55 protein-coding genes and 5 pseudogenes are annotated in these 56,445 nt (G+C 57.6%); 39 read left to right on the plus strand and 21 right to left on the minus strand.

The features are described from left to right. Window positions 1-537: 537 nt before the first annotated feature. From kdsA to QD461_RS22895, 3 genes and pseudogenes are all read right to left on the minus strand, one after another. The gene (gene kdsA / locus QD461_RS22885; RefSeq protein ID WP_414089884.1) at window positions 538-1,416 is read right to left on the minus strand and encodes a 3-deoxy-8-phosphooctulonate synthase; all 879 of its coding nucleotides are present in this window, start codon (window positions 1,414-1,416) and stop codon (window positions 538-540) included. A gap of 191 nt (window positions 1,417-1,607) precedes the next feature. Beyond that, window positions 1,608-1,847 (minus strand): annotated as a pseudogene (locus tag QD461_RS22890) (GlxA family transcriptional regulator); the annotation flags it as partial. 224 nt (window positions 1,848-2,071) lie between these two features. Continuing rightward, window positions 2,072-3,160 (minus strand): porin, encoded by a 1,089-nt coding sequence (locus tag QD461_RS22895; protein ID WP_414089800.1) that lies wholly within the window; start codon window positions 3,158-3,160, stop codon window positions 2,072-2,074. Between QD461_RS22895 and QD461_RS22900 the strand changes: the two genes are divergently transcribed. Beyond that, entirely contained in the window at window positions 3,153-3,440 is a 288-nt protein-coding gene (locus QD461_RS22900; protein WP_414089801.1) for a hypothetical protein, read from the plus strand. The two genes, QD461_RS22895 and QD461_RS22900, sit on opposite strands and share 8 nt — an antisense overlap. 414 nt (window positions 3,441-3,854) lie before the next feature. Beyond that, complete coding sequence (locus QD461_RS22905; protein ID WP_414089802.1) at window positions 3,855-4,235, plus strand: aldo/keto reductase; 381 nt, start codon at window positions 3,855-3,857, stop codon at window positions 4,233-4,235. 578 nt (window positions 4,236-4,813) lie between these two features. Here the strand turns inward: QD461_RS22905 and QD461_RS22910 are convergent. Continuing rightward, window positions 4,814-5,215, minus strand: a pseudogene (locus QD461_RS22910) (NUDIX hydrolase); the annotation flags it as partial. Window positions 5,216-6,029: 814 nt separating this feature from the next. On the opposite strand from QD461_RS22910, the gene QD461_RS22915 reads away from it, so the two are divergent. From QD461_RS22915 to QD461_RS22930, 4 genes are all read left to right on the plus strand, one after another. Further along, the gene (locus QD461_RS22915) at window positions 6,030-6,668 is read left to right on the plus strand and encodes a GGDEF domain-containing protein (RefSeq protein ID WP_414089803.1); all 639 of its coding nucleotides are present in this window, start codon (window positions 6,030-6,032) and stop codon (window positions 6,666-6,668) included. Between the two features lie 223 nt (window positions 6,669-6,891). Then, complete coding sequence (locus QD461_RS22920) at window positions 6,892-7,809, plus strand: GGDEF domain-containing protein (RefSeq protein WP_184707440.1); 918 nt, start codon at window positions 6,892-6,894, stop codon at window positions 7,807-7,809. 207 nt (window positions 7,810-8,016) lie between these two features. Then, a complete protein-coding gene (locus tag QD461_RS22925; protein ID WP_414089804.1) occupies window positions 8,017-8,244 on the plus strand; it encodes a hypothetical protein in 228 nt (75 codons plus the stop codon). Between the two features lie 71 nt (window positions 8,245-8,315). Then, the gene (locus tag QD461_RS22930) at window positions 8,316-8,684 is read left to right on the plus strand and encodes a DUF4189 domain-containing protein (protein WP_414089805.1); all 369 of its coding nucleotides are present in this window, start codon (window positions 8,316-8,318) and stop codon (window positions 8,682-8,684) included. A 55-nt stretch (window positions 8,685-8,739) separates the two neighbouring features. Here QD461_RS22930 and QD461_RS22935 read toward each other — a convergent pair whose 3' ends face one another. Then, on the minus strand, window positions 8,740-10,701 hold the full coding sequence (locus QD461_RS22935) for an elongation factor G (RefSeq protein ID WP_414089806.1): 1,962 nt from the start codon (window positions 10,699-10,701) through the stop codon (window positions 8,740-8,742). A 214-nt stretch (window positions 10,702-10,915) separates the two neighbouring features. On the opposite strand from QD461_RS22935, the gene QD461_RS22940 reads away from it, so the two are divergent. Continuing rightward, on the plus strand, window positions 10,916-11,212 hold the full coding sequence (locus QD461_RS22940; protein ID WP_414089807.1) for a hypothetical protein: 297 nt from the start codon (window positions 10,916-10,918) through the stop codon (window positions 11,210-11,212). A gap of 139 nt (window positions 11,213-11,351) precedes the next feature. Here the strand turns inward: QD461_RS22940 and QD461_RS22945 are convergent, their stop codons facing one another. From QD461_RS22945 to QD461_RS22955, 3 genes are read right to left on the minus strand one after another with little or no spacing between them, the layout of a single operon-like run. Further along, the gene (locus QD461_RS22945) at window positions 11,352-12,599 is read right to left on the minus strand and encodes an enolase C-terminal domain-like protein (protein WP_414089808.1); all 1,248 of its coding nucleotides are present in this window, start codon (window positions 12,597-12,599) and stop codon (window positions 11,352-11,354) included. Window positions 12,600-12,629: 30 nt separating this feature from the next. After that, window positions 12,630-13,412: an SDR family NAD(P)-dependent oxidoreductase gene (locus tag QD461_RS22950; RefSeq protein WP_414089809.1), complete on the minus strand. Its 783-nt coding sequence runs from the start codon at window positions 13,410-13,412 to the stop codon at window positions 12,630-12,632. A 54-nt stretch (window positions 13,413-13,466) separates the two neighbouring features. Continuing rightward, complete coding sequence (locus QD461_RS22955; RefSeq protein WP_414089810.1) at window positions 13,467-14,360, minus strand: SMP-30/gluconolactonase/LRE family protein; 894 nt, start codon at window positions 14,358-14,360, stop codon at window positions 13,467-13,469. A 102-nt stretch (window positions 14,361-14,462) separates the two neighbouring features. Here QD461_RS22955 and QD461_RS22960 point away from each other — a divergent pair, with 102 nt between their 5' ends. The 8 genes from QD461_RS22960 (at window position 14,463) to QD461_RS22995 (ending at window position 21,620) form a co-directional block, all read left to right on the plus strand. Then, window positions 14,463-15,197: a FadR/GntR family transcriptional regulator gene (locus QD461_RS22960; RefSeq protein WP_414089811.1), complete on the plus strand. Its 735-nt coding sequence runs from the start codon at window positions 14,463-14,465 to the stop codon at window positions 15,195-15,197. Further along, window positions 15,197-16,399, plus strand: a complete 1,203-nt coding sequence (locus QD461_RS22965; RefSeq protein ID WP_414089812.1) for a mandelate racemase/muconate lactonizing enzyme family protein — start codon at window positions 15,197-15,199, stop codon at window positions 16,397-16,399. Before QD461_RS22960 ends, QD461_RS22965 begins: the two co-directional genes overlap by 1 nt. Before the next feature lie 82 nt (window positions 16,400-16,481). Continuing rightward, entirely contained in the window at window positions 16,482-17,174 is a 693-nt protein-coding gene (locus QD461_RS22970; RefSeq protein ID WP_414089813.1) for a GntR family transcriptional regulator, read from the plus strand. A 37-nt stretch (window positions 17,175-17,211) separates the two neighbouring features. Beyond that, complete coding sequence (locus QD461_RS22975) at window positions 17,212-18,186, plus strand: sugar ABC transporter substrate-binding protein (protein ID WP_414089814.1); 975 nt, start codon at window positions 17,212-17,214, stop codon at window positions 18,184-18,186. A gap of 72 nt (window positions 18,187-18,258) precedes the next feature. Then, window positions 18,259-19,242, plus strand: a complete 984-nt coding sequence (locus QD461_RS22980) for an ABC transporter permease (RefSeq protein ID WP_414089815.1) — start codon at window positions 18,259-18,261, stop codon at window positions 19,240-19,242. Then, complete coding sequence (locus QD461_RS22985) at window positions 19,239-19,970, plus strand: ATP-binding cassette domain-containing protein (RefSeq protein WP_184707464.1); 732 nt, start codon at window positions 19,239-19,241, stop codon at window positions 19,968-19,970. Before QD461_RS22980 ends, QD461_RS22985 begins: the two co-directional genes overlap by 4 nt. A 7-nt stretch (window positions 19,971-19,977) precedes the next feature. After that, window positions 19,978-20,733: an SDR family oxidoreductase gene (locus tag QD461_RS22990; protein WP_414089816.1), complete on the plus strand. Its 756-nt coding sequence runs from the start codon at window positions 19,978-19,980 to the stop codon at window positions 20,731-20,733. Beyond that, a complete protein-coding gene (locus tag QD461_RS22995) occupies window positions 20,730-21,620 on the plus strand; it encodes an aldose 1-epimerase (RefSeq protein WP_414089817.1) in 891 nt (296 codons plus the stop codon). Before QD461_RS22990 ends, QD461_RS22995 begins: the two co-directional genes overlap by 4 nt. 225 nt (window positions 21,621-21,845) lie before the next feature. On the opposite strand, the gene QD461_RS23000 is transcribed toward QD461_RS22995, so the two are convergent. The 6 genes from QD461_RS23000 to QD461_RS23025 form a co-directional block, all read right to left on the minus strand. Then, window positions 21,846-22,082, minus strand: coding sequence for a hypothetical protein (locus QD461_RS23000; protein ID WP_414089885.1), 237 nt, complete (start codon window positions 22,080-22,082; stop codon window positions 21,846-21,848). Window positions 22,083-22,466: 384 nt separating this feature from the next. Beyond that, window positions 22,467-23,276 (minus strand): IclR family transcriptional regulator, encoded by an 810-nt coding sequence (locus QD461_RS23005; protein WP_414089818.1) that lies wholly within the window; start codon window positions 23,274-23,276, stop codon window positions 22,467-22,469. A 331-nt stretch (window positions 23,277-23,607) separates the two neighbouring features. Further along, a complete protein-coding gene (locus tag QD461_RS23010; RefSeq protein WP_184707472.1) occupies window positions 23,608-24,378 on the minus strand; it encodes an amino acid ABC transporter ATP-binding protein in 771 nt (256 codons plus the stop codon). Window positions 24,379-24,390: 12 nt separating this feature from the next. Next, window positions 24,391-25,050 carry an amino acid ABC transporter permease gene (locus QD461_RS23015; protein WP_184707474.1) on the minus strand — a complete coding sequence of 220 codons (660 nt, stop codon included), beginning with the start codon at window positions 25,048-25,050 and terminating at the stop codon, window positions 24,391-24,393. Window positions 25,051-25,054: 4 nt separating this feature from the next. Next, window positions 25,055-25,717, minus strand: coding sequence for an amino acid ABC transporter permease (locus QD461_RS23020; protein ID WP_184707476.1), 663 nt, complete (start codon window positions 25,715-25,717; stop codon window positions 25,055-25,057). Between the two features lie 53 nt (window positions 25,718-25,770). Continuing rightward, the gene (locus QD461_RS23025) at window positions 25,771-26,610 is read right to left on the minus strand and encodes a transporter substrate-binding domain-containing protein (protein ID WP_414089819.1); all 840 of its coding nucleotides are present in this window, start codon (window positions 26,608-26,610) and stop codon (window positions 25,771-25,773) included. Window positions 26,611-27,212: 602 nt separating this feature from the next. On the opposite strand from QD461_RS23025, the gene QD461_RS23030 reads away from it, so the two are divergent. The 9 genes and pseudogenes from QD461_RS23030 to QD461_RS23070 all read left to right on the plus strand — a co-directional run bounded on the left by QD461_RS23030 (window position 27,213) and on the right by QD461_RS23070 (window position 35,717). After that, window positions 27,213-27,515 carry a helix-turn-helix domain-containing protein gene (locus QD461_RS23030; RefSeq protein ID WP_414089820.1) on the plus strand — a complete coding sequence of 101 codons (303 nt, stop codon included), beginning with the start codon at window positions 27,213-27,215 and terminating at the stop codon, window positions 27,513-27,515. Further along, entirely contained in the window at window positions 27,512-29,533 is a 2,022-nt protein-coding gene (gene hyfB, locus QD461_RS23035) for a hydrogenase 4 subunit B (RefSeq protein ID WP_414089821.1), read from the plus strand. The genes QD461_RS23030 and hyfB overlap by 4 nt, the downstream gene beginning before the upstream one ends. Then, window positions 29,524-30,480: a respiratory chain complex I subunit 1 family protein gene (locus QD461_RS23040; RefSeq protein WP_414089822.1), complete on the plus strand. Its 957-nt coding sequence runs from the start codon at window positions 29,524-29,526 to the stop codon at window positions 30,478-30,480. Before hyfB ends, QD461_RS23040 begins: the two co-directional genes overlap by 10 nt. Continuing rightward, window positions 30,480-31,145 (plus strand): hydrogenase-4 component E, encoded by a 666-nt coding sequence (locus QD461_RS23045; RefSeq protein WP_414089823.1) that lies wholly within the window; start codon window positions 30,480-30,482, stop codon window positions 31,143-31,145. Before QD461_RS23040 ends, QD461_RS23045 begins: the two co-directional genes overlap by 1 nt. Continuing rightward, window positions 31,142-32,608, plus strand: a complete 1,467-nt coding sequence (locus tag QD461_RS23050) for a hydrogenase 4 subunit F (protein ID WP_414089824.1) — start codon at window positions 31,142-31,144, stop codon at window positions 32,606-32,608. The genes QD461_RS23045 and QD461_RS23050 overlap by 4 nt, the downstream gene beginning before the upstream one ends. A 14-nt stretch (window positions 32,609-32,622) precedes the next feature. Beyond that, complete coding sequence (locus QD461_RS23055) at window positions 32,623-34,134, plus strand: NADH-quinone oxidoreductase subunit C (RefSeq protein ID WP_414089825.1); 1,512 nt, start codon at window positions 32,623-32,625, stop codon at window positions 34,132-34,134. 12 nt (window positions 34,135-34,146) lie between these two features. Next, complete coding sequence (locus tag QD461_RS23060; protein WP_414089826.1) at window positions 34,147-34,674, plus strand: NADH-quinone oxidoreductase subunit B family protein; 528 nt, start codon at window positions 34,147-34,149, stop codon at window positions 34,672-34,674. A gap of 65 nt (window positions 34,675-34,739) precedes the next feature. Beyond that, a pseudogene (locus QD461_RS23065) lies at window positions 34,740-35,159 on the plus strand (DUF4365 domain-containing protein); the annotation flags it as partial. 135 nt (window positions 35,160-35,294) lie between these two features. Continuing rightward, entirely contained in the window at window positions 35,295-35,717 is a 423-nt protein-coding gene (locus tag QD461_RS23070) for a hypothetical protein (protein WP_414089889.1), read from the plus strand. A 323-nt stretch (window positions 35,718-36,040) separates the two neighbouring features. On the opposite strand, the gene QD461_RS23075 is transcribed toward QD461_RS23070, so the two are convergent. Then, window positions 36,041-37,204, minus strand: a complete 1,164-nt coding sequence (locus tag QD461_RS23075; RefSeq protein WP_184707493.1) for a nickel/cobalt efflux transporter — start codon at window positions 37,202-37,204, stop codon at window positions 36,041-36,043. Window positions 37,205-37,342: 138 nt separating this feature from the next. On the opposite strand from QD461_RS23075, the gene QD461_RS23080 reads away from it, so the two are divergent. The 4 genes from QD461_RS23080 (at window position 37,343) to QD461_RS23095 (ending at window position 40,481) form a co-directional block, all read left to right on the plus strand. After that, entirely contained in the window at window positions 37,343-37,618 is a 276-nt protein-coding gene (locus QD461_RS23080) for a metal/formaldehyde-sensitive transcriptional repressor (protein ID WP_184707495.1), read from the plus strand. Between the two features lie 448 nt (window positions 37,619-38,066). Further along, window positions 38,067-38,609, plus strand: coding sequence for a Chromate resistance protein ChrB (locus QD461_RS23085; protein WP_414089827.1), 543 nt, complete (start codon window positions 38,067-38,069; stop codon window positions 38,607-38,609). A 26-nt stretch (window positions 38,610-38,635) separates the two neighbouring features. Then, window positions 38,636-39,844 (plus strand): MFS transporter, encoded by a 1,209-nt coding sequence (locus QD461_RS23090; protein ID WP_414089886.1) that lies wholly within the window; start codon window positions 38,636-38,638, stop codon window positions 39,842-39,844. Window positions 39,845-39,932: 88 nt separating this feature from the next. Then, window positions 39,933-40,481 carry a phosphatase PAP2 family protein gene (locus QD461_RS23095; protein ID WP_184707499.1) on the plus strand — a complete coding sequence of 183 codons (549 nt, stop codon included), beginning with the start codon at window positions 39,933-39,935 and terminating at the stop codon, window positions 40,479-40,481. A 137-nt stretch (window positions 40,482-40,618) separates the two neighbouring features. Here QD461_RS23095 and QD461_RS23100 read toward each other — a convergent pair. From QD461_RS23100 to QD461_RS23110, 3 genes and pseudogenes are all read right to left on the minus strand, one after another. Beyond that, window positions 40,619-41,494: pseudogene (locus QD461_RS23100) on the minus strand (DUF1259 domain-containing protein). A 40-nt stretch (window positions 41,495-41,534) separates the two neighbouring features. Next, a complete protein-coding gene (locus QD461_RS23105; protein WP_414089828.1) occupies window positions 41,535-42,005 on the minus strand; it encodes a chromate resistance protein ChrB domain-containing protein in 471 nt (156 codons plus the stop codon). A 14-nt stretch (window positions 42,006-42,019) separates the two neighbouring features. After that, the gene (locus QD461_RS23110) at window positions 42,020-42,982 is read right to left on the minus strand and encodes a Fe-Mn family superoxide dismutase (RefSeq protein ID WP_414089829.1); all 963 of its coding nucleotides are present in this window, start codon (window positions 42,980-42,982) and stop codon (window positions 42,020-42,022) included. A gap of 98 nt (window positions 42,983-43,080) precedes the next feature. Here QD461_RS23110 and QD461_RS23115 point away from each other — a divergent pair, with 98 nt between their 5' ends. The 10 genes from QD461_RS23115 to QD461_RS23160 all read left to right on the plus strand — a co-directional run bounded on the left by QD461_RS23115 (window position 43,081) and on the right by QD461_RS23160 (window position 53,380). Then, window positions 43,081-44,070, plus strand: a complete 990-nt coding sequence (locus QD461_RS23115; RefSeq protein WP_414089830.1) for a chromate resistance protein ChrB domain-containing protein — start codon at window positions 43,081-43,083, stop codon at window positions 44,068-44,070. A 17-nt stretch (window positions 44,071-44,087) separates the two neighbouring features. Beyond that, a complete protein-coding gene (gene chrA, locus QD461_RS23120; RefSeq protein ID WP_414089831.1) occupies window positions 44,088-45,503 on the plus strand; it encodes a chromate efflux transporter in 1,416 nt (471 codons plus the stop codon). 810 nt (window positions 45,504-46,313) lie between these two features. After that, entirely contained in the window at window positions 46,314-46,952 is a 639-nt protein-coding gene (locus QD461_RS23125) for a glutathione S-transferase family protein (protein ID WP_414089832.1), read from the plus strand. A 459-nt stretch (window positions 46,953-47,411) separates the two neighbouring features. Then, entirely contained in the window at window positions 47,412-48,224 is an 813-nt protein-coding gene (locus QD461_RS23130) for a DUF2189 domain-containing protein (protein WP_414089833.1), read from the plus strand. A gap of 105 nt (window positions 48,225-48,329) precedes the next feature. Continuing rightward, entirely contained in the window at window positions 48,330-48,716 is a 387-nt protein-coding gene (locus tag QD461_RS23135; protein ID WP_414089834.1) for a c-type cytochrome, read from the plus strand. A 235-nt stretch (window positions 48,717-48,951) separates the two neighbouring features. Beyond that, window positions 48,952-49,767 (plus strand): cytochrome c oxidase subunit II, encoded by an 816-nt coding sequence (locus QD461_RS23140; protein ID WP_414089835.1) that lies wholly within the window; start codon window positions 48,952-48,954, stop codon window positions 49,765-49,767. Window positions 49,768-49,822: 55 nt separating this feature from the next. Further along, on the plus strand, window positions 49,823-51,601 hold the full coding sequence (locus QD461_RS23145; RefSeq protein ID WP_414089836.1) for a cytochrome c oxidase subunit I: 1,779 nt from the start codon (window positions 49,823-49,825) through the stop codon (window positions 51,599-51,601). Next, window positions 51,598-52,302 carry a cytochrome c oxidase subunit 3 gene (locus QD461_RS23150; protein WP_414089837.1) on the plus strand — a complete coding sequence of 235 codons (705 nt, stop codon included), beginning with the start codon at window positions 51,598-51,600 and terminating at the stop codon, window positions 52,300-52,302. Before QD461_RS23145 ends, QD461_RS23150 begins: the two co-directional genes overlap by 4 nt. Window positions 52,303-52,314: 12 nt before the next feature. Next, window positions 52,315-53,037: a heme-copper oxidase subunit III family protein gene (locus QD461_RS23155; protein ID WP_414089887.1), complete on the plus strand. Its 723-nt coding sequence runs from the start codon at window positions 52,315-52,317 to the stop codon at window positions 53,035-53,037. Window positions 53,038-53,047: 10 nt separating this feature from the next. Beyond that, window positions 53,048-53,380 (plus strand): cytochrome C oxidase subunit IV family protein, encoded by a 333-nt coding sequence (locus QD461_RS23160; protein ID WP_414089838.1) that lies wholly within the window; start codon window positions 53,048-53,050, stop codon window positions 53,378-53,380. Between the two features lie 400 nt (window positions 53,381-53,780). Here the strand turns inward: QD461_RS23160 and QD461_RS23165 are convergent, their stop codons facing one another. Continuing rightward, on the minus strand, window positions 53,781-54,140 hold the full coding sequence (locus tag QD461_RS23165; protein ID WP_414089839.1) for an SPW repeat protein: 360 nt from the start codon (window positions 54,138-54,140) through the stop codon (window positions 53,781-53,783). A gap of 141 nt (window positions 54,141-54,281) precedes the next feature. Between QD461_RS23165 and QD461_RS23170 the strand changes: the two are divergent. Continuing rightward, a pseudogene (locus QD461_RS23170) lies at window positions 54,282-54,533 on the plus strand (IS630 family transposase); the annotation flags it as partial. A 278-nt stretch (window positions 54,534-54,811) separates the two neighbouring features. On the opposite strand, the gene QD461_RS23175 reads toward QD461_RS23170, so the two are convergent. Beyond that, window positions 54,812-55,045, minus strand: coding sequence for a helix-turn-helix domain-containing protein (locus QD461_RS23175; protein ID WP_184707529.1), 234 nt, complete (start codon window positions 55,043-55,045; stop codon window positions 54,812-54,814). Between the two features lie 973 nt (window positions 55,046-56,018). Further along, window positions 56,019-56,285 carry a hypothetical protein gene (locus QD461_RS23180; protein WP_414089840.1) on the minus strand — a complete coding sequence of 89 codons (267 nt, stop codon included), beginning with the start codon at window positions 56,283-56,285 and terminating at the stop codon, window positions 56,019-56,021. Between the last annotated feature and the right edge of the window lie 160 nt (window positions 56,286-56,445).

Genomic DNA, 56,445 nt, shown 5'->3' on the forward strand with positions numbered 1-56,445 from the left:
CCCGATGCCCCCCCTCGCCCTCCGCATCCCGATGCCCCCCCTCGCCCTCCGCATAGGCAACCGAAAGAAGCATGCCGCGCATCAGCGGCGACAGAGCGGCGACATCGACGTCACCCAGCAATTTGATTTCCGGCAGCATGGCGCAGTCCTGGTTCTAACCTGGTGGCATGTCGATGCCGTCAACCATCTACCAGGAGAAGACGAATTGATAGTGAGGAAGCTAAAGCCGAAGGGGTGCGTCTCACCCGCCCCCTCCCTTCCCTTGCAACCCGGCCCGGTCGGGGGCTTGCCACAGTGCAAGTGGACATATCGAGTGTCGCATTTCTAAATGGCTGACGATGCGCCCAAAGGGACATTTCTACTTTGCAAATCGGCCGACATTCCAACTCATCCGCCACAACGTGTGTAGCCGGGTACATTCTATTTCCAAGTGCGACATGCCAGTAATTGGCAGATTCCATTTTCAAATGCGCCTGTCGCCCTCCCCAGCATGCTCCCTGTAACCAAGATGCGCTCAAACGCGGAATGTCACTCTAGTTAGGCAAGGTCGACGGTTGGGAAAGACTTTACCAACTCGTCGACGGCTTTCATTTGGCTCAAGAAAGCGGAAACTTTGTCGAGTGCTAATGCGCTAGGTCCATCGCATAAGGCGCGATCAGGGTCAGGATGCGCTTCCAAGAATATGCCTGCCAGCCCCAAGGCCAGGCCAGAACGAGCCAACTCGAAGACTTGTTTTCGGCGGCCGCCGGAACTTTTTGCGCTCGGGTCGCGCATCTGCAGCGAATGCGTCACATCGAAGATAATAGGCGCGTCAGCGCTCACTTCCTTCATGACGCTAAATCCGAGCATATCGACCACCAGGTTATCATAGCCAAAGCAGCTCCCGCGCTCGCAGATGATCGCCTTGTCGTTTCCGAAATCTGCGAACTTATCGATGACATTTCCGATCTGGCGCGGGCTCATGAACTGAGGCTTTTTCACGTTGACGATTTTTCCCGTCTTAGCGAGGGCCTCGATCAAGTCGGTTTGGCGGGCGAGAAATGCGGGGAGCTGCAGGATGTCGCATACTTCGGCGGCCACTGTTGCCTGATCGGGGAGATGAACATCCGTCAGGATCGGAACACCGAAAGTGTCGCGAACCTCTTGAAGGATTCTCATACCCTCGTAAATGCCCGGGCCGCGAAAGGATTGGTTCGAGGAGCGATTGGCCTTGTCGAAGGAGGCTTTGAAGACGTACGGGATTTGCTGGCGATCCGTCTCTCTTTTCATTTCTTCGGCGACTTGCATTGCCAGATCGCGGCTTTCCAGCACGTTGACACCGCCGATGAAGACCATTGCCTTCGAGTTGGAAATTTCAATGCTTCCTAGTGATATCGCGCGCACGGTAGTTCCCTTGTCTGTCGGCCGATGAGGCATCATGCTTCGCCTTACCCGCCAAACGCAAACTCGACTGGACGTTCAGCGGCACTGAAACCTTGGCTCTGATCTGAACCAAGCTCTGGTTTGCTCCAGACTGCAACTGCAATGACGATATAGTTGTATCGGTTTTATGACGACAATCCTATGTGCTCCAAGATCGGAGTGAGGATCACGCGTTGATGGATTCATTACGTCCGTTCCTCCAGCTGCGCCAAACGGCGAACGGCTTGCGGTGTGACCGAAGGCGCGCACGAAAGCGCCGCGCATGCGTTCGCGATCAGCAAAACCGGTTTCCAGCGCGACGACATCGATTGAATGGCGGCCCTGCTCCATCATCAGGCGCAGGTTCTCGACGGCGAGTGCTTGGGGTGGGATTTCGGAGTGCGGCGATCACGCTGACCAAATGTTGCGGGCGCCAGGCGAGCGGCAGCGCTGCATCACCCGCTCTTGTTTTCGCAGATGAAGAAGCGAACTGAATAATGCCGATCAGGAAAACTATCGCGGTCTCGCAGCAAACTAGGTTTCAATAGTTCCCCGACACAAGTTCGCGTGGATGTGGCCGTCTCGGAAAGAGCTTCTACCGAAAAGAGGAAGGCTCTCATGGAAACAGGGCCTTCCTCCGTCTCTGATCGGAGGTCTATTTCAGATCAGATCAGAAAGTGCGCTCGAAGCGGAGAATACCGGCCCACTGGTCCTGATTGATGTTGTCCCAGTTGGTGTAGGAGACTTCCGGCTCGACGAGCAGGTTCTTAACCGGGTTCCACTTGACGTTCGTCGTAGCAGCGAAGATCTTGGAGTCGGTGTAGGCGAGCTGCAGGTTCCACTTCAGCTTTTCGTTGATCGGAACGCTTGCACCGCCCCAAACTGCCCAGTCACCCCAGCCGATATTGGCAGCCGGGCCTGCACCTCCCGCACCAGCATACTTGTTAAGCTTATCGCCGTTCGTGTTCCAGCCGCCCATCAAGAAGGCCGAGAATACGCCGAAGTCAGCGTCTACGCGGGCCTTGATGGCGCCTTCTTCGACGATCGAGTCGTAACCGCCAACGAGCTTGAAGGCCCATGCGCCGGCCTTGTAGCCCACACCGGCAACGGCGTCTGGAGCGTAGTGGTTGTGGCTGTCTTCGCCGTTGGGGCCTGTGACTGGTACCGTCACACCAGCAGCATTCGTGGTGTAGCCCGAATTGCTGTCTTCAACCGAGATCACAGCCGTGAAGCCGTTTCCAGCGTCGTAGTTGTAGGTGATCTGGTTCAGTTCATATGGACCGTCATAGACCACGTCGTCGTTGATGACGTCGCCGGCATAACCGGTGAAGACGTTGAACTGCGAGTCTTCCTTACCGATGGTGAAGCCACCGAGGCTGATGCTGGCGTGCAGCAGGTTGGTCGCGGTTGGGTTGCCGTCGTTCCAGTCCCAACGCATTTCGGTGTTGGTCTTCAGCGGGCCGTATTCGGTGTCCGAAGCCGTCTGCAGCTGCAGCTCAGCGCGAGTGTGCCATTTGGTGCCGAAATGGGTATCAGGGTTATATGCATCGTACCACTGACCTTCGGTACGAACTTTGCCGCCGATCTTGAGGCAGGTTTCGGTACCCGGAATGAAGAAGTAGCCAGCGCCATATGCATCGCAGATGCGGACGTATTCAAGCGGCTCCGGCTCAGCAGCGACGATTGCGTCGGCTGCGTGAGCACCGGATACTGCTGCCAACGCAGCAGCGGAGCCAAGAAGAAGGCTCTTGATGTTCATTTTCTCTCCAATCGATGTGCCAGATTTGAATCCGCCTAAGATCATCTCCGGGTTCGCCAATCCGGCCGTTCCCTATTATCAGGAGCCCAATCGCTCCCCTCAGCAACCTAGAGTCATCATGGTGATGCGGGAAATTTATTTCTCCACTGGCGGCAGTATTCCTCTGCATAAAAATTTTTTAGATGCAAAAATACGTCATATTTCGCCAAATATTTCTAAGTATTTACGACAGATGCGGAATGGATATATTTATTCAAACATACTGGTTGTACATATATAAACATGCGGACCGTACATATACAATTTTGCCACTCAGAAATAATAAGCGCTACTTAGCAAATTTATTCCTCTGACTTTCCACTTAATTCGGGCTTTCCTCAAGCTGTGTGGAGATCGGCCATTCGATCGGCATCATTCGCATTCTGAGAATGCCCTGTATGTGCCTACATACATTGCCGCTTCGTCTTCAGGCGGTCGATGCGACCTTCTGCTTGCATTGCTCCGGGGCAGGTCGATGGTGTTGGAGAGAGCGTCGTTATCACGGCGAAGAACACGGACAAAACGAGCCAAGGAGACGAGCCCGAAATGAATGACATCTTTGGCAGGATTGGCACCAACAACCGTGCGCTGCAGTTTCCAATCTAGATCGGGTTCCTCAGCTTACCCATCAACTGGCCTGTGTGAAACAGCCGATTTGTGCGGCAGATACAGTCCTGAAAATCCGCCGCCGAAAGGCATTGGCCGGGCTGAAGTTTACAATGGCATTCTGTCTCAATTGAAGGTGCTGACGGAGAGGCTGGCCGTGATCGGTCAGGCGCAGGGAGCCGTGGCCGCCGATGTCGCGACGGCTTGGGCTATCGCCAAGGGTACAACGCCGATCATCGGCTTCACCAAGCCCAGCTACATCGATGACCTGGTAGGAGCCAGCACCATGACGCTCACCGGCGACGACATCGCGGAATTGGAAGCTCTCGCCGACGCCGCCAACGTGAGCACACGCCGGTGGCGCGAAAAGGACATGCAGCTTCAGAACTCCGCGATCCAGGACCTCGGACCGCAGTTGGGAGCGCATTGAGTCCAAGCAGTGCGGGGTGGCGGAGGGACTTGCATAAGAAAAAAGGGCCGCCGGTCGAAACCGTGGCCCATAAAGTGTGAAGGTCAAAGACCTCCAGAGGGGAACAGCTGCTGCGACGGAACTGGGAGGAGACCGTCATGTGCATCAGCCACGAGCTTTATGCCCGTTTTTTGATCAAATGGAAAACATTTATTGTGCAATGCAGCTATGCACACGCTGCGCTGCTTATAGAACGAGTATCCAGATCGTCTCGCCACACCCCGTCGAAGACACACCCTGGCACGCAGTTCTGGCTAGGTCATCGCCCGCCTCTCGCGAGCGATGGGATGCCAAGCGACGCCTCGCCGCCTCAGCTCTGGTGGCGACGCTGCTCGTCTTCGAAACCATCGAGCCATGCTCCAGCCGCGATCGAAGCTATTTCGCCAACTTTCCATACATAGAATGAAGAACTCGGTGACTTCCCGTTTCCAGTCGCCTTGTCGATCTCTACCGGCGCCCCCTTATCTACACTCATTTTGACTGCAATGGCTCCAGGATAGGCACAGTTCGTCGGCCTGCCATTCCTTGTATCGGCTACGTCACGAACCGATCTTACCTATCTCATTTGCCATAAAGCCCGCCAGCAACTCTTTGAGTTGCGGCTCGGGAACCTGGAGCGCAGCTTCAATGGGCGGCAACCAGATCAATGTTCGCTGACCGGTCTCCGGAAAATTGAGACAGGTCTCCTTGACCTCCAAGGCATGAACCTCCACGGACGCTGTTACTGTCCGACTATCTGCGAGCCGCTTCAAATAGGTGTAAAAGCCATAAGGCTTCTTTTTTGCCTTGCCTTTGATGCCAGCCTCTTCCCAAGCCTCACGTTCCACGACTTCGTGAGGTTTCAGCCCTTTGATAGGCCAGCCCTTCGGTATCGTCCAACGATGTGTTTCCCGCGTCGTGATCAGCAATATTTCAGGGCGGCCCTTTTCGATAGTCCGGAAACATAAGGCGCCGAATTGGGGAGCCGAAAGGCTCTCGAATGTGGTGCTCGTGTGAAGGGCGAGACGTCTCGGATGTGTCTGTTGAACGCCCCTCGCCCCTCCCCTAACGTTTCACATTGCTTTATTAGCAATACTCGATTCTCTTCAAAGTAAGAAATCCGGATCCGCGCCCATCCCCTTTTTCTTTGCTGTATTGAGGCCGGTGATTTCTCCGGGCTCGGAGGGCGCGTAGTAGAGGCGAACTGTGCTGCCCACAAACGGTGCGACAAGATCACACCCCAATAGCCACACTCTCCTCCGGGGGAAGCTATCCAGCGACCGAAATCGACGACTTGCTTTAAAATGCTGGCCAACTCAGCCTGGCTTGGCGGCATCGGCTCGGCTGTGGTCGCCGAGGCGCCGATCGCGTCGAAGAAGCAGGCCATCCGGGTGATCATGGCTATCAACAGACGAACTGGCTCGCTCCCCGGATCGCCCAAGGCACTCCGGATATCGGAGCCAATATGTTCCACTTGATCCGCGCTCAAGTGGATCTATCCCTTGTCTTCCCGACAACGGTTTCAGATATTCATCCGAACGCCGCCAATTCGCGAAAACAACCATACGAAGCAACAAATTTTACAGGATTTCTTAAGCTGTTTTTTTCAGGCCCCTGTTTAGCTAACGCAGCATTAAGAACGGGTATAGCTCCGACATGATTCTACAACACCGACATCCCTCCGACACCATTTTCAAAGCCCTGCGGAGGGCCACGCTCGGCGCACTATGCGCCGTGGTCGGTTCCTTTGGTCTTTTGCTTATTTTAAACCTATTAATGCCGGATCAGCCATTTCTGGTCGGATTCGTCGGTGCAGCACTTGTTTCTGCTTTTGTGGCCTTTCCGCTGTTTTTTGCCTTGCAGCTCAACAAAAGCGTGCTCCGCAAGATGCAGGAAAACGTCACCCAGGCGGCGCGCTACGACAGCGTAACGAAGACGCTGAACGGCACCGCCTTTGCCGCAGCCGTTGAGCACTTTATCGACCGGCGCAAGCATGCCGCCGCCGATGCCGGCGGCATCGTCGTCGCCGTCATCATCGATACACTCGACGACATCAGCCGTCGCTACGGGCCGCGATGGGCCGACACCGTGATGCAATCGCTTGCCTCGATCATCCAATCCTCGGTTCGTAGTGGTGATCTGGTGGCGCGGCTTGCAACCAACGAACTCGGCATCTTCCTACCTGGCGCCACGATCGAGAACGCCCACGACATAGGCACCCGCATCCGCGCGCGCGTCTCCGAGGCCACCTTCAGCGCAGAAGGCGCGCCGCTTTCCGTCGCCATCCGCCTCGGCGGCATCTCCTTCGACGGCCCGGCCGATTTCAACCAACTCCGCCAGCTCGCCGACCAAATGGCGTTCGAACGCGGAGACGAGAGCGACGACATTCCTATCAGCGTGCTGCCTGCCGCATGAGGCTTTCGACTGCATCGTAGCGTCAGCGGCGGTATGAGCCCAACGGCAAAACCCGTCTTTGATAAGGTCAATTTTCGGCCCGTCACACCGCGGACCGCGTGACAATATTTCTCGCTCATCCTAACATACTAACATAAATTTTATCCCTGCCGGTCACAATTCAGGGCGACACAACCAGTCTGAGGGCATGATGGCCTTGGGTAACGCAGAATACATATTGCGCATGGCGCAATTGATCGAAGGGTCGGGTGCGCTCGTTGCCGTGTACGATCAGGATGATCGCCTTCGCTTCGCCAACCGTGCGTTTCGAATGGCCTGGTTCATCGACGATAACGAGCATCCATTATGGTCCGACCTCATGCGCCGTAACTATCATGCCATGCGCGGAACGATCATCAAAACCACTGATTTCGAGAGCTGGCTGCTGACTACACAGGCGAGACGAGGGAAAACCGGCTTTCGCGCCTTCGAAACAGATCTTCATGATGGCCGCTGGCTCTGGATGACGGAGACCATGGAGCACAGTGGCTGGATGCTCTGCGTTGCAAGCGACATCACCACGATCCGATCGGACGAACGCTCCCTGCGGCAAGACCGCGACTTTGCGCTAAAAGCCTCGCAGACCGACGAATTGACGGGCGTTCCAAGCCGGAGATTCGTCATGCCAAAGCTTGGTGAGCTCGTCGGTGGTCAGGGTGGCGCAGCCGAGCAAGTTGGGTGTTTTGCCATACTCGACATCGATAACTTCAAGTCGATCAATGATCGCTTCGGCCATAGCATTGGCGACGCGGTTCTCAGAGATTTTGCGGCAACGCTCCAGAAAATCGCCCGCAAGACCGATATTGTTGGACGCATCGGAGGAGAAGAATTTGCTCTGATTCTCCCCAAAATCACACCGGACCGCGCAGAAACGATCGTTTATCGTATGCTGCTTGCCGTGAGGCAATCACGCCCCCTGCCCGACCAACCCGACTTCTCTTACACGTTTTCCGCCGGTATCGCGTCTGCCCTGCGTGGCGACGATGTCAATGATCTCTATCGAAGGGCGGATCTCGCCCTTTACGCGGCGAAGCTGAACGGACGTAATCAGGTGTGCGTCGACCCGACCGCACATTCAATCGGAGCGGCAAGATTGCTGTAGCCTAGCCAAATCGCTTGGAAATGACTCTGATAGGAAAGCGATGGCGACGATAGAGCGAATCACGGGCTGATGTGGCCTGTCACTACGCGTCCGATTTCCCTCAAGTTGATGCCATGCTCGGCGCTGCTTAACATTGGAACGTGCTTGAGAAGACGAAGTCTTTGTGGCTGCGCGTGAAAATGCACCCAAAAATAGTCCGTTGACACATTGGAGGACGTCTTCGACAAGGAACTCTCGATCAAAAATGGCACACGCCTGCTCTCACTCAGAATTCTTGTAACCGCACAGGTCAATGTAATGACGACGTTTCGCTCGCAATCGAACCACTTTGCACTGATCGGCGACAACCGCGCCAAGGCAACGCCTAGTTCCGGTGACGTTTCCGGTATATTTCCTTTCTTAGAAACCATGCCGACCATGGGCGACCTCGGTTAGATACTTCGTAGAGGACGCGCAAAAGCGCCTGTTGGTTCAGCCCCCTTTCAAGCCCCTGTTAGGATATGGAAATGACACGTTTGAAATTTGCCGCAACAACAGCGCTGCTAACATTGACCATGGCCGCGACTGTCGCCTCTGCTGCGGAATTCGGCGCTTTGGCCTACTCAAGAAGCACGGGATCATACGGTTCCTCCCACAACTATTCCACGCGGGCCGATGCCGAGGACGAGGCACTGTCCAACTGCTCCTCCTATGCCGACGACTGTCGGATCGTGGTTTATTTCCGCAATGCCTGCGGGGCTCTCGCCGTCGGAAGCAGGAGAGGGTTCGGCTATGGCTGGAGCGCGAGGCGTGGCGAGGCTCGGTATACCGCGCTTGCAAATTGCCGGGAAAACGATCGCGGCTGCCGTATCGTCAATTGGACCTGCTCCAAATAGGAACTTGATATCGCGGTTCCCGACGCTCTCCCATCGACGGACCAGCACGAACGGTTCAGTGTGCGGCGCCTGATTTCTCTTGTGCCCTCACGATGGCGTCCGCTTCCTTGCCGTATAGTTCCTCGAAGTGATCGAAGGTCTTGGAAAAATAACCAATGCCCTGCGTCGCCGAGCGCAGCGCTCGCGCCAGATCGTCAAGTGCGCCGCCCGGAACGAGCGCCCGGAAGATGTCCCATCCCTTGGCGGCTTCATCGCGGTCGAAGCCGAGAACCTGGCCGTTAAGAGCGGAGACGATCTGGACGAGGTTGCCCGAATAGACCGACGGAATATGAAACTCGCTGCGAAAAACCGGCTGCATCAAGACGGTCGATCCTTCCGAAAGCGCCTGACGCACCCCCATTTTCGATGCAGTTCGGAAGGCGTGTTCCGAACTGTCGACGGTATGGTGCTGACCATCTGACAACGTTACGCCAACATCAATGACTTCGAAGCCTAGCGGTCCTTTCTCCATTGCTTCGCGTGCACCCGCTTCGACGGCGGGGATGTAATTGCGGGGAACGGCGCCGCCCTTGATGGTTTCATCAAAGGTGAAGCCCCGGCCGCGCTCGTTGGGGTAAATGCTGAGCTTCACATCCGCAAATTGCCCGGCACCGCCGGTCTGCTTGCGATGACGGTAGTGAACCTCCGATGGTTTCGTGATCGTCTCGCGGTAGATCGGGCTGGGCGTTCGGTCGGTCACTGAGATGTGAAAGACATCGGACAGTGTGCGGAAGAGATCACGCAGATGCACAGGCCCTTGGGCACGGACGAGTTGAGCGCCCGTACCTTCCTCCTGCAAGACTTTCAGACCGCGATCCGTCTCGGAGAGTTTCGCCAGCGTCTCTGAAAGCTTGTTTTCATCGCGCTCGCTGCCCGGAATCAGGATCCTTTCAAGCATCGGCGTCGGTGGTTCCGTCCATTCAGGCGGGGCAACCACCGCGCCAGTAGTCAGCAGTGAAGGGACAGACAGGTGGTCGGACTTGACTGTTGCGAAGACATCCCCCGGCGTTGGCAGAACCGCCGAATTGGACCGTCCATTGGCAAGATTTTGTACTGCGCCAAGGCTTGAGCCGCCAAGCAATGCGCCTTGCCGCAATCCCTCACCAAGCGCGCGCACGAGCACCGTCTTGCCGACATTTTGGCGATGATAGGCGTGGAAGCTCACGGCCACCAGCTTGCCTTCGTCGACGGCTGCTGCACGAGCGAGACGCTGCCGAAGAACCCCGACCGGCGGCGCCTCGTGACGCAGCGCCTTCATCAGCCTCATCATGCCGTTGCCGTGACCAGCAGCACCGATCAGAACCGGGATAATCTTGTTTTCCCGGAGAACCCGTGATGAGATGGCATAAAGCGCGTCGCTTGGTGGTTCGCGGTCCTCGATCAGTTCTTCAAGAAGCCAGTCATCGAATTCGGACAGGTGTTCCAGGAGTTCGGCGCGTGCTTCGCGCTCGCGTTCGGCGGCGCCATCGGGTATTGCGATCAGCGCCGAAGTCTGGCCTTCCCGGTAGCGCCACGCCCGTTCCGAAATCAGATCGCAACTACCTACGATCCTGTCCCCCTCGCGAATCGGGATCTGACGAAGCAAAAGGGTGTGGTTGGCGTAGTCCTGAAGCGCGGCGATCACGTCCCTCAGCCGCCCTCTCGGTTCGTCCATCCGATTGACGAAGAGGATGCAAGGCGTCCCCGAGGCTTCGATTATTCGCAGGTAGGGCGCCGCGAGCACGGCTTCCTCGGGTGCCGATGAAACGCACAGGATGCAGGCGTCACTGGCAAGAAGCGCGTGCTGCGCATGCGCCAATGCTTCGTTCGGTCCCGGCGCGTCGAGCGCGCACCACGCCTCGTTTCCGAAGGTGAATTCTGTGATGTTCAATCCATAAGGGGAGCTGGATTTTTTCGGTGCCCCCTCCAGGGAGCCGAGCTTTTCCACGACTGTCGATTTTCCGGTCTGCGAAGGTCCAAGCACGGTAAAGCAGCGCATCGGCGTTCCTCCAACTGCCATAAACACAACTTTCAGCCATCATAGGATGCCCTGAACCGCCTCAATGCGCCAGAGGTCTTCAGTTTCACGACGCTAGGATCTGGATTTGCATGTGTGGCTGATCCATTCGGTGGCCGGGAACCCATTGACGAATTTGCGATATCGAACTCTGTTGTCGAGACGTCTTCTAGCCGGTGGAGTTTGGGATAACGCAATGAGCGATATGTTGACTTGCACGGCGTGTGGATCAGACAAAGCCGAACCGGTCGTCCACGACGGCTCATACACTCTTCGATGCGCCGCCTGCGGCCAGGTAATCGTCGCGACATCGTTCATGGCGCTGCTCGACTCCGAGGACGAGTGGGCCGCCTTTATCGATGCAGGTCCCGGAAAGATCCCTCGACCGGAAGCGCTGGTCGCGCGTGGATCGCTTCGTCAGATATCAACAGCAATCAACGTTGCGACATGTAAGGGAAATTTTATACGTCTGATCCCTGAAAAGAGAGAGTGAAGCGCTCCGGTGACAATCCGTGAAGAGAGGGTTCCACTCCATATTTTCCAATCGCACGAGCATAAGGCCTTCCCGGTTACCGGCGACGTTGCGCGTTCGTTTCACCGCGTAGCTAGCAGCATCCTGCCAAGATGCAATCTCAATAGTCCACCACCCTGCCGTCCTGTGGATCGGCCCAGCGCGTGTTTGGCACGGTCGAAAACCAGCCGGGCCGCGCGGGATCGCGATCGTAAAGATAACCGCCGAGCGACTTGTAAAGATCGGCATATTGGCCGAGCTTGTCACGATCAAGCGTCACGCCAAGGCCGGGACCGTCCGGCACCGCAATGGCGCCATCGACATATTTCATCGGACCGCCAACGATGATGTCGTCGGTGAGCTGGTGGTAATGCGCATCCGCCGTGTAGACGAGGTTCGGCAGGACGGCACCAAGATGCAGCATGGTGGCGAGCTGGATGCCGAGCTCGCCGGAAGAATGCACGGCAACACCGAGCTGGAATGTCTCGCACACGCCTGCCGCCTTGATGCAGGGTCGGATGCCACCCCAGAAGGTGGTATCGAGCAGGATCACATCGACGGCCGGGTTCAGCACATTGGTTGCAAGCTGCTCGAAGTTGATGACGATGGTATTGGTGGCGAGTGGCATATGTGTGTTTTCCCGCACGCGCCGCATGCCATTCAGACCCCAGGTCGGATCCTCATAGTAATCGTTATTGAGATCCTCGATACCCTTGGCAAAGCGGATGGCCTCTTCAACGCTGAAGGCGGCGTTCGGATCATACCGCACGGAATCGCTGCCAACAGCCTTTGCAAGTGCGCGGAAGACTTCAAGTTCATAGTCAGGCGGGAAGACGCCACTCTTGAGCTTATGCGCCTTGAAACCATGACTGCGCTTGAGTTCCAGCGCCTGTTCGATCAGTTGGTCGGCAGTGCGGATCTCTCCCTTGCCGGTCTCTTTATTCGGCAGACGGAAAAAGAGATAACTTGCAAAACCAACCTCATTGCGCATCTTGCCGCCGAGGACGTCATAGGCGGGAACGCCCAGAAACTTGCCGATAATATCGATGCAGGCAAATTCGATGGCCGCATGCATCTGTGTACGGTTGTTGTAAAGGCTGGCTGTCGGATTGCAGATCTTGAAACGCAGCTGCTCGAGCTCGAACGGGTCATGCCCGACAAGGTAGGTCTTGAGCGCGCGGAATGCCGCCTCCGCACTCTCGCCTCCTCCCCCCATCTCACCGAGGCCGACGATGCCGATATCCGTTTCCACCTCGATGATCGTGCGCACGAAACGACCCCAATGCGCGCCGTTGGAATGCCGCAGCGGCGCTTCGAGCGGCACGGTCACGGTTGTTGCGCGGATGTCGGTGATCTTGGGCCGCTTCATGCAGGTCTCCGTTCAAATGAATGCAATAACTTACTCCGGCAGCACGATGCCGAGCTTGGCCATGGTACCGCCATCGATCTTTATGTCAGCGCCGGTGATGAAACGAGCCTTGTCGCTGGCAAGAAATGCTACCAGATCGGCAACTTCTTCCTGCTTGCCGACGCGGCCGACCGGATGGCCCTTGCCCCATTGAGCAACCATCTCATCCTGGGTCATGTCACCCTTGAAGAGATCGGCGGCCCAGCGCAGCATGGGCGTATCGATCGAGGCTGGGCAAACGGCATTGACCGTGATGTTGTCGGCGGCATGATCGAGCGCCATGGCACGCACGAGTGCGTTGATGGCGCCCTTGCTGGCGGTGTAGGCGGCTACATTTGCCTGCGAGGCGTAGGACTGTATCGACGAGATGGCGACAATTGCACCACCACCCCGCTTTCTCATTTCCGGAATGGCAAACTTCGAGGCGAGGTAGATGCCTTTCAGATTGACGTCGAGCACGTCGTCCCAAACATCCTCCGGCGTATCGACCACCGTGCCGTAGCGTTGGATGCCAGCACTGCAGACGAGAATATCGACACCACCAAACTCCGCCGTCGCCTGTTCGACGGCAGCTTGCATATCCGCAGCCTTGCGAACATCACCGACAAAGCCGCTTGTCTTGCCGCCGACCTCACCCACCGTCTTATCGACGGACTGCCGGTCGTTGGAAACGATGAGGACCTGTGCACCGGCCTTTGCGAAGCGCTCCGCGCAAGCACGCCCCATGCCCAGGCTACCGCCGGTGACGATGATGCTCTTGCCTTCGAATTCCATAAAGGGCGCTCCTCCACGCGTTTTCGCTTATTAACATTCTACCATACCAGTATGTCAATATCCGAATTTGGGTTCTGCGACACCGCGAAAGCCGGTTTCGACCGCCAGCAGACTACCTTCGAGTGGATGGGTAGAAAGATGTTCTCGGGTCATGGCGAAGCGGGCAGATGTAACATAGAGCGTGGAAAGATCTTCTCCGCCGAAGGTGCAGCTCGTGGGCCATAAAACCGGCAGCTCGACGAGATCTCGCAGCGCGCCTTCGGCGCTGAAACGGGCGACGGCGGCGCCGCCGACCACGCGGCAATTCCAGAGATGATCATCCGCATCGAGACATGAGCCGTCGGGCAAGCCGCGCGTAAACCCACTCACCACGGTGCGGCGACCCGAGATCGTCTTTGCCTCTGGATCGTAGGCAAAGGAATAGATTTCGTTGGCGCGCGTGTCGGCAAACAGAAAGCGATTGTCCTGCGTCCAGCCCATTGTGTTGGTGATACCATAATCATTCGGCGTCAACTGCTTGATCTCGCCCGACGGATCGATGCGATAGATCGCGCCGGCATTGGCTGTCATATCCTTCGGCGTTCCATCCGCATTGAGATTGTTCTGCATCGTAGACACCCAGAAGGAACCATCGGGTGCGACCCGGCCTTCGTTCAACCGATTTTCGGGTCTTGCCGGTTCCGGCCTTGCAAAAGGCTCGAATACCCCCCCGGGCCGCCAGAGGCAGACGTCGCGGGCAAGTCCAACGATAAAGCCACCGCTCTTGCACATGCCGATCGATGTCGGGAAATCCGGTGTAGGCCAGGTCTGGTGCATGCCCGTCTTTAATTCCAGCCGATGAATGCGTTTGCCGCCGATATCGACCCAGTAGAGCGCACCCTCCTCACTCGACCAGACAATGCTCTCACCCACGATGTCCTGCGCATCGAATAAAATGCGGACCCGCATATTCCCTCCCTCTTCATAGTGAAACTTGCGATTGACAATAGGAAATCGACAATCTAAATCAAGCTTAATTTATACCTATAATACAGGTTGGAGAAGAGCTTTATGGAATTCTCTTCTGATACGAAGGATGTCGGAGAACGTCACGCTGGAGCCGAGGGATTGCTCGGCAGCGTCATGACTTCGGTAAAGGCGTATATCCGCGACAATGGCCTGCAGGTGGGCGACGAACTGCCAAGCGAGGGCGCATTTGCGGAACAGACCGGCACATCGCGAACCATCGTTCGTGAGGCCTATCGTTCCCTCGCCGCATTGACGCTGATCGATATCGGCAACGGACGCCGGGCGCGGGTGGCAGCACCGAAGGCCGATGTGCTGGCGATGATCACAGATCACGCCGTCCATACAAACCAGGCAACCATCCAGCAGATTTTCGACGTGCGCCGCACCATTGAGCGTCGAACCGTAGCGCTTGCGGCGTTGCGCCGAAGCGATCGGGAAGCGGCAGAAATCTACGCGCTGGCGGAGGCCATGCAGCGCGATTTCTATGAGCCGCAGAAAGTCATGGAGCACGACATCGCCTTTCACGAGGCGATCGGCTCGGCATCGAAGAACCCGATGTTTTCGTTGATCGTCGGCTCCTTCCATGTGGTGACGCGCCACACCTGGCCGATCGGCTGGGCGAGCCGCGGCAGCAACGAAACGCGACAGGAAAGCATCGACGGCCACTTCGCGATCGCGCAGGCCATCGCCAACGGCGATCCGGCCAGAGGCGAGGCCGCGATGGTCGAGCATTTCGACCTCACCGTGAAAGCACTGCTAGCGGCGGGAGTATACTGATGAAGATCACCGCGTTCGAAACCGTCCGCGTCAAGGAATTCCCGAATATTCTATGGGTGAGGATTCATACGAATGAAGGTCTCGTCGGGCTTGGCGAAACCTTCTTCATGGCGGAAACGGTGGAGGCCTACATCCATGAGGTCGTCGCACCGAAACTGCTTGGTCGCGACCCCTTGGAGATCGATCGCATCTCAAAAGACCTCACCGGCTATCTCGGCTTCCGCTCCACAGGTGTCGAGATGCGCGGCAACTCCGCCGTCGACATCGGTCTCTGGGACTTGTTCGGAAAATCAACCGACTTGCCGATTGCGCAATTGCTCGGCGGCTTTTCGCGCCAGGAAATCCGAACCTACAATACCTGCGCCGGCAACACCTACATGCGTGAAGCAAGCGGCCAGCAGACGGGAAATTACGGCATAGGCGGTCCCGGTCGCGACTATGACGACCTCAACGGCTTCCTCGAACACGCAGACGATCTGGCGGAGGATCTACTTTCCGAAGGCATTTCGGCGATGAAGATCTGGCCTTTCGACATCGCTGCGGAAGCAAGCGGCGGCCAATATATTTCGGGACCCGATCTGCGCAAGGCGCTTGAGCCTTTCGAAAAGATTCGCAAGCGGGTCGGCGACAAGATGGACATCATGGTCGAGTTCCATTCGATGTGGCAACTTACCCCGGCGATCTGGATTGCACGTGCGCTCGAACCCTACGGCACTTTCTGGCATGAAGATCCCATCAAGATGGATTCGCTGTCCAGTCTGAAGCGCTATGCGGCCGCCAGTTCCGCACCTTTGTGCGCCTCCGAAACGTTGGCGACGCGTTGGGCTTTTCGCGATCTGCTCGAAACCGACAGCGCCGGGATCGTTATGCTCGACCTTTCCTGGTGCGGCGGCATCTCCGAGGCAAAGAAGATCGCCACCATGGCCGAAGCCTGGCACCTGCCTGTCGCGCCGCATGATTGCACAGGCCCTGTCGTTCTTTCAGCATCAACGCACCTGTCGCTCAATGCACCAAACGCCCTCGTGCAGGAGAGCGTGCGCGCCTATTACCGCACGTGGTACGCCGACCTTACGACGCAATTGCCGACGGTGACCAACGGAATGATCACCGTTCCGCCAGGCCCTGGCCACGGTGTCGAACTGGCGATGGATCTCGACAGAAAATTCACGGTTTACCGGCGCATGGCCCGAATAGAGGCATGATCCATGCAAAAACACTTGACTTGTATGGTAGTAGGTTAGTAGACAATTCGCATTGGACCGACACCGGGAGGAGAACCGTCGCATGCAGAACGCCAGACCCGCCAAAGTGGTCGCGATGGGCGAGTCCGTTGGCCCACAGGTCTATCGCATCCTGCGAGAGCGCATCATTCAGGCGGAACTACTGCCGGGAGAACGGCTCTCGGAATCGGATGCCGCCAAATCCCTGTCGGTCAGCCGACAGCCGGTGCGGGAAGCCTTCATCAAACTCTCCGAGGAAGGGTTGGTGCAGGTGCTTCCGCAGCGCGGCACGTTCGTCACAAAGATCTCGGTGGCGTCGGTCATGGACGTACGTTTTGTCCGTGAGGCGATCGAAGCCGATATCGTGCGCGTGGTCGCCGGAGATCCTGCGGCCGAGACAGTCGCTGAGCTGCGCCGTCAACTCGCCGAACAGCGGAAGGTATCGCACGACGATCGTACGGGGTTTCTGCGCCTCGACGAACTTTTCCATCACACGCTCGCCGCTGCAGCCGGCAAGTCCTATGCCTGGAGCGTGATCGAAAGTGTCAAGGCGCAGATGGACCGCGTGCGGTTTCTCTCCGTCGACGATCTGCATATCGGGCGGTTGATCGAACAGCATGAGAAAATAGTCGATGGCATTGCTGCCGGCGACAAGACCGCCGCGGAGGAGGCGATCCGGCTGCATCTGCGCGAGATACTGACGTCCTTGCCTGAAATCGCCCGCTCTCGCGCGGAGCTGTTCGACGATACGGAGTGAGCGCAGCACATATTACTACAAAACAAGGGAGGAAAGCATGCTTAAGAAATTGATCGCCGGTACGGCGCTCGGCCTGTCGTTGATGGCATCCGGCGCGTCTGCCGGGGGACTGAATATAACATTCATCAGCCACTCCTCGGCCTCCAACACTTTCTGGCAGTCGGTGAAGAAGGGTTTTGACGATGCGTGCACCCGCGTCGCGGCCAATTGCCAGCTCGTCCTGACCCAGACCGAGGGCTCGGTCGAGCAGGCGGTCGCAAACCTTCAGGCAGCTATCGCCACCAAGCCGGATGCGATCTTCGTCGCCATTGTCGACGACAAGGCCTATGATGCAGCGATCAAGGAAGCCACCGATGCCGGCATCCTCGTGCTTGCCGTCAATGTCGACGACAGCCAGGGTGCGAAGGGCAATGCACGCAAGGCTTTCATAGGCCAGGGTTTCGTCGCGGCAGGTTATTCGCTCGCCAAGGCTCAATCCCTGAACTTTCCGAAGGACGGCCCGCTGAACCTGCTCGTAGGCGTCAACGCCCCGGGGCAAACATGGTCCGAGCAGCGCGCCGCCGGCGTCACCAAATTCCTCGAAGAATACAAGGCCGAACATAAGGATCGCGAGGTCAATATCACGCGCATCGATTCAGCCACCGACCTTGCAATCACCGCCGACCGCATCGGCGCCTACCTCAACGCCAATCCAAACACGACGGCCTACTTCGACACCGGCTTCTGGGGCGCAGGCGTTGCCAAGGTGCTGAAGGACCGCGGCATCGCACCGGGCAAGGTTCTGCTCGGCGGCTTCGACCTCGTTCCCGAGGTTCTGCAGCAGATGACGGCCGGTTATGTGCAGGTCCAGGTTGACCAGCAGCCTTACATGCAGGGCTTCATGCCCGTCATGGAGGCCTATCTCTGGAAGACCGCCGGCCTTGCGCCTTCGGACATAGATACCGGCCAGGGCATTGTCACGCCCAAGGACGTTGCCACGATCATGGAAATGTCGAAGCGCGGCCTGCGTTAATAGAACCATTCAGTTGCACCCGGCGTCTTGCTCCACGGAACGGGACGCCGACCTACTACGAGCGATACGCCGATGAAGCGGTTTCTGAAAGTCTATCTCGATAAGCCCGAGCTGGCAGGGCTTGCGCTGTTGATCATTCTGATCGTCCTGTTCCAGATCAAATCGAACGGCGTATTGTTGTCGTTTGAGAACATACGCGGCATCATGGGGCTGCTTCCGGAGATGGCGCTGGTTGCTATCGGCGTGACCATCTTGATGATCTGTGGCGAATTCGACCTGTCTGTTGGTTCGGTCTTCGCATTGATGCCGATGTCTATGGCGGTGATGCTGAACGATGGAATCCCATTCAGTCTTTCGCTTCTGCTGGGACTGGCTCTCTGTGCGGTCATCGGCCTCATCAACGGCTATGTCGCGCTGCAGTTCTCGATTCCGAGCTTCATTACCACGCTCGGCATGCTATTCATCGCGCGATCTCTGACCATCGTCATTTCAGGTGGCTTCCCGCCGCTGTTGCCTGATAATCTTCCCACCTGGCTATTTACAGACTACATCTGGCAGGGTGCGATCCTGCGCATGTCCTTCCTGTGGTTCGCGCTGATCGCCATTGTCGCGGCGGCCTTCCTTTCTCTAACGAATTTCGGCAACTGGATCCGCGCCGTTGGCGGCTTCAACGAGGCTGCCGCGTCGATGGGCATTCCCGTTCGCCGTGTAAAGATCGTCTGCTTCATGCTTTGCTCGATGCTGGCGGGCTTTGCCGGCCTGCTCCAGGTGCTGCGCCTCGGCTCGCCGTTGCCGTCGATCGGCGAGGGTTTGGAACTGCAGGCGGTCGCCGCCGCCGTCATTGGCGGCACCGCATTGGCCGGTGGCATCGGCACAGTGTTCGGCGCGATCATCGGTACGCTCTTGATCCGCACGATCGACAACGGCCTCGTGCTCTCGCGCGTCGACGCCAACTGGTTCAAATTCGCGATCGGTATGCTCACCATGTTCGCCGTCATCGCCAATGCCTGGATGGGCAAGATGTCCCGCAAGATCAAGGTGGAGGCGCACAAATGACCCAGCCGATTATCGAGTGCCGCAACCTGCAGAAGTGGTATAGCGGCGTACATGCCCTGAAGAACGTGTCGCTGACCATCAAACCCGGCGAGTCTGTCGGTCTGGTGGGCGATAATGGCGCAGGCAAGTCGACGCTCATCAAGATCCTGTCCGGCGTCCACCACCAGGATGACGGCCAAATCCTCATCGAGGGCCGGGAAGTCAATTTCCGCTCTCCCAAGGATGCAATGCATCACGGGCTGGAGACGATCTATCAGTACAATTCGATGGTTCCGACCATGTCGATCGCCCGGAACCTGTTCATTGGCCGCGAACCGATGAAATGGCGCATCGGCAATTTCGGTATCATGGACCAGAAGCGCATGCGCGACGAGAGCGTCAAGGCGATCGCCGATGTCGACCTGCATCTGCGCTCACCGGATGCGCTGGTAGGAGAGCTCTCCGGCGGCCAGCGGCAAGGCGTGGCGATTGCGCGTGCGATGCATTTCAAGTCGAAGGTGCTGATCCTCGACGAGCCGACCAACCACCTCTCCGTCAAGGAGACGAACAAGGTCATCGGTTTCGTGCGTGGTCTGAAGGCGCAGGGCCTGACGGGCATCTTCATTTCACATAACATGCAGCATGTCTTCCAATCTTGTGACCGGATCGTAGCGATGGCTCGCGGCGAGATCGTTTTCGATCGGCAGACCGCAGACACCTCGATAGATGAAGTCCACGAACTCTTGTGAGGCTGAGATGGCAATTCTCTCGGGAAAAACTGCGCTACTGACCGGTGCGCTCGGTACTCTTGGCCGGGCGCAGGCAAGAATGCTCGCTGAAGCGGGGGCAATTGTGCTCCTGCTCGACCGGCCGGGGGCAGAGAATGGCGAGCCATTGGCCGCAAGTATCACCTCTGAAACCGGTCGCAATGCGCTCTATGTTGGACAGGACCTCAACCGCCTCGCCGAGAGCGAGCAGAAAATAGCCGAGCTCGCCGCGGCCCATGGCGGTATCGATATACTGATCAACAATGCAGCGCTGATCATCAATAAGCCCTTCGAGCAATTTTCTCTGGAAGAATATGAAGACCAGTTACGGGTGAATTCGTCAGCAGCCTTCGCACTGACGCGCGCCGTGGCGCCGGCTATGAAGCAGAAGGGGTACGGCAAGATCGTCAACTTCTGCTCGATCACGCTCAACGGACGATGGGATGGCTATGTGCCCTACGTCGCGTCCAAGGGCGCCATGTACGGGCTTACCAAATCGCTTGCCCGCGAACTCGGTCCGCATGGGATCCGGGTTAATGCGATCTCGCCAGGCGCCGTCGTCTCTGAAGCCGAGGAGCGCGTCTTTGGGGATCGGCTGCAGCAATACAACGATTGGATCATCGAGAGCCAATCGCTGAAGAAACGCATCCAGCCCGCAGATATAGCGGAGCTGGCCCTGTTTTTAGTCTCCCCGGTCTCGGACATGATTTCAGGCCAGAATATCGCAATCAATGGCGGCTGGTGATGGCCATCACGCTCGACAACGACCTGGCGCGGATAAGCATCCGCTCCGATCTCGGGGCCGGAGCAATAGGCTATGATGTCTATGATGGGGTCGCGTGGCAGCCGATCTTCCGCCGCGTTGCGGACGGCACCGAGCATCCGTTCCAGCTTTCCAATGTCCTGCTGGTTCCGTTTTCCGGCCGGGTATCCGGCGGAGGCTTCACGTTCGAGGGGCAGTTCCATGCCATCGAACGCAACATTTCGACGGAAAAATATCCGATCCACGGCAATGCCTTTGCAATGCCTTGGAGCATCACAGGACAGACGCGAGAAAGCCTGACGCTTGAGCTCTCCGCCGCTGGCCCCGGCCCCTTCCGCTATGACGCGGAGATGCGCTACGCTCTCGAAGGACCATCACTCGTGATGCATCTTTCAGTGATCAACCGAGGGATACGGCTGCCCTTCGGGGTCGGCTTTCATCCCTGGTTTGTCCGTGACCGCGATACCCGCCTAACGGCATCGGCTGACGAAGTCTGGCTCGAGCGCGATGACCATTTGCCCGCTGCAAAGAATGCGATTGCCCAACATGCCGACATGGACTTCAACGAGCCGCGTCAACTGCCGAACCGCTGGATCAACAACTGGTTCGGCGGGTGGGATGGCAATGCGCAGATCTCCTGGCCAGGGCGCGACCTCAACGCGACGATCACGGCAAGCGAAGAGCTCGACCAGTATGTCGTCTTCTCACCCTCCGCTGACGCCGACTTTTTCTGTTTCGAACCGGTCTCCCATCCGGTCGACGCCTTCAATCTGCCTGGAGGCGCGGCGCATCACGGAATGAAAGTTCTGGAACGAGACGAAACCATCACCGCCAGCATGTCGATACGGCCGGGCAAGATCGGTGACTAACTGAGCGTCTGTTCCTAAACTTTAACGCAGCGGGCCTCACCTGGCTCAACCTCGATGAAATGACCGCTTCGGGGTGGAGAGCTGCCAAGTTTCTTTGACAGTATCGCGCCCCGGAACGGGTGCGGCGCCTCAATGCGTGTCCGAAGGCCAAACTTTGGTGTCCGGCCTCATTGAGGGTGATCCGGTCGATGTATGTTGCGGCCCATCAAGCATCATTGAAAGGCGTCACGAGGTGGTGAATTTCACCGTTACGCCGCGCTGCCGAAAGTAGGCCTGCATAAGTTTCCTGCCGGAACGATTATTATGCGCGAGTCTAGCCGGATCGAACACGGCTTCCTTCAAACCGGCTCGGGTCAAAGCCGCCTTGAGAGTCGTGATATGCAAGTCGATGTCGGCATTGTCCGCTTGGAGCGATTCATAAACACGGTTGATTGCATCTGCTACGGTCGGTTCGCTCACTATTACACTCCTGTTATTGTCTCGCTGGCGCTTGCCACATTTTTCGGCTCGATCTTATCGTGGCGAAGTATGCCCGCGTCAATGAGTGACGATACAGTGAAATGCTGCATCCGCCTTCGGGGATTGGCATTCTCGGCCGCAGGGATGTCGGGCATCGTCAACGCGCCTGCCTGGAGCTCAGACAGCACACTTTCGGCACGCGGCTACGGAGCCACAGGCATTCTGCGCCACATATCGACAGCGCGGATCGCCATACCATGCACCCCGAGGATTCGATCCGTACCTCGGGTATGGACAGAAATTGGCTTACTGTCACCTTGATCGCGCGCTGACAACACTGCGAGTTGTCATAGAGTCTACGGCACCGAGCCAAGGCAACTGGCGGGCCTAGCTTCCTAGATTGGCGACTTTTCTGTCGATGGCATTGTATCCAAGCTTCTCAGAAATCTCATTGGCTGCCGAAAGAAGGCTAGCCAAATATGGCTCGCGATGGCGAAGGCCATCCTCTCGCGGAGCGACGAGGCAAAGCGTGGCAACACATATGCCCTCGGCCTGACGGATCGGCACTGCGAAGCAATGTGTGAAATTTTCTACCTCGCTGTTGAACGTAAAATAGCCGTCGCGTGCTGCGCCACGGACCTGGCCGATGAAACTCGATGGATCGAGGCGTCTACCGTCAGGCAGCACATAGTCGTCAGGCGGGATGAAATCGAGAATTTCCTGATCGGACAAATGCGAGACGAGAAGCCGCCCCGAAGCGGTCCATGGAATGGGTACGAGTTCGCCGATGTTGGAGGAAATACGAAAAGGCCTGACACCTTCGCGCATCATCGCCACCGTATATTTGTTGCCTTCAAGAAGGCACATCTGGGCTGTTTCCCTGGTCTCCTCAGCGAGGTGTCCCAGCATGCGTTCGCATTCGCGCATCAGATCGAACTGTTCGGCATAGGCCGTTCCGAGGAAATAGAGCCGTCGACCAAGAAAGACCCGGCCATCGCCCCCGTAATAGTCGAGCATACCGTGGCTGAGCAGGCGATTGACAAGTTCGTAGACCGAGGATCGCGGCGCACCGATTTCCGCAGCAATCTCGTTTGGTCGCATTGGCTGGCGCTTGACCCTCAGGAATTCAAGTATCTCAAAGGCACGATCCAATCCACGCGTGCGCCGCGATATCGTGTCGACTCCAGTCTCGGCCATGCTCTTCTCCAATTTTTGGCGCGTATCGCGCGGCAAGCCAGGCAACGGCCTTCGACTTCGCAGTCGACCAGCATGCGCGATTGGGCACACACTCACGTCGACGGATACGAAACAGATATGCCGTTAATATGCCAGGCGTGCGCCGGTCCCTTGGTCGCACGCCTGCGTACACGGCGTCTTCGGCGCTGTAACCCGCCGTCGTAAGTATGGCAATCAGCTTTTCGATAACCTAGCGGCGATCGCCTTTCATCGAGCGACACGGAACAGGCCTCTGTCTGACGGCCCCTTCCCCATTCTATGACACTGGGTCACCCTTGTTCGGAGGTTCACTCTAGTTGAAGCTGGACGTTCTGAGGAATTCGGCAAGCCGCTCCGTTTGAGGTTTCAAGAACATCTCCTTTGGATCACCCTGTTCGCAAATAACACCCTGGTTCATGAAGATGACGCGCGACGAGACTTCGTAGGCAAACCGCATTTCATGCGTGACCAGCAGCATGGTCATGCCGTCTGCCGCCAGACCCTTAATGACCTGCAAGACTTCGCCAACCAATTCGGGATCAAGCGCCGAGGTCACTTCATCGAACAGCATGAGCCGCGGCGACATCGCGATCGCGCGGGCGATTGCCACGCGTTGCTGCTGCCCACCGGAAAGCTGACCGGGATAATGATTGGTGCGTGCCGATAGTCCGACACGATCCAGCCAGCGCTCGGCGATCCCCCGCGCTTCGGCCTTCGGCATCTTTTTGACCTTGATCAACCCCAGCATGACATTCTGGGCTGCGGTCATGTGCGGAAAGAGATTGAACTGCTGAAAGGCCATCCCCGTGAGCGCGCGCTGACGAGCGATCTCCTTCTCGCTCTTTCGCCGACGCGTCGATCCCTCGACATGATAGCCGATCTCCTCGCCATCGAGGCTGATCGTGCCCCCCTGGAATTCTTCCAGCATGTTCACGCAGCGAAGCATCGTCGTCTTGCCGGAACCGGACGAACCAATGATAGAAATGACCTCGCCTTCTTCCACGGAGCAGTCTACGCCTTTGAGAACCTCGTGCTGCCCGTAGGTCTTACGCAGGCCCTTGATTTCAAGCATTGTCTTGGCCATCTCGCGGCCTCCTCAGGATGGTAGGGTGGTCTTGCGCTCGACGAACTTGCCGAAGCGCTCGATACCGAAGTTAACGATGAAATAGAGAGCGCCGGCCAGGAAGTAGAACTGCAGGCTCATGAAGTTGCGGGAGATGATCTCCTGCGTTCGCAGCAGCAGCTCAGCGACTCCGATAACCGACAGCAGCGTCGATGCCTTCACCATTTCCGCCGCCGTGTTGACCCAGGCCGGTAGACATTGGCGCAGCGCTTGCGGCCAAAGGACGGAAGTAAACGTCTGCGGGAATGTCAACCCGATCGCTTTTGCCGCTTCCGTCTGTCCCTTCGGGATTGCCTGTAGGGCGCCGCGCACGATCTCCCCCACATGCGACGAGCAGAAGATCGCCAGCGCCAGAACGCCTGCCGAAAAAGGACCGAGCTCGATGCCGACCGCGCTTGAGACGTAGTAGCTGGCGAGAACGAGCACCAAAACGGGCGTTCCCCGGATGACGTCGGTATAGGCTCGCACGATCAGTCGCAGCAGGCCGCCTCCGTAAACCAGCGCGAGGCCGACGAAAACGCCGAGAATGGAACCGGCAAGAATGGCGAGGAAGGAAATCGACACCGTCATCGCAATCCCGTTCAGGATGACGTAGCGGGCGATCCAAAGTTGTTCGAGAAACGTGTGGGACATCGGCTTACCTCGGCAATGCCAGGCGCCGCTCGACGACACGCATCACGGCGGCAATGAGGAAACAGGTCACGACATAGAGGGCGGAGGTAACCATCCAGGTCTCGATGACGCGGAAGCTTTCGACGTTGATCTTGCGCGCCGCAAAGGTCAGTTCGGGCACGGCAATCGTCGCCGCAAGCGACGTATCCTTGAACAGGGAGATAATGGTCGACGACAGCGACGGGAGAACGTTGCGGATCATCAGGGGCGCTATGATTGACGTGCGTATCTGCATCGACGTCAAGCCGATCGCCAGCCCGGCTTCGGTCAGTCCCTTTGGTATCGATAGCAAACCGGCGCGGAATACTTCTGCGAGGTAAGCTCCCGAATAGAGCGAGAGGACCAGGACAAAGCTCTTTATCTTGTCTAACCGGAAGCCCATCTGCGGCAAGGCAAAGAACACGAACAGGACGAGCACGAGGATGGGAAGATTGCGAATTACGGTAACATAGATTCGCGCCGGCGCGACCACGGCACGGTTCTTGGACAGCAGTGCGAAGGCAACGAACAAACCGAGGATAGCCCCGATCAAGATCGAGATCACCGCCAGGCCGAGGCTCAGCATCAAGCCGCTAAGAAGGAAATCGAAGTTGCGCCAGACGGCAGCGAAGTTCAGTGTATAACCCATGGCAGGCCGCCCTTTAAAGGAGGAAGCGGGAAAGCCCCGCCCCCTCGAGCCAGTTACTTATATTCGACCGGGAAGCCAATTTGCGGCGGCGCCAGATCCTTGCCGAACCAGGTTTTGAACGACTTGGCATAGGCATCGAATTCAACGCCCGTCATCGCTTCATGAAGAGCGGTGTTGACGAAATTCAGCCAATCCTGGTCGCCGCGCTTGACGCCGCATGCGTAAGTCTGCGGGTTCCAGCCGTAGCCGGCATCCTTATATTTCCCCGGGTTCTGGGTCATGTACCAAGCCAGCGACGACTGGTCGGTGGCAACAGCGTCCGCGCGACCGGACTCCAGTGCCTGGTAGATGAGATCGACGGAGTCGTACTGGTCGACGGTTGCATTCGGGAGCGCCGCGTGAACCATCGATTCTGCGTAGACGTTCTGCAGGACGGAGATCGTGACAGATGACCCGGCAGCCTTCAGCGCCGCATAGTCGGCATATTTGCCGTCCGCCTTGAGCATGAGCCCAACGCCTTCTCGATAATATGGGATCGTAAAGGCAATCTGTTGCGCGCGCTCACCGGTGACGGTCATGAACTGGCAAGTGATATCGACCTTGTCTGTCGTGATATTCGGAATGCGAGCGTCAGACGATTGGTTGACATACTCGATCTTGTCAGGGTCGCCGAAGAGAGCCTTGGCGATGATGTGGCCCATATCGACATCGAAACCCTGAAGTTTGTCATCGGCGCTCTTGAAGTGCCAGGGCGCATTTGTACTGCCCGTCCCCATAACGAGGTGGCCGCGGGCAAGCACCTCATCTAGCTTACTTCCTGCGGCGAAAACTGGGCTGGAAAGAATTGTAGCTGCGGCCAGCGCGATCAGGCCGATCCGAAAAGAAGACGTCATGGCGTTCCCCTGATGTGACATTTGTTCTGTCCAATATTTCGGACATATGTCCGCTGTTTTGGATTCACTCAGAAGGCGGCATTGTTGACGTCTTGTCAAGCCATCTCGCAAAAGAACTCGAGCCGTTCAGGAAATTGCGCCCTTGAGACAGGATCCCGACGCACCATGCCGTGTTGAGTGACGATATGGCCGGACCCAACTTTTGGGTGAATCGTGGAGCTGGATGTGGAATTCCATGGGCGCCACGCAGAGGGTCCAGCTCATTTGATATTTTGGCATCACCACCCCCAGACCTGAACGGTCCTGTAGCAACGTCTTCCCGAACGCCCCATATTGCGCTTCAGGGCGCACAACCTCTGAGTGAAAAAAGCGTGCGCGTATCGGCGACATCCGAGGCCTTTGCTCCTTCCCGGATTTCAGAGCGAACATCTTTCCGAAACCGAACGGGAAACCCTCAGGCTTTCCTTCTCTCGTTTTTCAAGGACTAGGTCGTGCCGGTTTCCAGGCGAATATGTCGCATCAAAATTGTGATTTGAAACATCAATAAGCATGTGCTAAATTTCGAACATCAGAGCTTATGAAGCATAAGTGATGGTTCCGCCATGATCACCGCCGCTCAGATGCGTGCCGCCAGGGCCCTTCTTGGCATAGATCAGCGCCAACTCGCCGACTTGGCGGGGGTATCCGTTCCGACAATCCAACGTATGGAGGCAAGCGCCGATGTCGTGCGTGGCAACGTCGATTCCCTGATGCGACTGCTAGCGGCTCTAAGCGAAGCCGGCATAGAGGTGATCAACGAGGGCGCTGTCAGCCAGGATGGAGGGCGCGGCGTGAGGCTGAAGGCCAGTCTGCCGGAAAATGGGGCACCCGGCACGTACGGGCGAGGAACGGGATCTCGCTCATGACCGCCCTATCCGCGCTCCTGTCATGCTCGGCCTTCCTGCTCGCAACTGCAATCTTTGCGGCCTTTATCGCCCGGTCGAAACGAGCGATAAAGTTCATTTATGGTCTGAGCTTCGGTCTGTCGGCAATCGCTTTTGCCATAGCGGTCGACGCACTCGCCACGGTGGCCTCTCCCGACGCCGCATCCTCGCTCGTGCTTCCCATCGGCCTGCCCTGGCTTGGCAGTCATTTCCGTCTGGACGCGCTATCCGCCTTCTTTCTGACGGTCGTCAATTTCGGCGGCATGCTTTCGAGCCTGTATGCCCTCGGTTATGGCCGCCACGAGCACGCGCCGCACCGAGTGCTGCCGTTCTTTCCGGCTTTTATCGCCGGCATGAGCCTCGTGATCCTCGCGGACGACGCCTTCACCTTCCTGATGTCCTGGGAGTTCATGTCGCTCGCCTCCTGGGCGCTCGTGATCTCCCATCATCGGGATACTAACAACCGGAAAGCCGGCTATCTCTACATCGTCATGGCGAGCTTCGGCACGCTTACCCTTTTGCTCGCCTTCGGTCTGCTTGCCGGACCGGATGGCAACTACAGTTTCGCCTCCATGCGAGCCGCCGAACACGCACCATTGACCTCAGGCCTGGTGCTCGCCCTGCTGCTGGTCGGCGCCGGATCAAAGGCTGGATTGGTGCCGCTACACGTCTGGTTACCGCGTGCGCATCCGGCTGCCCCCAGTCATGTCTCCGCGCTCATGAGTGGCGTCATGACCAAGGTCGCGGTCTACGGCTTCATCCGCGTGGTCTTCGATCTGCTCGGCACGCCGACCTGGTGGTTCGGCATCGTCGTTCTGGCCATCGGCGGCATCACTGCAGTTCTCGGCATACTGCACGCGCTGATGGAAAGCGATCTCAAGCGTCTGCTCGCCTATAGCACCATTGAAAATATCGGCGTCATCTTCGTTAGCCTCGGCCTGGCGCTTGCCTTCAAGGCGAACGGCATGGGGCTGGCTGCGGCCCTGGCACTGACGGCCGCACTATTCCATGTCCTCAACCACTCATTCTTCAAGAGCCTGCTTTTCTTTGGCGCCGGAGCCGTGCTGACGGCGACCGGGGAGCGGGACATGGAAAAACTCGGCGGCCTCATCCACCGCATGCCGGTAACGGCCGCGGTCTTTCTTGTCGGCTGCGTCGCAATCTCGGCTCTTCCGCCTTTCAATGGTTTCGTTTCCGAATGGCTGACATTTCAGGCCGTCCTGCAGAGCCCTGCCCTGCCCCAGTGGGGATTGAAGCTTCTGGTGCCAGCGGTGGGCGGCCTGCTCGCCCTTGCCGCTGCCCTTGCTGCTGCCTGTTTCGTCAAGGTCTTCGGCGTGACGTTTCTCGGTCGTCCCCGCACCGGGTTGGCAGAACGGGCAACGGAGGTCGACGGTTTCTCGCTTTCCGCCATGTCGGCGCTGGCTTTCCTCTGCCTTGCCGCCGGCGTGCTGCCCGGGATCGTCATCGACTCACTTGCGCCGGTGACGCTCTCGCTGATCGGTCAGCGCATGCCGGCGCAAACCGACATTCCATGGCTGTCGATCGTACCGATCGCCGAAGCCCGCAGCTCCTATAACGGCTTGCTCGTTTTCCTCTTCATTCTCTTTTCGGCGTCGCTCACCGCCTATCTCGTCCACCGTTTTGGCTCGAGACGCATCCGCCGGGCGCCAGCCTGGGATTGTGGCTTTCCGACAAGCAACCCGGCAACGCAATATACCGCCAGCAGTTTCGCGCAGCCTATCCGGCGCGTCTTCGGCACGCTGATCTTTCGCGCACGCGATCGGGTCACCATGCCGCCACTCGGCGATATCAGGCCGGCGCGATTCACGCTGGAGATGCATGATCATATCTGGGAAGGTGTCTATCTGCCCATCGTCGGCGCGGTCGGCTTTGCGGCCGAAAAACTAAATTACCTGCAATTCCTGACCATCCGGCGATACTTGAGCCTGGTCTTCCTCACGCTCGTTCTCCTGCTTTTGGCACTGGCGTTATGGTCATGATATCAGCCCTCTTCGCCCAAGCCCTCCAGATGTCGATCGTCGTGCTGCTGGCGCCGCTGCTGACGGGCCTCGTGCGCCTTTTCAAGGCGCGGCTGCTGCGCCGCCGTGGCCCCTCCCCGATTCAGCCCTATCGCGACCTCATCCGGCTTCTGCGCAAGGAAGCGGTGGTTGCGGAAAACGCGTCCTGGCTGTTCAGAACCGCACCTTACCTGATCTTTGCCGCCACATGGGTGGCGGCGGCCCTCATCCCGACCTTCGCCACCGGCCTCGTCTTCAGCTGGACCGCGGATCTGATCGCCATTATCGCATTGCTTGGAAGCGCGCGCTTCTTCCTGGCGCTTGCCGGTATGGATGTGGGCACCTGCTTCGGCGGCATCGGCTCAAGCCGCGAGATGATGATTGCGGCGCTTGCAGAGCCTTCGATGCTGCTCATCATCTTCACGCTTGCCCTGGTCGCCGGCTCGACACAGCTTTCCTCAATCGCCGCCTTCATGACCTCGCCACAGGTCGGGCTGCGGGTCTCGCTGGCGATAGCTCTCATTGCTCTCATCATGGTCGCCGTTGCCGAAAATGCCCGCATTCCGGTCGACAACCCCGCGACCCATCTGGAATTGACCATGGTGCACGAAGCCATGGTGCTCGAATATTCCGGGCGGCACCTTGCCATGATCGAGCTTGCCGCATCGCTCAAGCTGCTGCTCTATATTTCGTTGATCGCCTGCCTTTTCGTTCCCTGGAAACTTGTCGCCTTCGGAGCCGGGCCGCTTGCCTACTTAGTGGGACTGGCCGCCTATCTCGCCAAGCTTGCTGCAGGCGGAGCCTTGCTGGCACTCTTCGAAACCGCAACGGCCAAGATGCGCGTGTTTCGCGTGCCGGATTTCCTCGGCGCAGCGCTGATGCTCGGCCTGCTGGCGGCGCTGTTGCGCTTCGTATCGAGGGGGCTCTGATGACCGGTTCGGTCTTCGACATCGCTCACATGCTCGCTGGCGGCCTGGTGCTCGTCAGCATGATGATGCTCTATCAGGATCGTCTTTATGCTCTGCTGAACGTCTTTGCGCTTCATTCGCTGGTGCTGACACTATCGGTCGCCTGGCAAGCCGTCATCCAGGATGCACCGCATCTCTTCGTGACGGCGGCGATCGCTCTCATTTTCAAGGCGATCATCATTCCTGTCGTGCTGCACCGCATGATCCGCCAACTCGGCATCCACCGCGAGATCGAGACCGTCGGCGGCATCGGCCCCACCATGCTCGCCGGCTTGGGACTGGTGGCGCTGGCCACGGTGGTCATGTTGCGGGTGACCCCGTCGGCCGATCCGATCGCTCGGGAAGATCTCGCCTTCGCCCTGTCGGTTTTGCTGCTGGGACTGCTGATCATGGTTACGCGCCGCAATGCCGTCAGTCAGGTCGTCGGCTTCATGTCGCTGGAAAACGGATTGGTGCTGGCGGCGACCGGCGCCAAGGGCATGCCACTGGTGGTGGAGATCAGCGTCGCCTTTTCGATCCTGATCGCCTTCATCGTCATCGGCGTCTTCCTGTTCCGCATCCGCGAGCGTTTCGACACGGTCGATGTCCGGGCACTCCACGACTTCAAAGGAAGGAGGCGGAAATGAGCGCCCTCTCCCCCTCCGTTCTCGGCTTCGATGCGGTCACAGCCGTCCTTGTCATTCCGATCACTGCGGCCGCCCTTCTGGCATTGCTGCCCGGCTACCGCATGACGGCGCGGCTGAACGTTGTCGCGAGCCTTTTGACGCTGCTTGCGGCGCTTTCGCTCTTTTTCAGCGCCAGACCACCGCCGGGCCGATATCTGCTTGTGGACGATCTCAACATCATCTTCATCGTCCTGAATGCGTTCGTCGGCTTCACCACCAGCGTCTTCAGCGCCGATTACATCGCCCATGAACTGGAGATCGGCCGCCTGACACCCGCCAACCTGCGATTCTACCATGCCATGTACCAGATCATGATATTCGGCATGAACCTCGCATTCGTGTCGAACAATATCGGTCTGATGTGGGTGGCGGTGGAATTGGCGACGCTGACGACCGTGCTGATGGTCGGCATCTACCGTACCCATGAGGCATTGGAAGCTGCCTGGAAATATTTCATTCTTGGAAGCGTCGGTATCGCTTTTGCGCTGTTCGGCACCATTCTCGTCTATCTCGCTGCGCAGGCGGTTGTCGGCACCGGCTATGACGCCATGGTCTGGACGACATTGGTAGAACATGCCGCCGGCTTCGACCCGGCTCTTCTCAACCTCGCCTTTATCTTCCTGCTGCTCGGCTATGGCACTAAGGTCGGACTGGCACCGCTTCATGCCTGGTTGCCGGACGCCCATGCAGAAGGGCCGACACCGATCTCGGCAGTACTTTCCGGCCTGCTGCTCAACGTCGCGCTCTATGCCGTGTTGCGTTTCAAGATATTGCTTGCCGCCACGCCGGAGGCCATCAGCCCCGGGCCGCTTATGATGACGATGGGGCTCATCTCGCTGATCTTTGCCGCCTTCATGCTCTACCGCCGCCGCGACATCAAACGCCTGTTCGCCTACTCCTCCATAGAACATATGGGCATCATCGTCTTTGCCTTCGGGCTCGGCGGCTCGCTCGCCAATTTTGCCGGCCTGCTGCATATGGTCATGCATTCGCTGACCAAATCGGCGATCTTCTTCGCTGTCGGGCATATCGCCCAGATCAAGGGGACGCAGAGGCTTTCCGCCATTCGCGGCCTTACCGAGACGCATCCGGGGCTCGGCTGGGGCTTGCTGGCAGGCGTAATCGCCATCGCCGGCCTGCCGCCGGCCGGCATCTTCATGAGTGAGTTCCTCATCGTCAGTTCGACCTTTGCAAAGCAGCCGTTGCTCGCCATCCCGCTGGTATTTGGCCTGCTGGTGGCATTCGGAGCTCTATTGCTGCGATTGACGGGAGCGATCTTCGGTCAACCGCGCGGCAGTCTCGCCCCGGCCGAGGCATCCTATCTGCCGATGTTCCTGCATCTGGCGCTGGTGCTGGCGGCTGGAATTTACCTGCCGCCCCAGATGGTTACCTGGTTTCAGCATATCGCCAATCTTCTTCGATGAAGCGAGACCGGACTATGTCGATGTTAGATGATCTCATACGCAACAGTCGTCCAGTTTCGCATCACAAGCCCTGGCCGCGCGCCGTTGTCGATTCTTCCACCTGGATCTCGGCTGCGTCGAGGTTGTCGGAGGGACAATTGACGATGCTTGGCCTGTGGGGTGAGCGCGGCGCCGTGCACTTGGCGCTGCTCGACGAACAAACCGGCATGGTCGCGGTCCTCAGCCTCGAGGAATTGCAGAGCAGTTATCCCTCCATCGCGCAATATCACCCGCCGGCACTGCGCCTGGAACGAGCGCTCCATGACCTGACGGGATTGGTGCCGGAGGGCCTCCCGGATAATAGGCCGTGGCTCGACCATGGCCGCTGGGATCTGCGCTTTCCGCTCGGAGAGTGCAGTGCGCCTGCCTCCGAGCTCTCCTACGCCTTTCTGCCCACCGACGGAGAGAGCTTGCATCAAATTCCGGTCGGACCGGTGCATGCCGGGGTCATCGAGCCTGGGCATTTTCGCTTCACGGCCAATGGTGAAACCGTCGTTCGCCTCGAGGAGCGGCTCGGCTACGTCCACAAGGGGATCGAGGCGCTGATGGCGGGCGCCGATCTGGCTTACGGGCTGCGGCTTGCCGGGCGGATATCTGGCGACAGCTGCGTCGCCTATGCCTATGCTTTTTCGCGGGCAGCGGAAGCAGCCCTTGGGCTCGAAGTATCTCAGCGCGCCGTTTGGCTGCGCGCACTGATGGCTGAATTCGAGCGGCTCGCCAATCATCTGGGCGATATTGGCGCCATCTGCAATGACGCGGCCTTCGCGCTGATGCTCGCCCATTGCGCCGTGTTGCGTGAACATGTGTTGCGCGCGGCTGAGGCCGCTTTCGGGCACCGGCTGATGCGCGACCGCATCGTGCCCGGCGGCGTTGCGATTGACCTCGACAGCAAAGGAATGACCAGTCTACGGGCCTTGCATGTCGAACTCCGCCGGAAATTCCCCGCGCTCGTGGAGCTCTACGACAACACGGCTTCGCTTCAAGACCGGACGGTCGGTACGGGCACAGTGGAAAGTGGGCTTGCCAGCCAATATGGTGCCGGCGGTTATGTCGGGCGGGCAGCCGGCCGTAGCTTCGACATCAGGCGTAACCTTGCCTATCCGCCGTATGACGAACTGAGCTTCGACGTCCCGCTGCTTCGCGACGGTGACGTGAACGCCCGGATATGGATCCGCATCCGCGAAGTCGAACAGAGCCTGTTGCTCATGGAGCAGATTCTCGACCGGCTGCCGGACGGTCCGGTCTTTGCGGACGTTCCAACTGTCAATGAAACGCGGGAGGGCGTGGCGCTTGTGGAAGGGTTCCGCGGTGATGTCCTGGCATGGCTGCGTCTGACGCCCGCGGGCATGATCGAACGTTGCCATCTGCGCGATCCGTCCTGGTTTCAGTGGCCGCTGCTGGAGGCTGCGATCAAGGACAATATCGTCGCCGACTTTCCGCTCTGCAACAAGTCGTTCAACTGCTCATATTCGGGGCATGATCTGTAAAGGCAAGAGACCATGCGCAAGCTCCTGTTCGAAAGCCTGATCCGTCCGCCTTTGACGGAATCCCCGCCGATCCGTGCCGATGCGGCGGCTCAAGAACTTGCAGCCGCAATCGACAGGAAAGCCCACCGCAGGCTCGGTCGCAGCCTGGCGATCCGCTTCGTCGATGCCGGATCGTGCAACGGATGCGAACTCGAAACACAGGCTCTCGGCAACGCCTTCTACGATATCGAGCGGTTCGGCATGCGGTTCGTGGCCTCGCCTCGCCACGCTGACGTGCTGATGGTCACCGGTCCCGTGACGAAGAACATGGCGGAAGCTCTCGAGCGGACATATAATGCCATGCCGGATCCCAAATGGGTCGTTGCGCTGGGTGACTGTGCGCGCGATGGCGGTTGCTTCGCCGGGAGCTACGCCGTGGTCGGCGGTGTCTCAAAGATCGTGCCCGTCGACGTGCATATTTCCGGCTGCCCGCCGTCCCCGACGGACATTCTGAAGGGTTTGCTGGCACTGCTCGATCACCTAAGCGAGGGAACCGGCTAGTTCGACGGCAAAGTTCAATGGCTGGATGTCTACAGACAGTAATTCCGACAATCGTTGCCGCTGGGATGGCGGTATATCGCTTCTTTGCGACAGCCGGTAGCGGGGAGTTGTCGCGAAGACGGTGGCGCCTCGTGGCCCTGAGCGCCGCTCACACGGACCCTGCCATCTGCGCTGCTATCGACGCTGTCGAAAAGATCTTTGTCCGAGACTTTAACTGGTGTCTTCGGCGGGTATCGTATCCTCAGGAGAGTGGCCTGGATGCCCGCGCCGAGATCCTTAAGGACGGGTGGTCAACCGGTCGCTTTCTGCCGATGCAGATCAGGCTGGCATCGTCAGGAAAGGACGACAGCGGCAATTACCTTCATCAGGTCGAAAGGCACTGCCTAGATTACTGGGCATCCCATTCCCTTTCAGTTTGCGTGTTCCTGTTCGACCCCGATCGGGGTGACGTTCTGTGGCAGTGGGTTCAGAGGGAACCATACGATACATTCGGACAAGAGCAGTTACTTGCCGTTCCGGCATCCAACACACTGGATGCATCGGCTCGATTGGGTTTCGAGGAAAGCATCTCATCGGATCCGCAAAAATTGTTGCGTTCGGCATTTGCGGTCGATCGTGCCTTGATGGAAAGAATTGGCGAACAGACGGCAATATTCATTTGGGACGAGTGGGTCGATTCCTCTCCAGTCTTCGGCAATTTGCGCATCATTCTGGACGAAGGTGAACCGGAGATGCGGATCGATTATCGCATTCGGGCACGTGATCTTCATGAGTTGATGATCCAGCTCTTCCCTTGGGGATGCTATTCCTACGTCGAGCCGATCAAGGAATATTCCGGCGAGGTGGCGGTCCATGTGCTGGAGGTCGAGGTTCGACCGGAAGCCTTGGCTTATCTGGAAGCGGAAGAGTTTCTGGAAGCAGGCTACCCCGAAGAGCCGGATTCGCCATCATTGGAAACAGACGATTATATCACCGCCGAGGAGGAGGCTGCCTTTTGGCGAAGGCGAGGAGTGGTGCGCGGCTCCGATGAGCGAGATGACTGACTGAGATGCAATGAAGACGGCATCGCGGCAAACCGAGCCAACGATAGCCATCGGCCGGCAATTTCTCAACCGGAGACATCGTCACGCCGGCGACAACGCGATATCGAGTGCGAGAGATTACAGTCATTGCAAGAAAGGGCGCATTTATTGCGTTGCCTCCGCTTAGCCGGGTCAGTACCAACCGGAGGTCAAATCGAAACAGCTTTCAACAGACTAGAGCATGTCCTGCGCTCGATGCATCGATTGTGAGGTGGCGACGCACGCCGAAGCGCATCTCAATATGTGAAGCAGAAGATCACCGCTTTCCCGGCTCCCAATAACAATCAAGACCCGGCAGAGCCTGTAATCGCAGCCGCCTCCGGAACGTGACCACCTTCCAGGCCACGCACTCCTGAATATCCCATATAAAGAGCGATCACGAGCATCAGGATGCCCGAGGCGTAAGGCGCTCTCCGGGCAAAGGTGTTGAAGCCCGACCAACGCTTCTGGACATGGCGCACGCTGAGCGAGGCCAGAACTCCGGCTGACACCATCGTCACCGCAAGTCCAATACTGAAACAGACGACCAGGACCGCGCCGAGCGACAACTGCTTGAGCTGAAGGCAGAGCAGCAGGACCGTGATCGCGGCCGGGCAAGGAACAAGGCCACCCGTCAGACCGAACAGAATGATCTGCCAATTGGTCACGTTGCGATCCTTGAAGCGACGGGCGATGTCATTGGCATGGGCGCGCTCATGGGCGTCCATGTACTCGCCATCGCCTCCGAGATTGAGGCCTTCGTGATGGTGGCCATGTTCGTCGAACATCAGTTCATAGTCATGGGTATGATCGCCGTGACCCAAACTGACGGTTGCCTTGAACTCATGCGGCTCAGGAATCTCGACGAGGCTCTCAAGATATCCTCCTCTGTCGGCGAAGACGAAAGCCTGGCGTGCGCCGTCGGCGCGCTCCGTGACGATCGTCACATCCCTTGCATGCCAGCCATGACCCGTTTCGAACCGAATACGGAAACGCGGCGGCACACCATCCTCGAACACTTCCAGTGCCATCACACCGTGACCCGTATCGATCTTGCGAACCTCTTCGCCGTGATCGTGGGCATGATCGTGGTGATGGTGATGATCGTGGCCAGCTTCGTTCCGTTGCTCGCGCCAGGTGCGCCAGAGCATCCACGCGGCAATGCCGATGACGATGACCGCCGACGCGATCTGGAAATATGGTTCCGTCGTCTCGGCATCCATCCCTCGGCCGAGATATTGCCCCCCGAGCGCAACGACCCAGACGACCAGCGTGTGCGAGATGGCGGCGGCAAGTCCGAGCATAATTGCCTGGGCGACCGTGCCGCGAATGGCGATGATGAACGCAGCCATCATGGTCTTGGAATGACCCGGCTCCAGTCCGTGCAGGGCTCCGAGGAGGATGGCGGTGGGGATGAACAGCCAGGCGTGCGCGGCGCCTTGCTGCAGGAGATCTGCGAGAGATGACATGGGGGCAAACTTTCAACGGGCAACTTCTTCCTATACCATAGGGGGGTATATTAATTGTTGTCAACTTTGAAATTCTATGCCTTCCTGTGCTAGGCGATAGGATCAAGGTTCGAACTCGCCGCCATAAGGAGTGCCCGTATGACCCACACCGTTCGCGAAAAGCAGAAACTCATCAACCGCGTGCGCCGCATTCGCGGGCAGATGGAAGGTGTCGAACGGATGCTGGAGGAGGAAAAAGGTTGCGCGGAAGTCATGCAGGTGATCGCCGGCGTCCGCGGGGCGGTCAACGGGCTGATGGCCGAGGTCATCGAGGATCATATCCTGATGCATGTCGCAGCAGCGGAACTATCGCAAGAGGAGCGCGACGAAGGTGCGGCCGAGTTGATCGACGTGCTCCGCGCCTACCTGAAATAGGAAACTTCATGTCGTCGGTGTATCCCAAGGAAGTCGCAAAAGGTCGGTCGATCCTGCTCCTGCCCGCACTCAGTTCGATTTCGACGTAACTGGAAATGATCCCGCCGCGGGCAGCGCCTAAGTTGGGGTTCAAGGCAGCCCCTGCCGACTGGTCCGGATTTGGAACAGAGCCACGATCGCGGATCAACTGGCCTCCGGATATCCTCTGCCAGTTCCTCAATGAAACGCTGGTCCGTCTGAAGCCGACTGTTGTCGTCGCTGCGGGCCATGCCGCCTACGCAGCGCGTGAACTTTCCTCCCGCGATATCGACGTCGAATGCCTTGTCTCTGTCGCGCCGACCTGGCGGGACCGGAGGTAACTCGCTTCAGGCACAGATTTGACCATAACGATCAGGCTATGCTATCGCACACAGAAAATGTAACGGCCGTAACAGAGTGGAGAAACGGCTTGGGTCAATGGATCTTGCTGACCTATAAGGTGCCCGCCGAGCCTGCTGCGCGCAGGGTCGCCCTATGGCGGCGCCTTAAGGGACTGGGCGCGATCTACCTTCAGAACGGGGTTTGTCTCCTGCCCCGCACAGACGAGAACCTTCGACGGCTGAAGATGTCGGAGCTGGACATCTCCGAGATGGGTGGAGAGTCCGTGCTGCTGGACTCGGCACCTCTCGATGACGCTCAGCTCAACAAGGTGATCGAACGTTTCAATGCAGACCGCGATGAACTCTATCGGGAGTTTATCGGACGCTGCGACGACTTCGAGGCGGAAATCGCGAAGGAAATATCCAAGCAGAAGTTCACATATGCCGAGCTCGAAGAAGAAGACACGGACCTGAGGAAGCTTCAGGAATGGTTCGAGCGGATCAGGAAGCTCGATTTTTACGACGCACAATTGGCAACCTCAGCTGCCGAGAAGCTCAAAGCCTGCGAGACACTGCTGGACGATTATGCGCGCCAGGTTTTTGAAGCCAACGAAGAAAACAAGGGCGCCTGAACAAGATGCGCCGAAAGGGCCTGCCGATGGTCGATGTCACAAGAAAGAGCGGGCGGTCGACGCCAACGATACCGGGAGGTGTTTGGGCACTGGGCTTCGTCTCGCTCTTCATGGACGTCTCCTCCGAGATGATCCACGCCCTGCTCCCTGTCTACATGGTCACCGTTCTTGGAGCATCGACTCTCTCCGTCGGTATCATCGAAGGCATCGCGGAAGCGACGGCGGCGATCACGAAGGTGTTCTCCGGAGCCATCAGCGATTGGCTCGGCAAGCGAAAGCTGCTGGTCCTGCTGGGATACGGGATGGCCGCACTGACCAAGCCGATTTTTCCGATTGCGCCGTCGATCGGCTGGCTGGTTGCGGCGCGTTTCATCGACCGTATCGGCAAGGGTATTCGCGGTGCGCCGCGGGATGCCCTGATCGCGGATATATCTCCACCGGAAGTTCGCGGCGCAAGCTTCGGACTGCGACAGTCCCTGGACACGATCGGTGCCTTTCTCGGCCCGGCGCTCGCGCTGCTTCTCATGTGGTGGACATCCGATCAGTTCGCCACGGTTTTCTGGGTTGCGGCTATTCCAGCCTTCGTAGCGGTCGGCCTCATCCTTTTCGTCGTCAAGGAACCGCCAAAAGCGCCGAGCGACAAGGGCGCGAAATTTCCGTTGCGAAAAGCAGATCTCTTGCGTCTTCCAGGCACCTACTGGCTTGTAACGGGTGTTGCAGCGATCTTCACGCTTGCCCGGTTCAGCGAGGCTTTTCTGCTGCTCGATGCCCAACGGTTCAATATGCCCGTCATGCTGGTTCCGCTGGTGCTGATCGGCATGAATTTCGTCTACTCGCTATCTGCGTATCCGGTTGGAGCCCTTGCCGACCGTGTTGGCCGTGTCACGTTGCTATTGATCGGTGTCGGCCTTCTGATTGCAGCAGATCTGACGCTCGCTTTCGTTCCAGGGCTACCGGGGCTGGTTCTTGGCGTTTTGCTCTGGGGTCTGCACATGGGCTTCACGCAAGGAATCTTTGCAACGCTGGTCGCGGACGCCTCTCCAAGCGATCTGAGGGGAACAGCCTTCGGAGTCTTCAATCTCGTTTCCGGAATTGCCCTGCTATGCGCCAGCATCCTTGCCGGCGGACTATGGGAATGGATCGGGCCTGACAGCACCTTCGTCGCTGGCGCTGCTTTCGCCTCCATTGCGGGCTTGATCCTGCTCGCCTTCAAGGAACGCTTCAAGAGGGCTTGAAGCGCCCACCGTCGTCCTCACTCGCTTCGGCGCTTCAGGCAGGTGTCAGCCGACTGAGGCATCCCCTTGTGAGATGATAGGAGACCAGATGTACGAACTCGACGCCGCTATCACCGGATGGATCAACAGCTTGTCCGGAAACAGCCTTGTGGATCATGTCCTGATCGCGATCTCCAACATCGGTGTTCCATTGCTCATCCTCGCGGTCGCCGCTCAATGGTGGAGCGGCTCAGAGCGGGCAAATACGCGCCACGTCCTGGTCGCCGCTGGATTGACCTTCCTGATAGGGCTCGGAATCAACCAGATCATCCTGCTCTTCGATCATCGCATCCGCCCATATGATGCTGGGATCACTCGGCTTCTGATCGAGCGCAGCAGCGATCCTTCGTTCCCTTCGGATCACGCAACGGCGAGCTTTGCGATAGCCGCGGCCTTCCTTATCCACAAGCTGCCGAAGCGTGGGCTCTTCTTCCTGATGTCAGCAATTCTGGTGTCCTTTTCGCGCGTCTATATCGGCACGCACTACGTCAGCGATGTCATGGGTGGCGCGCTGACGGCGCTTGTCGCGGCGATCCTGGTCAAAACCCTCTACAAACCGGAAACGCGTGTCGATCGCTTCATCACCAGCATTCTCTAAGTGCATAATTTCGGTCCCGGGAATTTGCACGTTGCGAATTCCGACAGCACGCCAGGATCCAACAAGAAAGTACAGGCTTCGTTGGCGACCACCCGCGCGAGAGATTGCCTGAGAGCAATCCGAGACGGTCACGAATGCTAAAGGCTCACCTTGTCCAAAGCCAACCTCAGACCTCGAGCCAGCTTGCCCACATCGTCGTTTGCCCAGAAATGTATGAAGAACAGCCGAGGTTCGTCGTCGAGCATGTGATTGTGGATGGCGGTAACCTCGATGCCGCCTTCCCGCAACGCCCGCAACACAGGATTGACTTCCGAAGCAATCAGCGCGAAATCACCCGTGATCGCCGCCTTGCCATCGCCGGTAGGCTGGAAGTTGATGGCGATCGAAGAGCCCATCGCTTCGGGCACATCCGTGCCGTCGTCCTTGATCGCCTCGGCTCAAGGGAAGCTCATCTGGTAAACTCCGCCGTTCACTTTGCCCTTGTGGCGAAGGGTTTCATCGATAAGGGCGGTGTCGAGCTCAATCGCAGCCGGGGGAACACTACCCAGCGTATCCGAAAGCGGCGTTCCACTCTCCTGCAACGCCGCGTGCAGGATCGTTGCGAGCTTGATCGCATCTCCATGTCCGAGGACATGCATGTACATGGTCGCAGGGTCGGAACGCAGCAGATGATTGTGAAGAGCCGTGACGTCGATCCCGCTTTCGATCAGCTTCATCATCACCGGGTTGACCTCCGGCTGCGTCAGGACGAGATCGCCCATCACCATGGCATCGTGGTCGCCCATCGGCTTGAATGCAAGCCAGGAGCCGAGTGCGAACGCCGGCTTGAGCTGCACACCGTCCAACATGACCTTTAGATCCGAGCGCGGCAGCCCGACACAATAGACTCCGCCAGCCACCTGCGCGCCGGTTCGACCGAGCGCCTTGCCAACCGCCACCCAATCGGGGTCGGCATGGGCCGACGTAACGAGGATCGATAGCAGGATTGCACTGATGGCTGCTGCTCTTCGCATCATCTTGCTCCTTCTTGAATGCCCCTGCATCTGGTTGAGATCAAGCCGCGGGCGGCTTCACACCGGGCGGCCAACTATGCGTTTCCGCCTTGCGCCGCGAGGCCCAAGCATAGAGCGCGTCATAGATCACGAAGCCATGCTTCAGCACCTCGTGATCATTGGGGGTCAGGTCCCGGAGGCCCATGGAGATCGCGAGCAACCCTGCCGATTGCGGCGTGAGGTCATGTCGATCGGTATCGGCTCCACGAACGATCGTGGCGATCGTTGTGATTGCCGGATCGCTGTCGAGACCATGTTTCGCAACGAAGGCATCAAAACTGCACCCCTCGCCCACATGGGTATATTCGACGTCAGGTACATCGTACGGAATGGCGCCCGTCTCCTGGGCCACCCGGAGCACCTGGTCGGGCGATACGAACAGGAACTCCGGTTCCTTGTCGATGAACCTCGCGATCAACCAGGGACAGGCGATGCGGTCGATGACCGGGCGTTCACGAGTAACCCATTTCATGGATTTGTCCTCCTTTAATAGTTTTCAGCAGTTGCGAATGGGACCGTCGGGGCGCCGATCGCGTGCCAGGCGGCAATTCCGCCGGAGAGCCCCTGCACATTCAGGCCTCGGCGGCGCAGCTCGGCCACGGCATCACGACTGACCTGGAAACCGTAGACACAGTAGACGATGATCGGCTTGTCTTTGGGCAGTTCGTCGGCCCAACCTTCGATCGTCTCCGGAGGCATGACAATCGCACCCGGCAGCATGTCGCTCCGCTTCGGCAGGTCCTCGGCAAGACAGACATCAAGCACGACGATGTCTTCCTGCCTCTGGAGGCGTGTCAGCAGATCCTCCGGCGCAATATCCTGTTCCTGCGCCGTGGTTTCGTCCGGTGTGATGTCGGGCAATCGCGCGGTCATCCGCCGGAAGCGGCTGGCGACGCGTTCCCAATGGATGTTCCGCATGAAGGCGTCGACATAGGCGCCCGCCTTGGCCCCGAAATCGATGTGGTAGGCGTGCTCGTACATGTCGAGCGCCAGGATGGGGATGCTGCCGGCCAGGCAATTGGTGTGATCCTGTCCCAATTGGATCATCAGGCGGCGATGTCGTTCCGACCAGACGAGCAAGGTCCATCCCGACCCGCCCGCCTGCGCCTTCGCGCAAGCCGAGAATTTCGAGCGCCATCCTGCGACGCTGCCGAAATCGCGTTCCAGCGCGGCGGCTAAGTCTCCGGCCGCATCTCCCGATCCGCCGAGACCGTCGAAATAGATCTCGTGGAGAATGGCGGAGTTCGCCGCGATAAGCTCCTCGCGCTTGAGCCCATTGATATCGAAGACGGGGGCGGAGCTCCAATCGAGCTCGTCGAGCCGTCTCTCGATCGCATTCAGGCGGCGCACGGCGCCTCCGTAGTTGTTCTCATAGTGACTCGCCAGCAGCCGCTCGGAAAGACCATCGAGCCTCGGCGGTTTGAAAGGGAGCGGCATGATCCGGTGCATGGTGCCCTCTCTAGGTAAACACAACGGCCCCGACGCTACGCCTGAATCAAAAATGATACAAGTGTTGCATTTTAGAGTTTTGATGATACGGTTTGCATATGAGCACTGATGCCTTACCCGCCGAGCGCCGCTGGCTGCTTTTGATTCATCAACTGCCAAGCAAGCCGGCCTACTTCCGGGTGAAGGTCTGGCGACGCCTGCAGCGTATCGGCGCCGTCGCCGTCAAGAGCACGGTCTACGCGCTGCCTGCGAACGCGGAGACACAGGAAGATTTTGAATGGTTGCTCAAGGAGATCGTTGAGGGCGGTGGTGAGGCCATGGTGTGCGAGGCACGTTTGATCGACGGCCTGACCGACGCGCAGGCGCACGCCCTGTTCGATGCGGCCCGTGATGAAGACTACGGAACGATTGCCACCGAGGCACGCACGCTTTCCGCCCGACTGGAAGCTGCAGGCGCGGCCATTGTGGACATCGCGGAGATCCGCTCACAGACCAATCGCCTGCGCAAGCGTCTCGCAGAAATCGCTGTGATCGACTTCTTCGGAGCGACGGGCCGGCTGTCGGCGGAGGGCCTGATTGCGGAACTGGAGCAAGCGCTCGCAGAGGACAAGGACATGGTCGAAGAACAGCCCGCGACGCAATCTCTCACATCAGCCGATCTGAAGCGGCGCATCTGGGTCACGCGCAAGGGCGTGCATGTCGACCGGATTGCCTGTAGTTGGCTCATTCGCCGCTTCATCGATCCGGATGCCGCCATCCACTTTGCACCCGGCAAGGGATACGTCCCCAATCCGGGCGAAATCCGCTTCGACATGTTCGAGGGCGAGATCACACACGAGGGCGATCGCTGCAGCTTCGAGGTCCTCCTCACCAAGGCTGGCATCGCAGATTCCGCACTGCAGGCAATCGCCGAGATTGTCCATGACATCGATCTGAAGGATGCAAAATTCGGTCGCGAGGAAACGACCGGCATCGCCAGCCTGATCACTGGCATCTGCGCCGCCAACCCGCAGGACGAACAGCGTATCTTCCATGGCGGGCCGGTCTTCGACAATCTCTACCAGTATTTCCGCGCAAAGCGCGGCTGAGACAAGGAGGCGGTGCCATGAGCAAGATTGAAAACCTCCACGCCTCCCCGTCCCGGCATACTGGCGCGCCATCCCACGGTATTCCTTTTCGCGAAGCGGTCCGCGTCTGGGCACGTGTTGCTGCCTTGAGCTTTGGGGGGCCTGCCGGCCAGATCGCGGTCATGCACCGCATCATCGTCGAGGAGAAGCGCTGGATCGGCGAGAACCGCTTTCTTCAGGCGCTGAACTATTGCCACCTTCTACCTGGACCGGAGGCCCAGCAGCTCGCGATCTATATCGGCTGGCTTCTGCACAAGACCAAGGGCGGCCTCGTCGCCGGCATTCTCTTCGTAGTTCCCGGTCTCATCGCCATCATGGCGCTTAGCTGGATCTACGCCATCTTCGGCAATGTCGGAGCGGTTCAGGCGCTGTTCTTCGGGCTGAAGGCGGCAGTGCTGGCGATCGTCGTCGAAGCGGTGCTCCGGATCGGCCGACGTGCCTTGAGAAATAACGTTTTGAGAGGCCTGGCAGGTGCAGCCTTCGTGGCACTGGCATTCTTTCACATTCCGTTCCCACTCGTGGTGCTTGTGGCCGCCATTATTGGCTATCTCGGCAATCGCGCCGGATGGGCGGCGTTCTCGCCTGGCGGAAACCATGCCAAGGTCGGCGGGAAACAGGTCGCCGATGCGGACACCGCGCTTGGTGAGGAAACACCGGCGCACGCGCGGTCGTCTTTTGGCTGGTCACTCAGGGTCGCTGGAATCTGCCTTCTGCTATGGCTCGCCCCTACGCTCATTTTGTGGGCCGTATTCGGGTCTGGAAATATCTTCACGAATATCGGCTTTTTCTTTTCGAAGACGGCCGCCGTATCGTTCGGCGGCGCCTATGCCGTCCTGTCCTACGTCGCCCAGCAGGCGGTCGACCATTACAATTGGCTCAAACCCGGAGAAATGCTCGATGGTCTCGGCATGGCCGAGACGACGCCAGGGCCGTTGATCATGGTCACGCAATTCGTCGGTTTCATGGGCGCCTATCGCGCACCCAGCACGCTCAATCCCTTGCTTGCCGCCACACTTGGCGGATTGCTGACCACTTGGGTGACCTTCGTCCCCTGCTTCCTCTGGATCTTTCTCGGCGCACCGTTCATCGAGAGCCTGAGGAGCAACAAGGCTCTGTCGGCGGCACTTTCAGCCATTACCGCTGCCATTGTCGGGGTGATCCTGAACCTGGCAGTGTGGTTCGCGCTGCATGTCCTGTTTTCTCAAACATACCCGATCCATGGGTTCGGGATCAGCTTTGACGCGCCGGTCCTAAGCTCGCTGAATATCGCCTCCTTCGCGCTGACGCTCGGTGCGATGGTCGCGGTGTTCCGTTTCAACGTCGGCATGCTCACGACGCTTGCAACCTGCTCGATCCTTGGGCTGGTCTACGGCGTTGTCATGGGATGGGTCTAGCAATCGGAGTTGCCCGGAGGAGCGATCTGTATGCGAACAAGTCGAAGAGAATTTCCGCTCCGCGAAAATGCGGCTCGTTTCCTTTGCTGACCTTTCTGCTGGAAAGTTTATGCCGGCGCTTTATCGTCACCACCCGCGACCTGTTCGATGTGCGGGATCTTCTGGTTCAAGAAGGCGTTCAATGCGAGATTCGCCTTAGGCCGAAATTCGACCACACACATTTAAATCGATTTTAAAAAATCAAGATATGAAGCTAATCGATTTTAATTTGTTTATTAAAAAATTCTTATTGCAGCGCGAAGAAAATCGTCCCTAACTCCCTTACGCTATTTTTGTCCGCTGTAGGAAACGCGCAATGACAATTTCATTTCCGCTTACAGACAAACGTACTGTTGATGAGCTGTTGAATCATCTCAAGGCGCATAAGCTGTTCTATCCCGGCAACTGCGCCATCACGGTCAATCCCCTCGCAGCGCACGTTTCATCGTGCCTTTCATATGCTCTCAGCACCGCTCGGACGGCCTGGTAGGCGCAAGGCTCTTCAGTCGAGACAATTTTTGCCCCGAATTGCGCATCAGAGACTTACGTTCGAACAACGTCGAAGGATTTGGACCTCCGAGCAGTTTTCTTTGAGCGCACATTGGTTTGAGCGCTCGCTGAAAATTGTTTGAATTCCATACGGCGTTACTCATCTAGCGTGGGAAAAGTGCGAGCTTTGCCGAGCATCTCGGAGAAGATTTTTGATCCGCGATTGTCGAAAAGAGGAACCTTCGTTCGTCTTTTCGGCAAGGACACCGGAGGCAAAACCAAATGAAGTTATATTTCAGCAGAAACCCCAATCCGCGCCTTGCAGTTGCCGTTGCGCGGTTCCTAAAAACAGATGTCGCGTTCGAGTTCGCCGCACCGATGGCTCCTGGACAATCGGAGCGATATCTGCCGCTCAACCCCAACCTTCTTTTGCCAATTTTGGAGCACTCCGGTCGAACGCTTTGGGAAAGTGATGCGATCGCCTGCTGGCTATCCAGACATGCCGGCTCGAACTTCTGGAGAACCGATGGCGAAGAGCCGGATATGATCCGCTGGATCAGTTGGGCGAAGGAGAATTTCATGAAAGCGTGTGACACCGTTCATTGGGAGCGTGGCACGAAGCTGCGCTACAATATAGGGCCGTGTGACGATATGATAGTTGCGGAGGGTTTAAGACAATTCAACAAGGCGGCAGTCATTCTTGAAAGTGAGCTGTCCAATCAGTCGTGGATCCTCGGCGAGACGATCTCGTTCGCCGATTTTCGCATGGCGACGTTCTTGCCATTCAACGATGCGGCGCGCCTCCCGATAGAGGACTATCCAGCCATAAGACGCTGGTCTGATCGATTGAACCAGATCGAAGCCTGGCGCGATCCGTTTCGCGGATTGGATGCACCTTATTTGCCGCCACTTCCCAACTGAAACAGCGCTGCCGGGCAAATGATGACGCAAAACGTGGAAGCCTACCGGGAGATATGTCGGAGTGGAAAGCTACGGCTCCACTTCGACGGATAGAGCGCTGAAGGTTTTGGGCTTGAATGCGGCAAGCGCCATCAGTCTGCTTCCCACCTGATTGTCACGCCCGACAGACCACTTATTCAATTTCATCGACGCAACAGGGGCGAGCCGATTGTCGGACACGTAAGGGGCAAGATTTCGCTGCCGCAGGCGAGCATTGTTTACCACGCGTCCGCGTTCAAAATCGCCGATCATTTGGCGCATTAGATTACCAGAGCATAATATTACAATACAAAGAATAGGCGACAAAAGCGATAAGATTTGATATATTTGCGGCAGCCGGTTGTGGCTTGATTTTTAGATAAAAATTCGCCGAACGTCTTTGCACCACCAGCCGGTACTCGGTGTAAGAGGACAGATGTTATGGTGGCATTCCATGTCATGGCTGGTGCGAGCAGCGAATTTGTGCGCCCCGAAGTGCGCAAGATAGCCGTCGCGGATCTCATGGACGCGCTCAGATTGGGGCTTGATGATTTTGCAGACAAGCCATCACATTACGTTTTTCTCTGTATCGTGTATCCGATCACAGGCGTTTTCCTCATCATGTGGAGTTCCGGCGCTAACGTGCTACCGCTGATTTATCCCTTGATCTCGGGCTTTGCATTGATTGGCCCGATTGCGGCCCTCGGTCTTTATGAAATCAGTCGACGCCGCGAACAGCAATTGGATAGCGCATGGCATCATGCGCTGGAGGTTCGTCACTCTCCGGCGCTGCCATCGATTATAGCTGTAGGCTTCATGCTGCTTGCGCTTTTCATCGCTTGGTTAGTTGTCGCCCAGCGCATCTACACCGTAACCTTCGGCGAAGCCGGTCTGACCTCAGTCTTCACGTTCCTGTCAGATGTGCTGACGACCCGTCGAGGCGCCTCTCTTATGCTTTGGGGGAACCTGGCCGGTTTCGGGTTCGCAGTAATTGTGTTGGCGACAACGGTGGTGACCTTCCCGCTGCTGTTGGACAGGGATGTCGGCGCAATCGCAGCCGTAAATGCTAGCATACGTGCCACGCTTGCCAATCCAGGGCCTGTTGCACTTTGGGGATTGATCGTCGCGGCGCTGCTTGTCGCCGGCACAATCCCGATTTTTATCGGCCTTGCGGTCGTCATGCCCATCCTCGGGCACTCCACCTGGCACTTATATCGGAAATTGATTGCCTCCTATCCGAACCGCATGCCTTGAATTCAAAAAGGAAACTTGTCCCTGAGGATCATCCTCCAAGCCGTTACGACCTGTCCGCTGGGAGTCGCGTCGTTTGGAATAGCGATGAAGAAAATGAGGATTGCCATGTCTTACGGTTTTCTTCCGATCTGCCTGCTTCTTGCCACTGCTGTCCCGCTTGACGCTCTCGCGCAGGACGGCGATGCGGCCGCAGGGGCCATTGTTTTCAAGAAATGCGCCATTTGCCATATAGCCGAAACGGACCAGAACAAGATCGGCCCCTCGCTGAACGGTCTATTCGGTAGAACGGCTGGAACACATCCGAACTTTGCCTATTCGCCGGCAATGCAGCAGGCAGGCAAAGACGGCCTCGTTTGGAGTGAGACATCGCTCCGCGACTATTTGCACGATCCCAAGGTGAAGGTGAAAGGCACAAAAATGACCTTCCCCGGGCTTAAGGACGATACAGAAATTACCAATCTGATCGCCTATCTGAAACAGTACTCCAAATAGCCTGACGCCAGGTGTGGATGAGCTGTCTTCCAGGTCGCCGGTTGGAGCGACGAAATCAGACTCCGCATTTTGACACCGCCGATCTGTTCGCGTGGGCTCTTTGGCCCCCTTAAAGTTTGCCAATGTAAGCCGCTGTCGTTGCAGCAATTGCCCACCCGACCTCTTCATGAGATAATACTAAAACGCTTCGTGATGGGACTATGGAAATATTCGCGGCCGGGTCAGGGAGGCGACAATGGCTGTCGTCGTGGTTCTCGTTCTGCTGGTGGTGGGATCGATCGCGTTTCATCTGCTCAGCCCATGGTGGTGGACGCCGATCGCTTCCAATTGGAGTTATATCGACAACACGATTGTCATCACGTTCTGGATCACCGGCTTCGTTTTCACGGCGGTCGTGTTGTTCATAGCTTATTGCATCCTCCGCTTCAGGCACCGCGGCGGAAGCCAGGCGGCATACCAGCCGGAAAACAAGCGGTTAGAATGGTGGCTTGCCGGGGGAACCGCAATTGGCGTGGCTGCGATGCTCGCGCCGGGCTTGGTCGTTTGGAAGCAGTTCGTGACGGTCCCAGCCGATGCCAGCGTGGTCGAAGTCGTCGGGCAGCAATGGCAATGGAGTTTCCGACTGCCGGGCGCAGACAGGCGGCTCGGGCGGGCTGATACGCGCAACATCACCCCGGAAAACCCGCTCGGTTTAGACAAGAATGATCCTGCAGGAATGGACGATGTCATTGTCCAGGGTGGAGAGTTGCACATACCCGTCGGCAAACCCGTCAAATTGCTTCTGCGCTCGATCGACGTCATACACGATTTCTACGTGCCGCAATTCCGGGGCAAGATGGACATGATCCCTGGCACGGTCACCTATTATTGGTTTACGCCAATGCGGACAGGAACGTTCGAAGTTCTCTGTTCGGAACTTTGCGGCGTCGGCCATCCGCAGATGCGCGGCACGGTCGTGGTCGAGAGTGAAGCCGCCTATCAAGCCTGGCTGCAGCAACAGCAGACTTTTTCGCAGTCGCTGGCGTCGGCGGAAAAATCGGCGGCTAAGTAAGTGTCAGCGTGGTTGAGGCGGAAAACTGCATTGGAGGGAACAAGGAGGATGTAATATGGTCGATATCGGATCCGGCACCGAGCAGGTCATCCGGCCCGCTGAAGTCGAGGACGTGGAGCTTTATCACCCGAAAAGCTGGTGGACGAGATACGTCTTCAGTCAGGATGCCAAGGTCATCGCCGTTCAATATGCCCTAACCGCCATATCGATTGGGATGGTGGCACTGGTTCTGTCCTGGCTGATGCGTCTGCAACTCGGCTTTCCCGGCTATTTTTCCTTCATCGACGCAGACCATTATTATCAGTTCATCACCATGCATGGCATGATCATGGTGATCTACCTGCTGACGGCGCTGTTCCTCGGTGGCTTCGGTAACTATCTGATCCCTTTGATGCTTGGCGCGCGTGATATGGTGTTTCCTTATGCGAACATGCTGAGCTATTGGCTTTATCTTCTTGCCGTCATAGTCCTGGTCGTCGGCTTCTTCGCACCCGGTGGACCGACAGGTGCTGGCTGGACATTGTATCCACCGCAAGCTCTTCTGTCGGGCACGCCTGGAGGGCGCGATTGGGGCATCATTCTGATGTTGTCATCGCTGATCCTGTTCATCATCGGCTTCACGATGGGCGGATTGAATTATGTCGTGACGGTGCTGCAGGGACGCACGCGTGGCATGACGCTGATGCGGATGCCGCTAACAGTCTGGGGCATATTCACCGCGACCGTCATGGCGCTTCTCGCCTTCCCGGCGCTCTTTGTCGCCGCCGTCATGATGTTGTTCGATCGATTACTGGGAACGAGTTTCTTCATGCCCGCCATCGTCGAAATGGGCCAACAATTGCAACAAAGTGGCGGGAGCCCTATCCTGTTCCAGCATCTGTTCTGGTTCTTCGGCCATCCGGAAGTCTATATCGTGGCACTCCCGGCCTTCGGCATTGTTTCCGACCTGATCAGCACCCATGCACGCAAAAACATCTTCGGCTATCGAATGATGGTCTGGGCAATTGTCATCATTGCTGCGCTGAGCTTTGTCGTATGGGCGCATCATATGTATGTCAGCGGCATGAATCCGAACTTCGGGTTCTTTTTTGCGACCACGACGCTGATCATCGCCATCCCGACGGCGATCAAGGTCTACAATTGGGTACTGACGCTCTGGCGCGGCGATATTCATCTGACATTGCCGATGCTGTTTGCCCTCGCCTTTATCGTCACATTCATCAATGGCGGGCTGACTGGCCTGTTTCTCGGCAACGTCGTCGTCGACGTGCCGCTTTCAGACACCATGTTCGTAGTTGCCCATTTCCACATGGTGATGGGAGTCGCGCCGCTCATGGTGATCTTCGGCGCCATCCACCATTGGTATCCGAAAGTCACCGGTCGCATGCTGAATGTGACGATGGGCCATATCCACTTCTGGATCACCTTTCTCGGCGCCTATGCGATCTTCTTCCCAATGCACTATCTCGGCCTGATGGGTGTGCCGCGCCGCTATTACGAGCTTGGCGAGACGGCCTTCATACCTCCGTCTGCGCATACGCTGAACATGTACATCACTGTCGCTGCGCTAGTCGTCGGCGCCGCTCAGCTTCTGTTCCTGCTCAATCTCGCCTGGAGCCTACGTTGGGGCAAACCAGCGGGCGGCAACCCATGGCGAGCGACGACATTGGAATGGCAGACGCCGCAAACGCCACCCGTTCACGGAAACTGGGGCAAGGAACTACCGGTCGTCTACCGCTGGCCGTATGATTACAGTGTCCCCGGAGCGGATCAGGACTTCCTGCCGCAAAATCAGCCGGCCTCGAGCGGGCCGTCCGAAAGGGCGTTGTCATGAGCGCCATTCTGATCTTCATGGCAGGGATCGCCTGCGTCATCGCCTGGTGGATGGCGCGGCAGCGGCTGACTTCAAAGCCCTGGCTGGAAGCCGGTTTTGCGGGCGATGCGGCGGAGATGCGCGGATCGTCGGCGACCACAGCGAAAGTCGGTCTTGGCATCTTTCTTGCCGTTGTCGGTGCCTTGTTCACACTCCTCATCAGCGCCTATCTTACCCGCCTCAGCGGCTCGGACTGGTGGAGCATCCCGATTCCGCGGCTGCTCTGGGTGAATACGGCTGCCCTTGCCGCCAGCAGCGTCACCCTGCAATGGGCAAAAACCGAAGCTCGTCTCGACCGCAGCGAGATGCTGAATACGGCTCTTGCAGTGACTTTCGCACTGGCTCTTCTGTTTCTGGTTGGGCAAGCTCTGGCGTGGCGGCAGCTGGTGGCGGCAGGCTATGTTCTCGCAGATAACCCATCGAATAGCTTCTTCTATATGATCACGGGACTGCATGGCCTGCACATATTGGGCGGGCTTTTCGTGCTTGGACGGACGACAATCCGCGCTCGTATCAGCCCGGTCCTCGCAAGAGTTCGCTTAAGCGTGGATCTGTGCGCCATCTATTGGCATTTCATGCTCGTTGTCTGGCTGATCCTTTTTGCGCTCTTCGCCGGTTGGGCGAACAGTTTCGTCGATCTCTGCCGTCAGCTGGTTACTTGAGGAGTTTCGATGATGACGGAATCCATAGAAAGACCGGCAAGTGATCCGCATTTGCGGCCCGCAGGACTGCGCGGTGTTGCGGCCGACCTGTCGTCGGACCAGCGGGCGTTCAAGAATGTCTCTTGGGGCAAAGCGATGATGTGGATCTTCCTCTTGAGCGACACCTTCATTTTCGGTTGTTTTTTGTTGGCCTACATGACGGCGCGCATGTCGACCACCGTCGCCTGGCCCAATCCAAGCGAGGTATTCGCCCTGACGATCGGTGGCAAGGAAATTCCGCTGATCCTGATCGCGATCATGACTTTCGTTCTCATCAGCAGCAGTGGCACGATGGCCATGGCCGTCAACTTCGGATATCGCCACGATCGTCGCAAGACCGCTCTGCTAATGTTGGCGACAGCGGTCCTCGGCGCGGCGTTCGTCGGAATGCAGGCATTCGAATGGACCAAACTGATCAGGGAAGGAGTCCGCCCCTGGGAGAACCCATGGGGGGCGGCACAGTTTGGTTCGTCCTTCTTCATGATCACCGGCTTTCACGGCACCCACGTCTCGATCGGCGTTCTTTTTCTTCTGATTATGGCACGCAAGGTGTGGCGAGGAGACTTCGACCAGGAAAGGCGAGGTTTTTTCACCAGCCGCAAGGGCCACTATGAGATCGTCGAGATCACCGGGCTTTACTGGCATTTCGTGGATCTGGTCTGGGTATTCATCTTTGCATTCTTCTATTTGTGGTGAGGATGGCATCATGACACAAGGGCAGGCACATTCCGGACAACAGCATCCGATAAGGCTGTATATGCTCGTCTGGGGACTGCTTTTTGTCCTCAGCACCTTCTCCTACCTTGTCGACTATTTCGCCATCCAGGGCTATCTCCGATGGTCTCTGATCCTTCTGTTCATGATCCTGAAGGCCGGGCTGATCGTTGCGATTTTCATGCACATGGCGTGGGAGCGGCTGGCGTTGATCTATGCCATCTTGTTTCCCCCGGTCCTGATACTTGTCTTCGTCGCTCTGATGGTTTCGGAATCGCACTACACGATCCTCACGAGACTGACCTTTTTCGGAGTTGGTCCGTAAGGCCCGGCACCATCCGGCTCCCTGAAAAGGATATCAAATGCTCGCAATATGGCTCAGCCTCAGCCCAAGACGAGCACCCCTAAGAGAACAATCGCGACCTGCCCAAAGCAGCGCGATCGATGAGAAATAGCCGAATGGAGAAGCGCTCCAGCCCAACGACGAGCATGGCATTCGCGGGGGCAGATAAGAAGGCCAAGATTCTCTGAACGGGACTGCGGCATGAGACTGCTGGGTATTTGAGCCCCACAGTGCCTCACCTGCGGCATCGCGGGTTTAACAAATGCGCAAGAAAGCGCGCGGCCTGATGCCAGTTGTTAATTAGTCGCCGTGATCGGAACAGTCAGCACATGCCCGCCGCTTTGCGCGGCGGGTCTATTCAATATCGGGCTCGCATCCACGCCTAAGCGTGGGCATGAGGATGATGAACATCCCAAACTGCCCACAGCGATGCCGCGACAACGAGCACGCCGAGAACGACATCCGTCCACATCGCGTTTGCGTTGGCGCCAAAACCGAGCAACCAGGGAGATGCGATCAGCCACAGACCGAGCACCAGATTGGCCCATTCTTCCCATTCCGCAAATATCGAAAGTGCGGCGGTCGCCAACACACCGAGCAAGACAGCAACGATCCATGCGTTCCAGCTCGGCATCACCTCGGCTGTGAAGCCGAATATCCAGGGGGAGACAAACAAACATGCAGCCAGGAGCAGATTTGCCCAATCCTGCGTCCTTTTTCCTTTCATAAAAGCGCTTGCCATAGCAACCTCCTCACCAAGAAACCTACCGAAGGCTTCATCCAGCGTGAACTTCACGCTTATGTATATAAGTAATTTCTACATCTCTCGATTCAAGATAACGCGCGAACAATACTTCGGTTATCGCGTCCGAAATTCTGGAGCGTGTCCGTCGAGCGGCAGGTTAGGATCAGCCGGAGTGCGCTTGGCGCCTGGTTGCGAGGCCGCGGATGGAGCTCTAGAAGTCCGCACATGCACTGGAGCAAGACCGATCGGATGTCTTGAAGCGCCAGCGCGTCTGGTTCGATGGTCAGCCCGACCTCGATCCAGAGAGCTGATCTTCATCGAGGCCCGCCGAATTCTCTCTCGACTGAGATGGCAAGTCTACGGGGGCGTGCACTTCGAGGTGAGCGTTGCCCCTCGCGGAATAACCGAACAGTTTGTCCACGGCGGGCGATGAACGGGAACGTCTTCCTGACCCATGTTGAACAGGTGCCGGTCCCGCCCCTTCCAATCTTCATCGTCGTAGCGTTGAAGCTGAAGCCGACCTCGAAAGGGCGAAGGCTCCATGAGGCGCGCCGTCCCTCACGTCACGACCGGCGATGTCGCGCGTATAGGATTGATGCTCAATCCAACAACCAAATTATTGAATTCCTTCGGGGAGCGTCCGCCGAGTTTGTCGGACCAGATTTCAGCTAGCTGGCGGCGGCTCTTTCCACATAGCGCAAGATTCTGGTCACCGTCGATCGGGTGACGCCCGCCTCTCCTGCTATGTCATCAATTGATCTGCCATCAGCTTTTAAGCGAAGTACCTCTTCTGATTTGTGCCGCATCGCATCGACGGACGTGTCGTTTAGCCGAGGCACGTCCAAAGCGACAGCATGGTTCCCAGTTGACTTGTCGAAGTGCATTGTATCAGCAGGCATCATCGCGTCCTCCACTAGGTCTCAATCTTCCGGAAGAATGCCAATAACGCCAGACAGGGTAAATTCCTTTTCAAGAAGTAGATCCGTTAGACCAACTTCACTATATCGCTACCACAACGGAGGGAGCCGTCGAGCTGATTTCCTCAGAGCTCGGAAGCTCTGTCCAGCCCTTGGAAGGGCGATCATTACATTCCAGGAATGTCTAGTGATTATACTCGTTGTCTGCCGCCAGAGTGATAAAGGCAAAATCCCCATCTGCAAGTTGTTGCGTGCTCACGTCGCGAACCCACGCGGCAGTATCAGCACCTCCAGGTGTTCGCCTCGAGATGGTAAGTCGCGATTTGATCGCTGGTGTGCTCACGGAACAGTCATCACTTCACGTTCAAGGCAACCGACCTCGCTTAGTCTCTTGCACGAAGGAGGGCGGCATGAGGTCTGCCACCAAGGCTCCTGCCATGGACAATTAGGTTGCAGAGAAGACTGTGCATGAACCCCTCGGACCAGCTACGAGGCGCGAAAGAACGGATATGTCCTCTAAACCTTAAATGGGGAATGCTCATGAGATCTAGAGGCTAGATATCGGCGGCACTCGACACCCTTCAAGTTACCGCTCTGCCAGAATATTCGAAACAACGCCATCGACAGGCGAGATGCGCGGTGCCCCTAATGCGCTTCGGCCAATCTGGCCCAGTTGTGGTCGATGCAGTTCGATCGCGGCGCTGGAACTTAAGAACCGCCAACGATAAGACTGGACCTTCAGATGAGGGCCTGGAATAAGCAATACGATGCAGCGCTTCGATCGCGAATGAACGAAACCGGATTGACCGCACTGGCTGAACAACGCGCAACGCAAACCGCCGCGATAACCACCAGATTTGTGCCAATCAAAACCCACGATTTACCATCGGCGGCGCTCCTCACATTCTTGATGAGACAGGAGCTTGATCAATCGGGTCCATCATAGCCCACCTGACTTCTAAACCGGCTGTTTCGTCTTATAAACTGTCGTCGGTTTGGCAAGCTGGTCATCGGTCAGCTCCCAGAGCATCGCAATTTTTTCTAACTGAGCGGGATTGATCAATCCGGATTGAAACAAGAAGATCAGTCGCTTAGCCAAGCGGTCGCGGCGACATTCGTCGAAATCTAAACACGCCCCCCTGACCATCTGATCAAATACCCGCTTGAGCGTTTCTAGGTTCTTAGGGGGCAAGCTACCTTTTGCAAGGCGTTCCAGGCGCTGCATAATGCCCTCACAATGTTGCCTCTCGCCGTTTGACTGGGCAGCGATGGGCCCGTAGTAATTTTGCCACTGCTCGATAATTCATATTATTATGCACATTAAATGATGCCGCATTCAAGTGCCACGCAAACGAATGGCTGCTTTCGATGACTTGCTTGAGTGC

Source organism: Rhizobium sp. BR 314 (genome assembly GCF_047445805.1).
GTDB lineage: Bacteria > Pseudomonadota > Alphaproteobacteria > Rhizobiales > Rhizobiaceae > Rhizobium > Rhizobium lusitanum_B.

What these genes read in the sequence shown, in the direction of transcription:
- QD461_RS23055 (WP_414089825.1), top strand. Translation starts at nt 32,623, where the DNA reads ATGTCGATGTTAGATGATCTCATACGCAACAGTCGTCCAGTTTCGCAT.
- QD461_RS23010 (WP_184707472.1), bottom strand. Translation starts at nt 24,378, where the DNA reads ATGGCCAAGACAATGCTTGAAATCAAGGGCCTGCGTAAGACCTACGGG.
- kdsA (WP_414089884.1), bottom strand. Translation starts at nt 1,416, where the DNA reads ATGCCTCATCGGCCGACAGACAAGGGAACTACCGTGCGCGCGATATCA.
- QD461_RS23075 (WP_184707493.1), bottom strand. Translation starts at nt 37,204, where the DNA reads ATGTCATCTCTCGCAGATCTCCTGCAGCAAGGCGCCGCGCACGCCTGG.
- QD461_RS22940 (WP_414089807.1), top strand. Translation starts at nt 10,916, where the DNA reads ATGAGCGATATGTTGACTTGCACGGCGTGTGGATCAGACAAAGCCGAA.
- QD461_RS23030 (WP_414089820.1), top strand. Translation starts at nt 27,213, where the DNA reads ATGATCACCGCCGCTCAGATGCGTGCCGCCAGGGCCCTTCTTGGCATA.
- QD461_RS22985 (WP_184707464.1), top strand. Translation starts at nt 19,239, where the DNA reads ATGACCCAGCCGATTATCGAGTGCCGCAACCTGCAGAAGTGGTATAGC.
- QD461_RS23045 (WP_414089823.1), top strand. Translation starts at nt 30,480, where the DNA reads ATGACCGGTTCGGTCTTCGACATCGCTCACATGCTCGCTGGCGGCCTG.
- QD461_RS22920 (WP_184707440.1), top strand. Translation starts at nt 6,892, where the DNA reads ATGGCGCAATTGATCGAAGGGTCGGGTGCGCTCGTTGCCGTGTACGAT.
- QD461_RS23110 (WP_414089829.1), bottom strand. Translation starts at nt 42,982, where the DNA reads ATGCACCGGATCATGCCGCTCCCTTTCAAACCGCCGAGGCTCGATGGT.
- QD461_RS23115 (WP_414089830.1), top strand. Translation starts at nt 43,081, where the DNA reads ATGAGCACTGATGCCTTACCCGCCGAGCGCCGCTGGCTGCTTTTGATT.
- QD461_RS23020 (WP_184707476.1), bottom strand. Translation starts at nt 25,717, where the DNA reads ATGGGTTATACACTGAACTTCGCTGCCGTCTGGCGCAACTTCGATTTC.
- QD461_RS23090 (WP_414089886.1), top strand. Translation starts at nt 38,636, where the DNA reads ATGGTCGATGTCACAAGAAAGAGCGGGCGGTCGACGCCAACGATACCG.
- QD461_RS22975 (WP_414089814.1), top strand. Translation starts at nt 17,212, where the DNA reads ATGCTTAAGAAATTGATCGCCGGTACGGCGCTCGGCCTGTCGTTGATG.
- QD461_RS23105 (WP_414089828.1), bottom strand. Translation starts at nt 42,005, where the DNA reads ATGAAATGGGTTACTCGTGAACGCCCGGTCATCGACCGCATCGCCTGT.
- QD461_RS23060 (WP_414089826.1), top strand. Translation starts at nt 34,147, where the DNA reads ATGCGCAAGCTCCTGTTCGAAAGCCTGATCCGTCCGCCTTTGACGGAA.
- QD461_RS23140 (WP_414089835.1), top strand. Translation starts at nt 48,952, where the DNA reads ATGGCTGTCGTCGTGGTTCTCGTTCTGCTGGTGGTGGGATCGATCGCG.
- QD461_RS22960 (WP_414089811.1), top strand. Translation starts at nt 14,463, where the DNA reads ATGGAATTCTCTTCTGATACGAAGGATGTCGGAGAACGTCACGCTGGA.
- QD461_RS23040 (WP_414089822.1), top strand. Translation starts at nt 29,524, where the DNA reads ATGGTCATGATATCAGCCCTCTTCGCCCAAGCCCTCCAGATGTCGATC.
- QD461_RS22980 (WP_414089815.1), top strand. Translation starts at nt 18,259, where the DNA reads ATGAAGCGGTTTCTGAAAGTCTATCTCGATAAGCCCGAGCTGGCAGGG.
- QD461_RS23005 (WP_414089818.1), bottom strand. Translation starts at nt 23,276, where the DNA reads ATGGCCGAGACTGGAGTCGACACGATATCGCGGCGCACGCGTGGATTG.
- QD461_RS23165 (WP_414089839.1), bottom strand. Translation starts at nt 54,140, where the DNA reads ATGGCAAGCGCTTTTATGAAAGGAAAAAGGACGCAGGATTGGGCAAAT.
- QD461_RS22970 (WP_414089813.1), top strand. Translation starts at nt 16,482, where the DNA reads ATGCAGAACGCCAGACCCGCCAAAGTGGTCGCGATGGGCGAGTCCGTT.
- QD461_RS23135 (WP_414089834.1), top strand. Translation starts at nt 48,330, where the DNA reads ATGTCTTACGGTTTTCTTCCGATCTGCCTGCTTCTTGCCACTGCTGTC.
- QD461_RS22955 (WP_414089810.1), bottom strand. Translation starts at nt 14,360, where the DNA reads ATGCGGGTCCGCATTTTATTCGATGCGCAGGACATCGTGGGTGAGAGC.
- QD461_RS22935 (WP_414089806.1), bottom strand. Translation starts at nt 10,701, where the DNA reads ATGCGCTGCTTTACCGTGCTTGGACCTTCGCAGACCGGAAAATCGACA.
- QD461_RS23160 (WP_414089838.1), top strand. Translation starts at nt 53,048, where the DNA reads ATGACACAAGGGCAGGCACATTCCGGACAACAGCATCCGATAAGGCTG.
- QD461_RS23180 (WP_414089840.1), bottom strand. Translation starts at nt 56,285, where the DNA reads ATGCAGCGCCTGGAACGCCTTGCAAAAGGTAGCTTGCCCCCTAAGAAC.
- QD461_RS23095 (WP_184707499.1), top strand. Translation starts at nt 39,933, where the DNA reads ATGTACGAACTCGACGCCGCTATCACCGGATGGATCAACAGCTTGTCC.
- QD461_RS22895 (WP_414089800.1), bottom strand. Translation starts at nt 3,160, where the DNA reads ATGAACATCAAGAGCCTTCTTCTTGGCTCCGCTGCTGCGTTGGCAGCA.
- QD461_RS22945 (WP_414089808.1), bottom strand. Translation starts at nt 12,599, where the DNA reads ATGAAGCGGCCCAAGATCACCGACATCCGCGCAACAACCGTGACCGTG.
- QD461_RS22965 (WP_414089812.1), top strand. Translation starts at nt 15,197, where the DNA reads ATGAAGATCACCGCGTTCGAAACCGTCCGCGTCAAGGAATTCCCGAAT.
- QD461_RS23150 (WP_414089837.1), top strand. Translation starts at nt 51,598, where the DNA reads ATGAGCGCCATTCTGATCTTCATGGCAGGGATCGCCTGCGTCATCGCC.
- chrA (WP_414089831.1), top strand. Translation starts at nt 44,088, where the DNA reads ATGAGCAAGATTGAAAACCTCCACGCCTCCCCGTCCCGGCATACTGGC.
- hyfB (WP_414089821.1), top strand. Translation starts at nt 27,512, where the DNA reads ATGACCGCCCTATCCGCGCTCCTGTCATGCTCGGCCTTCCTGCTCGCA.
- QD461_RS22915 (WP_414089803.1), top strand. Translation starts at nt 6,030, where the DNA reads ATGCCGGATCAGCCATTTCTGGTCGGATTCGTCGGTGCAGCACTTGTT.
- QD461_RS23145 (WP_414089836.1), top strand. Translation starts at nt 49,823, where the DNA reads ATGGTCGATATCGGATCCGGCACCGAGCAGGTCATCCGGCCCGCTGAA.
- QD461_RS22930 (WP_414089805.1), top strand. Translation starts at nt 8,316, where the DNA reads ATGACACGTTTGAAATTTGCCGCAACAACAGCGCTGCTAACATTGACC.
- QD461_RS23050 (WP_414089824.1), top strand. Translation starts at nt 31,142, where the DNA reads ATGAGCGCCCTCTCCCCCTCCGTTCTCGGCTTCGATGCGGTCACAGCC.
- QD461_RS23175 (WP_184707529.1), bottom strand. Translation starts at nt 55,045, where the DNA reads ATGATGCCTGCTGATACAATGCACTTCGACAAGTCAACTGGGAACCAT.
- QD461_RS23025 (WP_414089819.1), bottom strand. Translation starts at nt 26,610, where the DNA reads ATGACGTCTTCTTTTCGGATCGGCCTGATCGCGCTGGCCGCAGCTACA.
- QD461_RS23015 (WP_184707474.1), bottom strand. Translation starts at nt 25,050, where the DNA reads ATGTCCCACACGTTTCTCGAACAACTTTGGATCGCCCGCTACGTCATC.
- QD461_RS22950 (WP_414089809.1), bottom strand. Translation starts at nt 13,412, where the DNA reads ATGGAATTCGAAGGCAAGAGCATCATCGTCACCGGCGGTAGCCTGGGC.
- QD461_RS23130 (WP_414089833.1), top strand. Translation starts at nt 47,412, where the DNA reads ATGGTGGCATTCCATGTCATGGCTGGTGCGAGCAGCGAATTTGTGCGC.
- QD461_RS22990 (WP_414089816.1), top strand. Translation starts at nt 19,978, where the DNA reads ATGGCAATTCTCTCGGGAAAAACTGCGCTACTGACCGGTGCGCTCGGT.
- QD461_RS23155 (WP_414089887.1), top strand. Translation starts at nt 52,315, where the DNA reads ATGACGGAATCCATAGAAAGACCGGCAAGTGATCCGCATTTGCGGCCC.
- QD461_RS22900 (WP_414089801.1), top strand. Translation starts at nt 3,153, where the DNA reads ATGTTCATTTTCTCTCCAATCGATGTGCCAGATTTGAATCCGCCTAAG.
- QD461_RS23125 (WP_414089832.1), top strand. Translation starts at nt 46,314, where the DNA reads ATGAAGTTATATTTCAGCAGAAACCCCAATCCGCGCCTTGCAGTTGCC.
- QD461_RS23080 (WP_184707495.1), top strand. Translation starts at nt 37,343, where the DNA reads ATGACCCACACCGTTCGCGAAAAGCAGAAACTCATCAACCGCGTGCGC.